Origin of the sequence: Actinomadura chokoriensis, from assembly GCF_039529475.1 — a bacterium.
Lineage (GTDB): Bacteria > Actinomycetota > Actinomycetes > Streptosporangiales > Streptosporangiaceae > Spirillospora > Spirillospora bangladeshensis.
In genome coordinates, this window is record NZ_BAAAMW010000002.1 from 619,442 (window position 1) to 677,112 (window position 57,671).

Sequence of the window (57,671 nt, forward strand, 5' to 3'; positions counted from 1 at the left end):
GCGGTCGAGGCCGGCTACCAGTTCGCAGCCCCACGTTCCGCGTCGCAGGCCCTGCTTGCGCAGGAACGGGCTTCGTTGGGCGAGGAGTCCGACGTCGGCGTCGTCCGCCCATTCCATCCGCACCCAGATGACGGGTCGGCCTGTGGAGCGGGCCGCGGCGGTGAGGGTGTTGACGTTCTGCACTAGGTCGTCCAGCCCGGTGACGCGAAGCCCTGCTTGCGCGAACACGCCGTCCGGATGGCAGTAGTCGTTCTGCATGTCGATGACCAGGAGCGCGGTCATGCCTCACCTCCACGCGCGGCGGTCAGGCGGCTGTGCGCCGCGGTGGCCGCGTCCAGGCGTTCCGGGTCGCCGGCCGCGATCGCCTCCACCAGTTCCCGGTGGACGGCCGGGCCGTCCACATGGCGGGTGGTCGCCTCGTCGGACGTGACGCCGCGCAGCCGGGTCTCCACGAACTCCAGCAGCGAGACGTAGGTGTGCTGGAGGATCTTGTTCGGCGTTATCTCCGCGATGCGGCGGTGCAGCGCCCAGTTCGCGGCGAGGTAGCCGACGCCGCTCTCCGCCTCCGCGGCGGCCATCTCGGCGGCGAGGCGGCGCAGGTCGGTGATGTCGGCCTCGGTGCGGTGCCGCATGGCCTCGCGGGCCAGCAGCGGCTCCAGCGCGTCCCGCATCACCAGGCAGTCCGAGACGGGTACGGAGTCTCCGCTGAGTTCGAGCATCTTGCGGCCGAGCCGGACCAGCGGCGGCGGGGTCGCGACGAAGATCCCGCCCTTCACGCCCGGACGGACGGAGACCGTACCGCGCGCGGTCAGCAGCCGGACCGCCTCGTTGAACGTCGCGGCGGCCACGTCGAACTCGCGGCGCAGGCTGTCCCTGGTGCCGAGGCGGTGGCCGTTCGGGAGGGCGTCCTCGGCGATGCGCGCCTCGATCCGCTCGGCGACGGTCTCGGCGCGGGACGGGCGGGGCAGGTCTCTCACCGGACTGTCGGTGCTCATCGGGTTCGTCCTTCGGGTGTGGCGTGGAGGGGCGGGGGCGGATCCGCCTCGCGGAGGAGGGGCCGTACGGGCGGGGGGTTCGGGGAGCGGCCGGGCGCCGCCCCGAGGCCGGGGCGGCGCACGCAGGCAGCGGCGACCGCGTGGGCGGGTCGCCGCATCCGATCACCTGCGTCCGCGGATGCGCGCCGGTCCGGCCCGGCGCGGCGCGCTACTCACCGCGTTCTGCCATGTAGGCCTCGTAGCGGTCGCCCAGGAGCGACTTGATCAGGGCGGTCGCGGCGCCGGAGGTGCCGGCCTTCTCGCCGGTGCCGTAGATCAGCCGGGCGAGCTGGCCGAGGAGGTAGGGGTGCAGGCCGAGTTCGAACAGCGTCCGGAAGTCGCGGTCCAGGATCGCCGTGCGCTCCTCGGGGGTGAGCGGGTAGGCGTCCAGCACCTCCTTCTCGGACGTCTCGAACCGGGTCCGCAGTTCGCGGTCCCATTTCAGTTCCTGGACGAGGTCGTTGGTCCGCAGCTGCGGGTCGAAGTGCTCGAGTGCCATTTCGGGCGTGCCTCCGGTCGGCGCGGTCATGACAGGTCCCAGCGGACGGCGCCGAAGCCGCAGCGCCACTGGTCGACGGCGGCGTAGCCGAGCGCCTTGCACGGGCGGGGCCCGATCGCCCCCATGACGACCATCCAGGACAGCAGTTCGGAGGTGCCGCCCGAGCCGGCCTCCTCCATGCGCTCGAACGTGACGTCGGTGAGGACCCGCTCGTGGTCGCCCTCGACCAGCAGGTCCATCCACCAGCGGTCGAACTTCTCGTCGATCTCCAGGTAGCGGGGTCCGCCCGGCTCGTGGGACAGGCCGCCGGAGCCGAACAGGCCGACGCGCAGCCCGTCGGGCAGGCGGGTGCGGATGGCCTCGCCGAGCGTCTCGCCGAGCGCGTAGCAGACCTTCTCGTCCGGGACGGGCGGGACGGTGCAGTTCTGCAGGACGGGAACGACCGCCACCCCCGTCGAGACGAGGTCGGCCATGGTCGTCGGGACGGAGAGGTTGTCGTCGTAGCGCAGGTTCTCGCGGACGGCGCGCACGCGCGGGGCGCAGTCCTTGACGCTCTCGTACAGGACCTCGCCCACGTCGGGACGTCCGGGAAGCTCGTAGTCGGGGACGCGCAGCCAGGGCTTGAACCACTCGTCGGGGCCGGTGTGGCGTTCGGCGAGCCCGAAGGTGAAGTCGTTGTAGTCGCTGACGAACCCGTTCGCGATGTGGTCGTTGGCGATGACCAGGAGCACGTCGGTGCGGGATTCGACGATGGCCTCGTGGATCTCGGCGTAGGCGGCGAGGACCGTCTTCCGGTCGGCCTCGGGCGCCTTGTCGAACCAGCCGGTGAGGCCGGGAGCGTGGCTCGCGGCTATGGCGACGCTGATCTCAGCCATGGTTCCTCCGTTCTTCATGGGGATGGGACGGCGCCGTGCGCCGCAGGCGGAGCACGATGGCGTCGGCGGCCTGCTCGGAGGCGGTCGTCTGGATCCGGTGCCCTTCCTCGGCGCCGGCCGCGGCCGGGTCGCCGAAGTAGCCGTCGGGCGTGACGCGGCGGGCGTGCTCGAACCCCTGCCGCCAGGTCGCCAGGTCGGCCGGTCCGAGCCCGCTCGGTTCGAGCCGGACGCGGACGTCCTCGCGCACGAGCTTCGGCTGGATGTGCATCATCAGGGACGTCTCCCACTGCCCGGCGTGGACGTCGGGCGGCCCCGCGGGCGGAGGCTCGTCCGGCCCGTAGAGCGTGAGGTGCGGGTCGTCCAGGGCGAGGCCGATGCGGCGGGCCAGGGCGGGCTCGGTCACGAAGCTCGCGTCCACGCCGGCGCGCTCCGACGCGGTCCGTATCCCGTCGTGGACGGTGCGGTTGTGCAGTGCGTCGCCGTGGCCGGAGAAGCAGAACACGTGCCGGAACCCGTCGCGGGCCATGCCGGTGAGCAGGTCCGCCATGACCTCGCGCATCAGTTCGGGACGCACGCCGTAGGACGCGGGGAAGGCGCCCGAGACGACGTTGACGCCCCAGTAGTACGGCGGCATGATCAGCGCCTGCACGCCGCGCTCGGCCAGCCGGGCCTGGACGCCGCGCAGGCGGGCGCCGGGGACGTAGACGTCCGTCCCGGTGGGCAGGTGCGGGCCGTGCTGCTCGATCACGCCGAACGCCCAGAGCAGCACCGCTCCCGACCGGGCGGCCCGGTCGACCTCGTACCAGGTCAGCTCCGCCAGCGTGCCGGCGAACACGTCATCGGGGGGCGTCACTGGTCGAACAGCTCGTCGAGCGGGCGGGTGCTGCCGAGGAGGCCGGTCTCGACGGACAGCTGCGCCAGCGGGGCGACCTCCGCCTTCCCCGCCTCCGGGTTCCAGCCCGGCAGGGTGACCTTGTCGCTGAGGCCCGGCTGCAGCTTCAGGTAGCCGTTCAGCGCCTTCCGGGCCTCGTCCGGGTGGCCCTCGGCGTAGGCCATCGACTCCTTCAGCGCCGCGGTGAACCTCTTCACGACGTCGGGGTTCTGCGACGCGTACTGCTTGGAGGTGAACCAGCCGGCGAACGGCAGGTGCGTCCCCATGCCCGCGTAGCTGACCGGCAGCCGCTTCGCGCCCTGCCCTTCGGCGATCGTGATGAACGGCTCGCTCATCATCGCGGCGTCGACCCGGCCGCTCTCCAGCGTGTCGGGCATCGTGGGGATCGGCACCTCCACCAGCTCGACGTCGGCGCGCCGCAGCCCGTTCTTCTCCAGGACGGACGCGACCGCGACCTCGTTGATGCCCTTCAGCGTGTTGACTGCGACCTTCCGGCCCTTCAGGTCGGCCACCTTCGTGATCTTCGGGTCGCGGGTCATCAGCTGGCCGGACCCGTCGTCCAGCACGTCGCCGGACGCGCGGGCGCCGACCGACACCATCGTCACCGGGACGCCCTTCTCCCGGGCCACGAGCAGGCTGACGATGTTGGAGTACCCGAACTGGAAGTCGCCGCTGACCACGGCGGGCACGATGGCGGCGCCGCCCTGCGAGTCCTGCGTGGTGACCTTCAGCTTGTGGCGGGCGAACACGCCGTTGGCGATGCCGAGCTTCACCGGCGCGATGTCGATGATCGGGATGACGCCGAGCTTCACCTCGGCCGTCCCGTCGGCGGAGACCTTCGCGGCGCCGGAGCCGCAGCCGGTGAGGGCCGCCAGGGCCAGGGTCGCGGATGCCGCGCAGGCGGCGAGCGGTGCGGGACGGCGCCCGCGGCCGGCGCGCTGGAGAAGGGACATGTCGGTACTCCCGGGAACGGGCGCGCCAGGCGCGGAATGGTCGTCAGTGGTTCCGGTGCGGGACGGGGCCCCGAGCGAGGTGCGTTCGCCGGATGCGGCGCGGCCGTGGCACAGTGGACCGACACCGGCAAGTCCGCTGGTCAGCGGCTCACCGCCGGTCTCGGTCGGCAACTGCGGCACGGCCGCGCCCCTTCCGGCGACGCGTCCTCATGGCATCCCAACCTAAGGGGCACATTCAATATGTTCAATAGATCGATACGAGCTTTTTCCGGGCATGACGGCGCCGTCCCGTGATCCGGGTTCGGCCGCCCGCCTCCCGGGACGCGGCGCGGCATGAGGTCCCTCGGCGCGGATCGGGCCGGTGCCCCGATCGCGGAACGGCGCCCCGGCCCCTCGGCTCAGGTCGAGTCGCGGACGACCAGTTCGGTCGGGAAGATCACCGGGGCGGGGTGGCCGTCGAAGCCGGTGAGGAGCATCTGGACGATGGTCCTGGCGACGTCGTCGATGGGCTGCCGGACGGTCGTCAGCGGCGGATCGGTGAAGCGGGCCGCGTCGATGTCGTCGAAGCCGACGACGGCGACGTCGTCGGGGACGCGGCGGCCCGCCTTCCGCAGGGCGTAGACGGCGCCGATCGCCATCAGGTCGCTCGCGGCGAACACGGCGTCGAGGCCCGGGTCGTCCTCCAGGAGCTGCCGCATCGCCGCCGCGCCCGACTCGCGGGTGAAGTCGCCCATCGCGGCCAGCGAGCGCCGGCCGGTGCCGGAGAGGGTGTCGCGGTAGCCGGCGAGGCGGTCCAGGCTCGCGGACATGTCGAGCGGGCCGCTGATGGTGGCGATCCGCCGCCGGCCCCGGTCCAGGAGGTGCTCGACGGCGGCCCGCGCGCCGCCGACGTTGTCGGCGTCACAGTACGGCGGCCGGGCCGTGGAGACCGGGCGGCCGTGCGACACCACGGGCACGCCCGTCCGCATGAGGGCGGCGGGCAGGGGGTCGGAGCCGTGCAGCGACAGGAGGATGACGCCGTCCACGTGGCCGCCCGCCACGTACCGCTCGACGCGGGTCTGCCCGGCCGGCGAGGACGGCATCATCAGCACGGCCTGCCGGTCGGCGGCCTCCAGCTCATGGCTCACCGTGCGGATGACCTGGGAGAAGAAGGGGTCGTCGGAGAAGACGCGGGCGGGCGGCTCGGACACCACCAGCCCGATCGAGCCGGTGCGCTGGGTGACCAGGCTCCGGGCCGCCGAGTTCGGGACGTAGCCGAGTTCCTCGACGGCGCGCTGGACGGCCGCGCGGATCTCCGGGTTCACGGTGGCCGATCCGTTGACCACGCGCGACACCGTGGCCCGGGAGACCCCGGCCCTGGCCGCGACGGCCTCCAGCGTGGGACGTTTCACGCCACCTCTCCCCCGAGCCCGTTGCGGGCGATGACGTCACGGAACCACTGCGCGCTGTCCTTGGGCAGGCGGCGCTGGTCGGCGTAGTCGACGTAGACGATGCCGAACCTCTTGCCGTAGCCCTCCGCCCACTCGAAATTGTCCAGGAACGACCATACGAGATACCCCCGCAGGTCCGCACCGGCCGTGAGCGCGGCGTGCGCGGCCCGCAGGTGCGCGTCCAGGTAGCGGATGCGGGCGTCGTCGCGCACCCTCCCGTCCGGGTCGGGGACGTCGTCGAACGCGGCGCCGTTCTCGGTGACGACGAGCGGCACCCCCGGGTAGTCGCGGCTGAGCCGGATCAGCAGGTCGCCGAGCCCCTCGGGGACGATGGGCCAGCCCATCGCGGTGTGCGGCGGCGCGGCCTGCGGGAACGCGATGCCCTCCGAGCCTGGGTAGACCGGGTTCGGCGGGGTGCCGGGTGCGGCGGCGACATAGGTGGGGTTGTAGTAGTTGATGCCGAGTGAGTCGATCGGTTCGGCGATCACCGCCAGGTCGTCGCCGCGGACGTGGCCGAGGCCCCCGTGGCGGGACGCGACGTCCAGCACCGGCTCGGCGTACTCGCCGCGCAGCACCGGGTCGAGGAACTGCCGGTTGAGCATCGCGTCGATGAGGCCGGCCGCGGCGGCGTCCTGCTCCGGAGTGCCGCCGGCCCCGGAAACAGCGGTGGCGACGATCGGTGCGAGGTTGAGGGTCAGCGAGATCCGCTCGGCGCCGCCGGCGCGCAGCCGCCGGGCGGCGAGGCCGTGCGCGAGGAGCAGGTGGTGCGCGGCGCGGAACGCGTCGGCGGCGCTGGTCCGGCCGGGCGCGTGCACGCCCGACCCGTAGCCGAGGTAGGCGGCCACCCACGGCTCGTTGATCGTCGTCCAGGTGTCGACGCGGTCGGCGAGGCGGTCGTGGACGAGGCTCGCGTAGTCGGCGAAGCGCAGCGCGGTGTCGCGGGACGTCCAGCCGCCGCGGTCCTCCAGGGTCTGCGGCAGGTCCCAGTGGTAGAGGGTCGCGTACGGGGTGATGCCCGCGTCGAGCAGCGCGTCGACCAGGCGGTCGTAGAAGCCGAGGCCGCGCGGGTCGGCCGGGCCGGAGCCGTCCGGCTGGACGCGCGGCCAGGCGACCGAGAAGCGGTAGGCGTCCAGGCCCAGGCCGGCCATGAGCCGGACGTCGTCGCGGAAGCGGTGGTAGTGGTCGCAGGCGACATCGCCGGTGTGCCCGCCGGCGACCTTGCCCGGGACGCGGCTGAAGGTGTCCCAGATCGAGGGCCCGCGTCCGTCGTCCCGCGCCGCGCCCTCGATCTGGTACGCGGCGGTGGCGGCGCCCCAGACGAAGCCTGGCGGGAAGGTGAGGGGCCGGTCGTCGGTCTGGAGCGTCGTGGCCGTCATCGTTCTGGCTGGTCCCTCTGGTGAGATCGGTGAACGACTGGTCATGCCTTGAGAGCGCCGTCCATGATTCCGCTGATGATCTGGCGGCCGAACAGGACGAAGACGGCCAGCAGCGGGAGCGTCGCCACGGCGGTGCCGGTGAACATCAGCGAGTAGTCGGTGTAGTAGGCGCCGTTGAGCAGGTTCAGCGAGTACTGGACGGTGGGGTTGTCGGGGTTGAGCACGGCCAGGGGCCAGATGAACTCGTTCCAGGTCTGCATGAACGTGAACAGCCCGAGGACGGCCATGGCGGGCCGCAGCACCGGCAGGACGACGCTCCAGTAGATGCGGAACGTCGAGCACCCGTCGATGCGGGCGCTCTCGATGAGCTCGTCCGGGACGGCCTGCATCGTGTACTGCCGCATCATGAACACGCCGAAGCCGGTGACGAGGAACGGCACGATGACGGCCTGGAGCCTCCCCGTCCAGCCGATCTCGGCCATCAGCATGTAGAGCGGGATGATGCCCATCTGGACCGGCACCATCATCGTCGCCAGCATGACCAGCAGCAGGGCCCCGCGCCCGCGGAAGCGCAGCTTGGCGAACGCGAACCCGGCGAGCGAGGCGAACAGCAGCGTGGACACGGTGACCGTCGTCGCGGCGATCGCCGAGTTGACCAGCCCGAGCGTGAAGTGCGCCTGCTCGTTGCCGAACAGCCGGGACAGGTTGCGGCCCAGTTCGCCGCCGGGCGTGAGCGGCGGCGGCGTCGAGCCGACGACGTCGTTCGTGCGGGTCGCGACGACGAACATCCAGTAGATGGGGAACAGCGACAGCACGATCGTCGCGAGCAGCGTGACGCGGGTGAGCGGGCCGGCGTCCCACAGCGCGGCGACGGCGCCGCCGCCGCGCCTGCGCCGCGGCTTGCCCGGCGTCTTCAGGATCATCATTTCGTGCCCCCTCCCATCCGCCGCAGCCACAGGAAGTTGAGGAGGGATCCGAGGAGGATGAGCATGAAGAGCATCCAGGAGACGGCGGACGCGTAGCCGTAGTCGAACCGCCGGAACGCGTTCTCGAACATGTACATGGTGACCGTCTGGAACTGCCGCAGCGATCCGCCGGCCATGTCGCCGTTGCCGAACAGCAGCGGCTCGGTGAACAGCTGGAACCCGCCGATCGTGGAGACGATCGCGGTGAAGATGATGGTGGGCCGCAGCAGCGGCAGCGTGATCGTCCAGAACTGGCGGGCGCGGGACGCCCCGTCGATCGCCGCCGCCTCGTACAGGTCGCGCGGGATCGACTGCATCGCGGCCAGGTAGATCAGCGCGTTGTAGCCCGTCCACCGCCAGTCGACCATGACCGAGATCGCCAGCCAGGACGTCCAGCGCCGCGCCGTCCAGTCGAGGTGGTCGGCCCCGAACCAGCCGAGCACCCAGTTGACGAGGCCGAAGTCCCGGCTGAACAGCTGCCCGAACACGATCGCCACCGCGGCGATCGAGGTGATCATCGGGACGAGCACGCCCATCCGGACGAGCGTCCGCCCGCGCATCCGCTGGTTCAGCGCGCTCGCCAGCACCAGCGCGGCCAGCAGCTGCGGGACGGTGGCGATGACGAACATGCCGAGCGTGTTGCGGACGGAGTTCCAGAACTGCGGGTCGGTCAGGACGAGCCGGAAGTTCTCCAGGCCGATGAACTCATGGGCGCCGAGCAACTCCCAGTCGTGCAGGGCGACCCAGACCGTGTAGCCCATCGGGAACAGCCCGAACAGGAAGAACAGCAGGAAGTACGGGGAGATGAACAGGTAGGGCGAGAACTTGATGTCCCACCGGGTGAGCGCGGTCCGCGACCGGCGGCGCGGCACCGGGGACCCGGGCGGACCGGCCGCCCGGGGCCCCGTGCGGGAGCCGATGGAGAGCGTCATCGAGCTTCGCGCTCGGCGTCGTCGAGGGCCTTCTTCCACGCCGCGTCGGGCGCGAGCCTGCCCTGCTCCAGCGCGAGGAGCGCGTCCTCGAAGCGCTGCCCGACCGGGTTGTTGTCGGCACCGAGGTAGAGCGGCTTGACCGCCTTCGCGCCGGCGGCGTAGATCTCCCCGACGGGGGCGTCGCTGAAGTACTCGTTCTTGAACGACTTCACCGCCGGGTCGTCCAGCGCCTGCGGGGACGACGGCAGGTTGTTGCGCGCCTTGAACGCGGCGATCTGGCTGTTCACGCTGGTCAGGTACGTGGCCAGTTCAGCGGCCTCCTTGGCGTGCTTGCTCTGCTTCGGCACCGCGAGGAACGAGCCGCCGCGGCTGCCCGCGCCGCCCGGGATCGCCGCGACGTCCCACTTGCCGGCTGCGGCCGCACCGGCGTTCTCCTTGATGACGCCGAGCATCCAGGACGGGCACGCGATCGTCGCGAACTTGGCCTGCTTGAACCCGGAGCCCCAGCTCGGCTCGAACGACTTCAGCCCGGCCGACAGCCCGGCCTCCTGGATCTTCACGGTGGTGTCCCAGGCGTTCTTGACCGCGGGGTTGCTGCCCGCGACGAGCTTGCCGGAGCGGTCGAAGAACGTGTAGCCGGCGCTCTGGCTCGCGCTCTGCGCGAGGATCGTGTTGTAGAGGTTCACCGAGCCGTCGACGAACTTGGAGTCCTTCACCTTCGCGGAGTACTTCTCGCCGGTGGCGATGTAGTCGTCCCAGGTCGGCCACAGCGCGCCGACCTTCTCCCGGTCGGTCGGCAGGCCCGCCTTCTCGAACAGGTCGGTGCGGTAGCACATCGCCAGGCCGCCGATGTCGGTGCCGAGGCCGACGAGGTACTTCCCGTCGGGGCTGAGCGCCTGCTTCCACTTCCAGTCGAGGAAGTTGCCCTGGAGCGAGCCCGCGCCGTGGTCGAGCAGGTTCACGAACTTGTCCGGGTGGGCCATGAACTTGGTGAGGATGCCCTCCTCGATGGCGACGACGTCGCCGGCGCCGCTGCCCGCGGCGATCCACTGCTCCAGGCGGGGCAGGTACTCGTCGAGCTGCACCACGTTCCGGTGCTTGATCGTGATGCCGGGGTGGGCGGCCTCGTACTGCTTGAACAGGTCCTCGTACCCGAAGGTGCTGAAGGTGTCGACGGTCAGCGTGACCGTCCCGTCCGCGCCGGAGCCGCCGTCTCCGCTCCCGCAGGCGGAGAGGCCGAGCGCCAGGACGGCGGCGGAGACGAGGCTGGGCAGGAGGCGGCGGTGGGCTCTGCGCATGGCTGTCCTCGGTGGGGGTGGAGGTCGGAACCGGCCCGGGATCCGGCTGAGAGAGCGCTCTCGCAGAGGATGGCGTCAGCAGCCATGGCTGTCAAGAGAGCGATTTCCCTAAGGAATCTGATCTGCTGCGAAGCAGGCATATGCGCAGATGACGGCCGTCATTGCCCTCCGGCTGGCGAAAGAGAGCGCTCTCTGATCTCTTGACGGACGGGTCCCGGCGGGCGACATTGACCCCACCAGAGGCAGGCGCCCCGCGCCTGCTCCCACCCCCGCTCTGGAGGTCCCCGCCATGACCCCACCGAGACGTCCCCGCCTCTGGCGACGGTCGGCCCTCGCCGTGCTCGCCGCCGCGCTCCCGGCCATGACCGCCACCGTGATCGCCACCACCGTGGCCGCGCCGACGGCCGGCGCGTCCGTCCCGCCGCCCCCGGACGGCTGGAGCCTGGTCTGGAGCGACGACTTCAACGGCTCCGCCGGGCAGCTCCCCTCGTCGGCGAACTGGATCATCGACACCGGCCACGGCTACCCGGGCGGCCCCGGCAACTGGGGCACCGGCGAGATCCAGCGCTACACCGCCGACCCCGCCAACGTCAGCCTGGACGGCGGCGGCAACCTGCGGATCACCCCGATCAAGAGCTCCTCGGGCGAGTGGACGTCGGCCCGCATCGAGACCCAGCGCACGAACTTCAAGCCCGCCGACGGCCGCGTCCTGCGCATCGAGGGGCGCATCCAGATGCCGAACGTCACCGGGAACCAGGCCCTCGGCTACTGGCCGGCGTTCTGGGCCCTCGGCTCCCCGTACCGGGGCAACTACCAGAACTGGCCGGCGATCGGCGAGTTCGACATCATGGAGAACGTCAACGGGATCAACTCCGTCTGGGGCGTCCTGCACTGCGGCGTCAACCCCGGCGGGGCCTGCAACGAGACCAACGGGATCGGCGCCAACCGCGCCTGCCCCGGCTCGTCCTGCCAGTCGGCGATGCACACCTACCGCTTCGAGTGGGACCGCAGCGTCAGCCCGAACCAGCTGCGCTGGTACGTGGACGGCCAGCAGTTCCACAGCATCGGCCAGAACCAGCTCGACGCCACGACGTGGTCGAACATGACGAGCCACGCCGGCTACTTCCTGCTGCTCAACGTGGCCATGGGCGGCGGCTTCCCCAACGGCGTCGCCGGGTTCGGCACGCCGACCGCCGACACCGTCTCGGGACGTCCGATGGTCGTCGACTACGTCGCGGTCTGGCAGAGCGGAGGCGGCACCACCACCCCGCCCCCGACGGGCGGCGGGGTCGACGCCCGCTCGACCATCCAGGCGGAGAGCTACCAGGCGCAGTCGGGCACCCAGCTGGAGAGCACGACCGACAGCGGAGGCGGCCAGGACGTCGGCTACATCAACAACGGCAACTGGCTGCGCTACGACAACGTCGACTTCGGCGGCACCCCGGCCACGCAGTTCAAGGCCCGGGTCGCCTCCGGCGCGCCGGCGGGGGTCAGCGGCCTGGTGCAGGCGCGGCTGGACAGCCCGACCGGGCAGGTGCTCGGCGAGTTCGCCGTCGCGAACACCGGCGGCTGGCAGAGCTGGCGGACGGTGCCCGCCAACATGTCCGCGGTGACCGGTAAGCACACCGTCTACATCACCTTCAGCAGCGGCCAGCCGGCCGACTTCGTCAACCTCAACTGGTTCACCTTCGCCAGCTGACGGACACCAGCGCCCGCCGCCGCCCTCCCTGCGGGCCGGCGGCGGGCCCATCGCGATCACGCCCTCCTCAACGGCCGGGCTCCGGCCGTCGAGGAGGGCGGCGCCGAGGACGGAGAGGTGATGCGGGACGCGGTTGGCGTCCCGGCGCGAGGTGAGGAGCCCGGCGCGGCGCCCAGATCTCCGCGGCGGCGAGCGGATCGCGGAGGGCCGGGCAGATCAGGAGCACGGCGGCGCCCGGGTCGCGGGTGGGCCCGTACACCAGGGGACGGCGGCGGCAGAAGAGGGAGGGCGCCGGTCCCCTCACTGGTCGGCCCCGTCCGGCGACCGAGGCGCCACCGGATACGGCCCCCGGGTCGCGCAAGGGCGGTCCGGTGTCGGATCATTGCCCGATCGGCACCATGATCGGTCGGTGGAAGGGGGTCCGGGGCTCAGGTGTCAGGTCATGTGCTCGCCGGCCGGTACCGCCTCGGGGAGCGGCTCGGCAGCGGCGGGATGGGGACGGTCTGGTCGGCCGTGGACGAGACGCTGCACCGCACCGTGGCGGTCAAGGAGATCGTCTTCCCGGACGTCCTCACCGCGGACGAGCGCCGGGTGGCGACCGACCGGGCGCAGCGGGAGGCGCGGGCGGCGGCGCTGATCGACCATCCCGGCGTCATCACCGTCCACGACGTGGTGATCGAGGACGAGCGGCCGTGGATCGTCATGGAGCTGGTGCGCGGCGCCTCCCTGGCCGAGGTGATCCGGCGCGACGGCCCCTGCCCGCCCGCCGCGGCCGCCCGGATCGGCCTGGCGCTGCTGGACGCGCTCGGCGCGGCGCACGCCCGGGGCATCGTCCACCGGGACGTGAAGCCCGGCAACGTGCTGCTCGCCGAGGACGGCCGGGTCGTCCTGACCGACTTCGGGATCGCGAGCATCGAGGCCGACCCCGCCCTGACCCGCACCGGGACGTTCGTCGGCTCGCCCGGATACACCGCCCCCGAGCGGCTGCGCGAGCAGCCGGGCGGTCCCGAGTCCGACCTCTGGTCGCTCGGGGCGACCCTCTACGCGGCGGTCGAGGGCCGGCCGCCCTTCGAGCGGGACGGCCCGATGGCGGTGCTGGGCGCCGTGCTGGCCGAGGAACCGGCGCCGCCGCGGCAGGCCGGGCACCTTGCGCCACTGCTGTGGCAGCTCCTTCGGAAGGCCCCGTCCGCACGGCCGGGAATGGAGGACGTGCGGCGGGCTCTGTGGAATGTGTCCGCCGGAAGACCGACCGGTCTCCCCGAGCCGATGCCCGTCCCGCCCATTCCCGGGCAGACGGGATCACGTCGAATATGGATGCCCATCGCGGCGGGCGCCACCCTGGTCACGATCGGCGTTCTGCTCGTGGGCGTCATCGCCGCGAACTCCTCCGATGGCGAGACCGGGAGAAGCGGCAATCCGGCGCGATCGCAGTCGTCCACACCGGAGGCGGCGGCACCCGTCACGACTCCGCCTCCGAGTACGCCGCCCGGCCTCGACCTGTGCGGCCTGCTCACGAAGCAGCAGGTGAGCCGCCTGATACCGGGCGAGGAGCCGGAGGTGGAGAAAGACGGGAAATCCTGCGGATGGGCGGCGCCCAAACGCGGATTCGCGATCACCGACCTCGGCCGCACCACCGTCGACGGTCCCCCGCGATCCGCCGTCGAGGCGCACAACAAGTATGTGAGCACCAAGAACGCGGCCACACCCGGAATCCATTACTGGGGATGGCCCGAGATCGACGTCAATCACGTGAAGGCGCGGCAGACCGGGGCCCGCACCCTCGACGGCATAGGGGACGAGGCGTTCGCCTACACGTCCACAGGACTGTCGAAGTCCATGGACATTTCCGGGGTCGTGCTCCGGGTGAAGAACACGGTGCTGAGAGTCGAGCTGATGTACGAGCGCGGCACCGCGTCCCCCGGCGAGGCCCGTGAGGCCGCACGCTGGGTCGCGCGAGCGGCGGCGGCGCCATGACCGCGCCGGTCCGGACGCTCGCCGGGCGGTACAGGCTCGTCCAGCGCCTCGGCGCGGGCGGCATGGGCGTGGTCTGGCGCGCCCGCGACGAGCGCATCGGCCGGGACGTGGCCGTCAAGGAGCTGCTGCTCCCCGACCATCTGAGCGCCGAGCAGCGCGACCACGCCGCTCAGCGCGCCCTGCGCGAGGCGAGGGCGGCCGCCCTCCTCCAGCACAGGTCGATCGTCACCGTGCACGACGTCGTCGTGGACGAGGGCCGGCCGTGCATCGTCATGGACCTGCTTCCCGGCCGTTCCCTCGACGCGGTGCTCGCCGACGACGGCCCGCTCCCGCCCGACCGGGTGGCGCGCATCGGGTTGGAGATCCTCGGCGCCCTCCGCGCAGCCCATGCCCGGGGCATCCTGCACAGGGACGTCAAGCCCGCCAACATCTTCCTCCGCGAGGACGGGGTCGCGGTCCTCACCGATTTCGGCATCGCGGCGCTGGAGGGCGAGGCCACGCTCACACGACCGGGTTCGCTGATCGGGTCGCCGTCCTACATGGCGCCCGAGCGCGCGCGGCACGACACCGGCGGCCCCGCCTCCGACCTGTGGTCACTGGGGGCGACGCTCTACGCCCTGACCGAGGGCCGCTCCCCGTTCGCCCGGAGCACCGTGATGGGCACGCTCGGAGCCGTCCTGACCGACGAGCCGGACCCGCCGCGTGCGGCCGGGCCGCTCGCCCCGCTGCTGGGGCGCCTCCTCGTCAAAGACCCCGGGGCGCGCCTGAGCGCGGAAGAGGCCGAGGCGTACCTGCGCGCTCTGGTGGCGGGCGAACGCACCGGCCCGCTCCCGTCGGCCCCGCCCCCGACGCCGCACTCAGCCAATGCCGGGTACCCCACCCTCCCCGCCCACTCGCCGAGGACCGGCCGCCCCTGGTTCCTCCTTGCCCTGGCCGTCGCCGTGGCGACGGCGGCGGTCATGGCGGCCATCGTGATCATCACCACCCGCGGCCAGGACGAGCCGTCCTCCCCCGTCCCGCGAGCGAAAGCGTCCGCGGGCACGGCGGGACCGACCCCGTTCGCGTCCGCGCCCGCCCCCTGCGGCCTCATCAGCGCGGAACAGGCGACGCGGCTGGTGCGCACCTTCCACAACCACGGCGACGAAAGCCCCGACTCGTCCACCGGACGGCCGCGCAAGAACTGCGTCTGGCAGACCTCCGCACTGGCGGACGGGGACGAGCGGCTCACCCTCACCCTCCGTACCGCGGACACCGCCGGCGACGCCCGCCGCCTTCTCGCCGAGGAGCAGGGCAACGCCACCGAGCAGGTCGCACCGCTCCCCGAGCTGGGCGACGGGGCCTTCACCACCTTCGGCCCGGACGGCGACTCGGTCATCTGGTTCCACGTCGACAACCTGGTGGCCGAGATCCAGTACGGCACGAAGCGAGATCAGCAGGACGAACTGGCCCGCCAGGCCGCGGCCTGGACCCGCACATCCCTCGAACACTCCTGACCCCGCCGAGACGGCTTTCGCGGGTTTTCATGCGCGACCGTTCGTCTGCGCAGGTGAGCGGGCCCGTTCGTGAAAGGCCGCGGACATCGTTGACGAATCGAAGCGCTTCGATCAGCCTCCAGTCAGATCCAAGGAGGTTGTGCATGCCCATGCGAAGAACGATCGGCGGGGCCGTCGCGGCCGTGGTGGCGGCGCTGGCCCTGGTCGCCTCGATGGTGGCGGTGGTGGCCGCCGTCGCGGTCCGTCCGGCGGCGGCCGCCGAGACGTACACCTGGAAGAACGTGCGGATCGACGGGGGCGGGTTCGTGCCCGGCATCGTCTTCAGCCGCAAGGAGAAGAACCTGGTCTACGCCCGCACCGACATCGGTGGGGCCTATCGGTGGGACCAGTCGGCCGGGCGGTGGGTTCCGCTGCTGGACTGGGTCGGCTGGGACAAGTGGGGCTACAACGGCGTCATCAGCCTCGCCGCCGATCCGGTGGACGCCGATCGGGTCTATGCGGCCGTCGGGATGTACACCAATGGCTGGGACCCCAATAACGGGGCCGTGCTGCGGTCGGCCGATCGCGGCAAGACATGGCAGGCGACCGAGCTGCCGTTCAAACTGGGCGGCAACATGCCCGGGCGGGGCATGGGCGAGCGGCTCGCGGTGGATCCGAATGACGACCGGGTGCTCTATATGGGCACGTCCGAGGGGCATGGGCTTTGGCGGAGCACCGACCGGGGTGTGACGTGGGCGAAGGTGAGCAGCTTCACCAATCCCGGCGACTACTCCGACAATCCGAGCGACACGACCGGATATGGAAATCACCGGCCCGGTGTCGTGTGGGTGACGTTCGACGAGAGCAGCGGGACGGCCGGCACGCCGAGCAGGACGATTTACGTGGGCGTGGCGGATAAGGAGAACACCGTCTACCGCAGCACGGACGCGGGTGCGACGTGGGAGCGCGTGCCGGGGCAGCCGACTGGGTACATCGCGCACAAGGGTGTGCTCGACGCCGCGAATCACGTGCTCTACATCGCCACGAGCGACACGTCCGGCCCCTATGACGGTGGCAAGGGCGACGTGTGGAAGTTCGATACGCGGTCGGGTGTGTGGACGCAGATCAGCCCCATTCCGTCCAGCAGTTCGGACGACTACTTCGGCTACAGCGGCCTGACGATCGACCGGCAGCGTCCCGGGACGCTGATGGTGGCCACGCAGGTGTCCTGGTGGCCCGACATGATCATGTGGCGGAGCACGGACGGCGGCGCGTCCTGGACCCGCATCTGGGACTGGACGAGCTACCCGAACCGCAGTTTCCGCTACACCCAGGACATCTCCAGCGTGCCCTGGCTGACGTTCGGGACCAATCCGTCGCCGCCGGAAGTCACCCCGAAGCTCGGCTGGATGAACGAGTCGGTGGAGATCGACCCGTTCAATTCGGACCGGCTGATGTACGGAACGGGCGCGACCGTCTATGGCACCGAGAACCTCACCCAGTGGGACGCGGGCGGCCAGATCGCGATCAAGCCGATGGTGAAGGGGCTGGAGGAGACCGCAGTCCTGGACCTGATCAGTCCGCCGTCCGGGGCGCCGCTGGTCAGCGGGCTCGGCGACATCGGCGGGTTCCGGCACACCGATCTCGGAGCCGTTCCGCCGGCGATGTTCACCCAGCCCGTTTTCACCAGCACCACGAGCCTCGACTATGCCGAGGGCAAGCCGAGCGTGATGGTGCGGGCGGGCAGCTTCACCGATTCGGACCGTCCCAACGACAGCCATGTCGCGTTCTCGACCGACGGCGGGGCCACCTGGTTCCAAGGGACGGAGCCCGGCGGCGTCAACAACGGCGGCACCGTCGCGGCGGCGGCGGACGGAAGCCGGTTCGTGTGGGCGCCGGGTGACAGCGGCCAGCAGGTCGTCTACTCGGTCGGGTTCGGCACTGGCTGGAGCCAGTCGTCCGGCGTTCCCGCGAACGCGATCGTCGAGTCGGACCGGGTGAACGCGAGCAAGTTCTACGCGTTCTCCGGAGGCAGGTTCTACGTCAGCACGAACGGCGGGCAGTCGTTCTCGGCGACGGCGGCGTCCGGGCTGCCGTCCAGCGGTGTCCATTTCAAGGCGGTGCCCGGCACGGAGGGCGACATCTGGCTCGCGGGCGGCACCGGGCTGTTCCACTCGACCGATTCCGGCGCGAGTTTCAGCAAGGCGGCCGGCATTTCCAAGGCGGTGAACGTCGGGTTCGGGAAGGCCGCTCCGGGCGCGGGCTACTCCGCGGTCTACCTCGTCGGGACGGTCGGCGGCACGACCGGGCTGTTCCGGTCGAACGACGCGGGCGGCACCTGGACGCGCATCAACGACGACCAGCACCAGTACGGCAACGCGGGCGAGGCGCTCACCGGTGATCCCCGCGTCTACGGCCGCGTCTACCTCGGCACGAACGGGCGGGGCATCGTCTACGGGGACACCTCCGACACCACGCCCCCGACGAGTCCGCCGGTCACCAGCGACCCGCCGACCACCGAACCGCCGTCCGATGGCGGCTGCACGGCCGTCTACAGGACGACCGGGTCGTGGGGAGGCGGCTTCCAGGGCGAGGTCACCGTCAAGAACACCGGGACGGCGGCGATCAACGCGTGGAGGGCGTCCTGGACGTTCGGCGGCGGCCAGACCGTCTCGCAGTTCTGGGGCGCCAAGGTGACGCAGGACGGCGCGTCGGTCAGCGCGGCCAACGAATCCTGGAACGGCGCGCTCGCGCCCGGCGCGAGCAGCACGTTCGGGTTCATCGGCACGGGGACGCCCGAGACCGTCACTCCCGCCTGCGGCGGCGAGTGACGCGCGGGGGCGGGGCGGTCTCGCGCTCCCGCCCCGCCCCCGCCTCGGCGTCCCTGTCAGGCTCCGCCCACGAGGGTCGCCTCGGAGACGGGCGCCTCGGGGAAGCCGGGGCGGGCGGGAAGGTCGGGGAAGGGAGCGCCGAGCAGGCGCAGCAGCGGCGCGGCCTTGACCGCGGTCTCCTCGAACTCGGCGGCCGGGTCGGACAGCGCGGTGATGGCGCCGCCGATGCCGAACTCGACGCGTCCGGCGGACGCCGAGGCGACGGCCGTGCGGATCACGATGCTGAAATCGGCCGCCCCGGACAGCGAGAAGTAGCCGATGGCCCCGGAGTACACGCCGCGCGGCCCCTCCTCCAGCCGGTCGATGATCTGCATGGTGCGGATCTTCGGCGCCCCCGTCATCGAGCCGCCGGGGAACGCCGCCCGCACGCACCGCACCGCCGAGACGTCCGGCCGGAGCCGGGCCCGGACGGTGCTCACCAGCTGGTGGACGGTCGTGTAGCTCTCCACGTCGAAGATCGGGTCGACGGTGACCGACCCGGCCTCGGCGACTCCCCCGAGATCGTGCCGGACGAGATCGACGATCATCAGGTTCTCGGCGCGGTCCTTGGCGCTCCGCGCGAGGTCCGCGCGCAGCCGCCGGTCCTCGGACGGGTCGGGCGAGCGCGGCCGGGTGCCCTTGATCGGCTTCGACTCGGCCTCCCCGTCCGCCGACACCCGCAGGAAGCGCTCGGGCGAGGAACTCAGCACCGACAGGTCGCCGAACCGCAGCAGGGCCCCGAACGGCACCGGGTCGCTCCGCCGGAGGCGGCGGTAGAGGTCCCACGGGTCCGCGCGCACGGCGGCCGTGAGCATGTTGGTCAGGCAGACCTCGTAGGTCTCCCCGGCGATGATCTCCCGCCGGGATTCGGCGATCTTGCCGAGGTAGGCGCGGCGTCCGTGCCGCAGCGTCAGCCCGGACGCCCCGGACGTCCCGGACGTCCCGGACGATCCGGCGATCGGGGCGGGTGCGTCGGGGACGGGCAGGTCGGCCAGGCGCGCTTCCGTCTCGTCCAGCCAGGACACCGCCGCACGTTCGTCGTCCGCCGGGCACAGCGCCAGAAGGTGGACGGCTCCCTCCACGTGATCGAACGCCACGGCCCGGTCGGCGAAGACCATGGCGGCGTCGGGGTGCGGGGAGCGGTGCGTCCGGGAGCCCCCGGTCTCGGCCTTGAGCTCGTAGCCGAGGTATCCCACCCAGCCGAGGGAGAAGCCGAACGGGAGGTCCGGGGCCTCCGCCGCGTGGGCGCGCACGTCGGCGTCGATCCAGTCGAAGAAGGACGTGCGCTCGATCCGCTCCCGTCCGCTCGCCGACTCGACGGTCAGATCACCCGTGGCCACGTCGAAGGCGGCGAACCGCGCCAGCGGGCCGCCGGCGTCCCCCATGAACGAGAACCGTCCGCCGTGCTCGCCGGTCCGGCTGCTGTCCAGCCAGAACGCCCGGTCGGACGAGGCGAACAGCGCATCGAAGACGTCCTCGGCCACCGCCGGCGCGCCCAGCCGCCGCGCGACCACCCTGAACGCCTTCGCCCGCGCCCGCGCCTCCGCCGCGGCGCCACCGCGACGCGGCGCCGCGCCGACGGGGCCGCTCTGCTCCAGGAAGTTCGCGATGATGCGCCGCCCATGGTCCGTGCACACCGATTCCGGGTGGAACTGGACGCCCCAGATCGGCCGGCGCCGGTGCCGGACGCCCATCAGAACCCCGTCGGACGTCCACGCCACCGCCTCCAGCTCCGGCGGCAGCTCCTCCACGACCAGGGAGTGGTACCGGACGGCCGAGAACGGCGACGGCACACCCCGGAACAGCCCTTCCCCCGTGTGCTCGACCCACGAGGGCAGCCCGTGCCGAACCTCCGGAGCGGGCACGACGCGCGCACCCAGGACATGGCAGATCCCCTGGTGCCCGAGGCACACCCCGAGCAGCGGAATCCGGGCGTGCCTGATCACGTCCGCGCAGATCCCGAAGTCCTCGGCCCGCTCCGGTGAGCCGGGGCCGGGCGAGATGACGGCGTTGTCGAACGGCTCCAGCAGCCCCGGGGTCCACTCGGCCTCGTCATTGCGCAGGACGACGGGCTCGGCCCCGGCTTCCGCCACGTACTGGACGAGATTGTGCGTGAACGAGTCGTAGTTGTCGATGATCAGGGTCTGCACGGGCGCTCACTGGAATGGCTGGCGGACGCGGTCGTTCGGCGTGACCGGTATACGGCGAAACGGTACCCGGCTCACCGGTCCCGTCCGTCACCCTCCTCGCGTATGGGAAGCGTCGAGGTCGGCGGCGATGGCGTATGGACGGCGTCAAGACGGGAGGGCGCGGCATCGCGAACGGGCACGGCCTGGGAGAATGGGGGCATGGCCAGGGGGCAGCTCCGCGTCTACCTGGGGGCCGCCCCCGGCGTGGGGAAGACGTACGCGATGCTGTCGGAGGCCCGGCGGCGCAGCGAGCGCGGCACCGATGTCGTCGTCGGATTCGTCGAGACGCATGATCGTCCGCGCACCGAAGCGCTGCTGGACGGCCTGGAGGTCGTCCCGCGCAGGACGCTCACGTACCGGGGCGCGCAGTTCACCGAGCTGGACGTCGCGGCGGTGATCGAGCGGGCGCCGGCGGTGGTCCTGGTCGACGAGCTGGCGCACACGAACGTCCCCGGCGGCGGCCACGCGAAGCGGTGGCAGGACGTCGAGGAGATCCGGGACGCCGGGATCGACGTCATCTCGACCGTGAACGTCCAGCATCTGGAGTCGGTCAACGACGTGGTCGAGCAGATCACCGGGGTGGTGCAGCGGGAGACCGTCCCGGACGAGGTGGTCCGCCGCGCCGACCAGGTCGAGCTGGTCGACATGGCGCCGGAGGCGCTGCGGCGGCGGATGGCGCACGGCAACGTGTACCGGCCCGAGAAGGTCGACGCGGCCCTGTCGAACTACTTCCGGGTCGGCAACCTGACGGCGCTGCGGGAGCTGGCCCTGCTGTGGCTGGCCGGCAAGGTCGACGACCAGCTCGACCGGTACCGCGCCGACCACGGCATCGGCGGGACGTGGGAGGCGCGCGAGCGGATCGTCGTCGCGCTGACCGGCGGCCCGGAGGGCGACACGCTGCTGCGCCGCGCCACCCGCATCGCGGCCCGGTCCAAGGGCGCCGACCTGCTCGCCGTGCACGTCGCCCGCGGCGACGGGCTGGCGGGCGCGCGGCCGGGCGACCTCGCCCGGCAGCGGCAGATCGTGGAGGGGCTCGGCGGCACCTACCACCAGGTCGTCGGCGACGACGTACCGCGCGCGCTGCTGGACTTCGCGCGCGGCGCGAACGCGACGCAGCTGGTGCTGGGGGTGTCGCGGCGCGGACGGTTCGCGCAACTGCTGCGGCCCGGCATCGGGGTGACGACGACGGCCCGGTCCGGCTCGATCGACGTGCACATGGTCACACACGACCAGGCCCGGCGCGGCGTCGCGCGGCCGGGGCGGCAGCAGGGGCTGCCGGTGAGCCGCCGGGTCGGCGGGTTCCTGCTGGCGCTGGCGGGCCTGCCGCTGCTGACGTTCGGGCTGCTGGAGGCCCGTCCGGCGATCTCGCTGCCGTCCGACATCCTGTTCTTCCTGGCGGCGGTGGTCGCGATCGCGCTGGTCGGCGGGATGCGCGCGGCGCTGTTCACCGCGGTCGCCGGGTTCCTGCTGCTGAACTGGTTCTTCACCCCGCCCGTGCACCGGTTCACCGTCGCCGCCGAGGAGAACCTCCTCGCGCTGGCGGTGTTCGTGCTGGTCGGGATGGGGGTGAGCGTGGTCGTGGACCGTGCCGCGCGCCGGTCCCGGGAGGCGGCGCGGCTGGGCGCGGAGGCGGAGGTCCTGTCGACGCTGGCGGGGGACGTCCTGCGCGGCGAGCACGCCCTGGACGCGGTGCTCGGCCGGCTCCGCGAGACGTTCGGGCTGGCGTCGGTCACGCTGCTGGAGCGCCCGTCGGCGGAGGACGACTGGCGGATCGTCGCGACCGTCGGGGGCCGCCCCTGCGGGACGCCCGGCGACGGCGACGCCGAGATCCCGGTCGGGGACGATCTGACGCTGGCCGTCCGGGGCCGTCCGATGCCGGCCGGGGACCGGCGCGTCCTGGAGGCGTTCGCGGTGCAGGCGGCGGGCGCGCTGCGGCAGCAGCGGCTGCGGGCCGAGGCCGAGCGGGCGCGCCCGCTGGAGGCCGCCGACCGGATGCGCACCGCCCTGCTCAACGCGGTCAGCCACGACCTGCGCACGCCGCTGGCCTCGGCGAAGGCCGCGGTGGACAGCCTCACCGGCACCTCGATCGCCTGGACGGACGAGGAGCGCGCCGAACTGCTCGACACGGCGCGGCAGTCCCTGGACCGGCTCGACCGGCTGGTGGCGAACCTGCTCGACATGAGCCGGCTGCAGGCGGGCGTCCTCGGCATCGCCGCCCGCCCGCTGGCGCTGGACGAGGTCGTCCCGCGCGCCCTGGACAACCTGGACGACCTCGGCGGCGGCGAGGCGTCGGTGCGGCTCGACCCGGCGCTGCCGGAGGTGTCGGCCGACCCGGCCCTGCTCGAACGGGTGCTCGTCAACCTCATCGCGAACGCGCTGCGGCACAGCCCGCCGGGCGAGCCGGTGCTGATCACCGCGGGCGCGATCCGGGACCGGGTGGAGCTGCGGATCGCCGACCGCGGCACCGGCATCCCGCCCGGCGAGCGGGAGCGGGCGTTCCTGCCGTTCCAGCGGCTCGGCGACCGCGACAACCACACCGGCGTCGGCCTCGGGCTCGCGCTGGCGCGCGGGCTGACCGAGGCGATGGGCGGTGCGCTGATCCCCGAGGACACCCCGGGCGGCGGCCTCACCATGATCGTGTCGCTCCCCGTGCACCGGAAGGAGGCGCCGTGACGCGCGTGCTCGTCGTCGACGACGAACCGCAGCTGCTGCGGGCGCTGCGGATCAACCTGCGCGCCCGCGACTACGAGGTGGAGGTCGCCGCCGACGGCACCACCGCGCTGCGGCGGGCCGGCTCGTGGCATCCCGACCTGGTCGTCCTCGACCTGGGGCTGCCCGATCTGGAGGGCATCGAGGTGATCCACGGGCTGCGCGGCTGGACGGAGGTCCCGATCATCGTCCTGTCGGGGCGGGCGGGCAGCGGCGACAAGGTGGAGGCGCTGGAGGCCGGTGCCGACGACTACGTCACCAAGCCGTTCGACATCGAGGAGCTGGTCGCGCGCATCCGCGCCGTGTCGCGCCGGGTCCCGTCCGCCGACGCGGTCGTGCCCGTGGAGGTGGGCGGGCACACCGTCGATCTGGCGGCGAAGACGGTGTCGGGCGGTGTGCACCTGACGCCGACGGAATGGCGGCTGCTGGACGTCCTGCTCCGCAATCCCGGCAAGCTCGTCTCCCAGCAGCAGTTGCTCACCACGGTGTGGGGCCCTTCGTACCGGACGGAGACGCACTATCTGCGGCAGTACATGGCCCAGTTGCGGCGCAAGCTGGAGACGGACCCGTCCCACCCCCGGCACCTGCTGACGGAACCGGGAATGGGCTACCGCTACCAGCCCTAGCCCGCCTCACCCCGCGTTGATCTGCGGCGTGTTGTTGTTATGAGAGCCCTCATAACAACAACACGCCGCAGGTCAACGGAGCTGGTGAACGTTTTCTAGCGGGCTGGGAACGCTTGGTCCAGGGCTAGGTTGAGCTTCAGCACGTTGACGGCCGGCTCTCCCATGAAGCCGAGGGCGCGGCCGGTCGTGTTCCGCTGGACGAGCCGCTCGACGCGCGCGGCCGGAACGCCGCGCGCGGCGGCGACCCGCTTGACCTGGAGGTCGGCGTAGGCCGGGGAGATGTGCGGGTCCAGGCCGCTGCCGCTCGCCGTGACCGCGTCCGGCGGGACGGCGGGGTCGGCCGGAGCGTCGCCCCGGAGGGGGACGATCAGTCCGGTGGAGTGGTCGTCGCCGGGCCGGGCCAGGTCGACCTTGACGCCCTTGTAGGACGCGATGAACGGCGCCTTCACCGTGCCCTGCGCCTCGTTCACGCTGACGACGCGGGTCGGGTGCGGGACCGTCCCGTCCGGGGCGCGGTGCCCGAAGACCGCCAGCACCGCGCCGACGCCGCCGGGCGTGCAGTACGGGCGGGCGCCGCTGACCCCGTTGAACTCGCCGATCGCCTTGCTGCGCTCGCAGACCAGGGTGAGCAGGCTCGCCCGGCCGCCGGGCAGCGTGTCGACGACGTCCTCGGGGCCGAGGTTGCTCGCGCCCGAGGCGGTCGGGTCGTAGTCGCCGGCGGACGGGCGGCTCTGGAAGTACCGCCGCAGCGGCTCGCCGTCCTTGCCGGTGAACGACTGGCCGATGAGCGCGCTGCCGACCGTCCGGCCGTTCGCGGTGATCAGCGAACCGTCGGCGCGGTCGTGCAGGCCGGGCAGGCGGCCGACCGCGAACACGGCCAGCGGGTAGAGGACGCCGAGCAGCACGGTCAGCGCGAGCAGGGCCCGCACGGCGGCCAGATGCACTCGGATCCAGGTGGGAAACCGCATGTCACGCCACCCCCGGAAGGAACTGGACGAGCAGGTCGATGATCTTGATGCCAGCGAAGGGGGCGACGAGGCCGCCGAGCCCGTACACGCCGAGGTTGCGGGACAGCAGCCGGGACGCGCCGCCCGGCCGGTAGGGCACCCCGCGCAGGGCGAGCGGGATCAGCGCGACGATGACCAGGGCGTTGAACACGACCGCGGCGAGGATCGCCGACTGCGGGCTGTGCAGCCGCATGATGTTCAGCGCGTCCAGCCCCGGATACAGGCCCGCGAACAGCGCCGGGATGATCGCGAAGTACTTGGCGATGTCGTTGGCGATCGAGAACGTGGTCAGCGCGCCCCGCGTGATGAGCAGTTGCTTGCCGATCTCCACGATCTCGATGAGCTTGGTCGGGTCGGAGTCGAGGTCGACCATGTTCCCCGCCTCCTTCGCCGCGGACGTGCCGGTGTTCATCGCGACCCCGACGTCGGCCTGCGCGAGGGCGGGCGCGTCGTTGGTGCCGTCCCCGGTCATCGCGACGAGCCGGCCGCCGTCCTGCTCCCGCCTGATCAGCGCGAGCTTGTCCTCGGGGCGGGCCTCGGCGAGGTAGTCGTCCACCCCGGCCTCGTCGGCGATCGCCTTCGCGGTCAGCGGGTTGTCGCCGGTGATCATCACTGTGCGGATGCCCATCCGGCGCATCTCATCGAACCGCTCCCGCATGCCGTTCTTCACGACGTCCTTCAGGTGGACGACGCCGAGGACGCGCGCCGCGCCGCCCGACCGCTCCCCCACGACGAGCGGGGTGCCGCCGGACGCGGCGATGCCGTCCACGATCGCGGCCAGGTCGGACGGGACCGCGCCGCCCTGCTCGCGCACCCACGCGGCGACCGCGCCGGCCGCGCCCTTGCGGAGCGCCCGTTCCGGGTCGTCGAGGTCGACGCCGCTCATCCGGGTCTGGGCGCTGAACGGCACCCAGGTCGCGTGGGCCAGCTCGCCGGGGGTGCGTTCGCGCAGGCCGTAGCGCTGCTTGGCGAACACGACGACCGAGCGCCCCTCCGGGGTCTCGTCCGCCAGGCTGGACAGCTGCGCCGCGTCGGCCAGAGCGTCCTCCTGCACGCCCGCGACCGGGAGGAACGCGGCCGCCTGCCGGTCGCCGAGGGTGATCGTGCCGGTCTTGTCGAGCAGGAGCGTGCCGACGTCGCCGGCGGCCTCGACCGCGCGTCCGCTCATCGCGAGGACGTTGCGCTGGACGAGCCGGTCCATGCCCGCGATGCCGATCGCCGACAGCAGCGCCCCGATCGTCGTCGGGATCAGGCAGACGAGCAGCGACACCAGCACGATGCCCGTCACGCCGTGCGAACCGAGGGCGGGGCCGCCGGGGACGCCGGGGTTGGCGTCCTTGGCGTAGACCGCCATGGGCTGGAGCGTCGCGACCGCCAGCAGGAACACGATGGTGAGCGCGGCGAGCAGGATGTTGAGCGCGATCTCGTTGGGCGTCTTCTGCCGGCTCGCGCCCTCCACGAGCGCGATCATCCGGTCGACGAACGACCGGCCCGGCTCCTGGGTGATCTCGACGACGATCCGGTCGGACAGCACCCGCGTCCCGCCGGTCACCGCGGACCGGTCGCCGCCGGACTCGCGGATCACCGGGGCGGACTCGCCGGTGATCGCCGACTCGTCCACGCTCGCGATGCCCTCGACCACGTCGCCGTCGCCCGGGATGACCTCCCCGGCCTCGACCACGACGCGGTCGCCGCGGCGGAGGTCGGGCGCCGGGACCCTCTCCTCCGGGACGCCCGGACGGCCGGTGAGGCGGCGCGCGACGACATCGGTCTTGGCCTTGCGCAGCGAGTCGGCCTGCGCCTTGCCGCGTCCCTCCGCCACCGCCTCCGCCAGGTTCGCGAAGAGGACGGTCAGCCAGAGCCAGGCGACGATCAGCCACCCGAACACGGTCGGGTCGAGGGCGGCGAGGACGGTCGTCCACGCCGCGCCGATCTCGACGATGAACATGACGGGGTTGCGCCACAGGGTGCGCGGGTCGAGTTTCCGGACCGCGTCCGGCAGCGACCGGAGCAGTTGCCGGGGGTCCATCATCGGCGTGGTCACGAGCGGATCCCTTCGGCGAGCGGGCCGAGCGCGAGCGCGGGGAGGAAGGTCAGCGCGACGAGGACGACCGTGACGCCGACGACCATTCCGACGAACTGCGGGCGGTGGGTCGGGAGCGTCCCGGCCGACTCGGGGACGGCGCCCTGCCGTGCCAGCGACCCGGCCAGCGCGAGGACGAACACGATCGGCAGGAACCGGCCGAACGCCATGCACAGCCCGAGCGCCGTGTCGTAGAAGACGGTGTTCACGGTCAGGCCGGCGAACGCCGACCCGTTGTTGTTGGACGCCGACGTGAACGCGTAGAGGACCTCGCTGAACCCGTGCGGGCCGGCGTTGAGCATTCCGGCGCGCCCGTCCGGCAGCGCGATCGCGACCGCCGTCCCGGTCAGCACGAGCATCGGGGTCGCCAGGAAGTACATCGCCGCGAACTTGATCTCGCGTGAGCCGATCTTCTTTCCGAGGTACTCGGGGGTCCGGCCGACCATCAGCCCCGCGACGAACACCGTGATCACGGCCAGGACCAGCATCCCGTACAGGCCGGAGCCGACGCCGCCGGGCGCGACCTCGCCCAGCATCATGTTGAGCATCGTCATCATCCCGCCGAGGCTCGTGTAGGAGTCGTGGAAGGAGTCGACGGCGCCGGTGGACGTCAGCGTGGTCGCGCCCGCGAACGTCGCCGAGTTCGCGACGCCGAACCGGGTCTCCACGCCCTCCGTCGCCGCGCCGGCGGCGGTCGGCACCGTCCCGTGGTGCGCGAGCTGGAACGCGTTGACCAGGGAGACGCTGATGAGCGCGATCGTGCCCATCGCCGCGAGGATCGCGTAGCCCTGCCGGTTCTGCCCGACGAGGCGGCCGAACGTCCGGCACAGCGCGATCGGGATCAGCAGGATGAGGAAGATCTCCAGCCAGTTCGTCCAGGACGCCGCGTTCTCGAACGGGTGCGCGGAGTTGGCGTTGTAGAAGCCGCCGCCGTTGGTGCCGAGCTCCTTGACGACCTCCTGGCTCGCGACGGGCCCGCCGGGGATGTGCTGCGTCCCGCCGGTGAGGGTGCCCGCGGTGTGTCCGCCGCCGAAGTTCTGCACCAGCCCGCCCGCGATGAGCAGGACCGCGCCGGCGAAGGCGATGGGCAGCAGGATCCGCAGGCAGGTGCGGGTCAGGTCGACCCAGAAGTTGCCGAGGCGGTCGGTCCTCTTCCGCGCGAACCCGCGGATCAGCGCGACCGCCACGGACATGCCCACGGCGGCGGACACGAAGTTCTGCACGGCGAGCCCCGACATCTGCACCAGGTGGCCCATCGTCGACTCGCCGGAGTACGACTGCCAGTTGGTGTTGGTGACGAAGCTGACCGCCGTGTTCCACGCCTGGTCCGGCTTGACCGGGCCGAAGCCGAGGCTCAGCAGGAGGTGGTTCTGCAGGCGCTGCAGGCCGTACAGGAAGAGGACGCCGGCCGCCGAGAACGCGAGGACGCCGCGGGCGTAGGCGCCCCAGGTCTGCTCCGCGTCCGGGTCGGCGCCCACGACCTTGTAGACGGCGCGTTCGGCCCTGCCGTGCTCCGGACGGCTGTAAACGCGATACATGTAATCGCCGAGCGGCCGGTAAACCACGGCCAGGGCGAATACCAGGGACCCGATGAAAAGGATCCCCGCCACGGTTGTGCTCATTCAGAAACGCTCCGGGAACAGCAGTGCCGCGACCAGGAAGAGGATCAGTGCCACCGCCAGGGCCAGCCCGACGGCGTTCTCCGCGGTCACAGCTTCTCCACGCCCTTCACCAGCAGGCCGAGCAGGGCGAACACCGCCACTGTCAGCAGCACGAAGGCCAGGTCGTCCACGATCGGCGCCCCCATCGAATCCCCGGCACCTTTTCCGGCCGGACGAATCCGACGATATGGATGAATTTGCGGCACACCGCCGGTCGCTACGCGTTATTGACACCGCCCCAGCCGATCCTGACGCCGCCCTGACGCCGTGCTAGCGCGAGGGGGGTTCAGGTCCAGGTGAGGCGGTCGGTGAGGAGGGCCTGCTGGGCCGGGTTGTCGGTGAGGGACAGGGCGCGGCGGTCGGCGGTGTGGGCCTCGCGCTCGCGGCCGAGGTCGCGCAGGAGTTCGGCGCGGGTGGCGTGGTACAGGTGGTGGCCGTCCAGGTCACGCGCGAGCGGGGCCAGTTCGTCCAGGGCGGCCTGCGGGCCCCGGACGTAGCGGAGCGCGATGGCGCGGTGCAGGCGGACGACCGGTGTCCGCGTCATGCCGAGCAGCATGTCGTAGAGGACGAGGATCTGCGTCCAGTCGGTGTCGTCCCAGGTGGGGGCCTCCGCATGGCACGCGACGATCGCGGCCTGCAGCTGGTACGGGCCGGGCCGGTGCATCGCGGCGGCGCGTTCGAGCAGCCGGACGGCGTCCTTGATCGCGTCGCGGTCCCACCGGGTGCGGTCCTGGTCGCGCAGCAGCACGAGGCCGCCGCCGGCGTCGAACCGGGCGGCGGTGCGCGCCTGGTGCAGCCGGATCAGCGCCGCCAGGCCGAGCACCTCGGGCCGGCGGGGCATCAGCCAGGCGAGGCTCTCGGCGAGCCACTGCGCGTCGTCGGCCAGGTCGCGGGCGTGCGGACGGTCGCCGCCGCTCGTCAGGTACCCCTCGTTGAACAGCAGGTACACGACGGCGAGGACCTGGTTCACGCGCTCGTGCAGCTCGTCGTCCGGCGGGATCCGGTACGGGATGCCCGCGTCGGTGATCTTGCGCTTGGCGCGGGTGATGCGCTGCGCGACCGTCGTCTCCGGGACGAGGAACGCGGCCGCGATCTGCCCGGTCGTCAGCCCGCACACGGTCCGCAGCGTCAGCGCGACCTGGGCGGGCACGGGCAGCGCCGGATGGCAGCAGGTGAAGATCAGCTTGAGCCGGTCGTCGGGCTCGCCGGGCACCGGCCACTGGAGCCGGGCCAGCTTCTCCCGGTAGTTGGCCCGGCGGCGCAGCAGGTCGATGCCGCGCCGGCGGGCGGTGGTGAGCAGCCAGGCGTCCGGATGGTCCGGGATGCCCTCGGCGGGCCAGCGTTTCAGGGCCGTCTCGACGGCGTCCTGCATGACGTCCTCGGCGGCGGAGAAGTCGCCGAGCGTCCTGATCAGGGACGCCGTGAGCCGGCCCGCGTGCTCGCGCAGCACGCGGGTCAGCTCGGCGTGCACCCGGTCGCAGTGAGCGGGATCCACGGGGCCCGGCCCTCAGCTGAGCGGGCGGATCTCGATCACCGGGCAGGCGGGCCAGTCGCGGGCGACCGCGAGCGCCTCGTCCAGGTCGGCGACCTCGAGTTCGGCGTAGCCGCTGACGACCTCCTTGCCCTCGACGAACGGGCCGTCGGTGAGCAGCGGCTCCGCCCCGTCCAGGCGCATGGTGGTGGCCGTGTGCGCGGGCTGCAGATGGCCGTGGTGGGTGATCTGCGCGGCGTGCCGGGAGAACCACTCGGCGACCCGCTCGTAGGCGTCCTGGCGCTCGCCGTCGCTCATCGCGGCCACCTCCTTGGCGTACTCCTCGGTCTCGACGAACATGAGCACGTACTTCATGGGTGCCTCCTCCTCAGCTCGCGGGCAGCGGCGCGTACAGGTCGACGCCGTTGCCGTCCGGGTCGAGGACGGTCGCGTACCGCATGCCCCAGAACGCGTCGAAGGGCTCCTTGACTCCGGCGTACCCCGCCTCGGTCAGCTCGGTGTACTTGGCGTCCACGTCCGCCGGGGACGGGGCCTGGAACGCGAGGAAGGTGCGGGGGCTGCCGGACGGCTTCGTCCACCCGTCGACCCTGGGGGCGCGGAAGCCCTCGGTGTCGAGCATCAGGTGCAGGCCGCCGGGCAGGTCGCAGCCCGCGTGGTCGGGGTAGGCGGCGTCGACCTTGAACTCGATGCCGAGGCGGCGGTAGAAGGCGGCGGCGGCGTCGATGTCGGACACCAGGATGTCGATCACGTTCATCGTCAGGTCCATGACCTGCTCCCTTCGATGGCCCCGGTGGCGGGGCTGCCGGCTGTTCTCACCTCCTAGACGAACGGCCGGCGGCCCGATCCGACACCTCCCCCGAAAATCCGGAGATACGGCGGTCGGGGTTTGCGGACGAGCCCGCGGAAGGCGTCCACCGGGGGCGGCGGGCCGAACCGGTTCTCCTCCGGCCGCCACCGGGAGGTGGACACGGCACCCGGTTCGGGTAGGTCCGGGCCTTATCGTTGCCGCGCGCATGGCGGGCCGCAAGGCAGAATCCTCATGTGGCGAAGAAATGTCCGTGCGGTGTCGGCGCCCGGTACCCGGAGTGCTGCGGACGGTTGCACCGGGGCGGGGCGGCGGCAGCGACGGCCGGGGAGCTGATGCGGTCGCGGTTCAGCGCGTTCGCCGTCCGGGACGAGGCGTACCTTCTGCGGACGTGGCATCCGGCGACCCGCCCGGAGCGGATCGGGTTCGAGGACGGCACGCGCTGGACGCGGCTGGAGATCGTCCGGGAGGAGAACGGCGGCCCGGACGACGAGAAGGGCGTCGTGGAATTCCGCGCCCACTACCTGGACGGCTCGGGTCCCGGGGAATTGCACGAGGTCAGCCGGTTCGTCCGGCAGGACGGCGACTGGGTCTACGTCCGAGGCAAGATCATCGACTCGGGCCCGGCCTGAGCCGCCGCACGCACCGGGCGAGGAGGACGAGCAGCAGTGCCGGGGCGACGAAGACGGCCGCGCGCAGCGTGGTGAGGTCGGCGAGCGTCCCGAGCACGAGCGGGGCGGTGCCGATCGCCACCCCGGACGCGAGCGCGCAGCGCGCGGCGGCCCGGACCGGCTGCTCCGGCCACGCGCCGAGCGCCTGCCCGAGGATCACCGGGTAGAGCAGCGCCACGCCGAGCCCGGCGACCAGCAGGCCGGCGACGGCGAGCGGGGCGGGCGACGTCCACAGGACCGCGAACCCGGCGACGCCGACGAGCGCGGCCGCCGCGAGCAGCCGGTCGGGGCGGCCGCCGCGCCGGACGGCCGGCCCGGCGGCGGCCCGGCCGGCGGCCATGCCGAGCACGAACGCGGCCGACAGCGTCGCCGCGGCCCCGGAGCCGAGCCCCTTCACCTCGCCGAGGAAGTCGGCGGCCCAGAAGACCATGCAGAACTCGACGCCCACGGCGAGGACGAGATCGAGCCATCTGCGGCGGAACGCCGGCGGTGCGGTCCGCCCCGGCCCGGCAGCGGCCGGGGCGGCCTCGGGGGTCCCCGCCGCGGCCGGGCGGCCGACGGCGATCAGGACGGCGGCCACGGCCAGCGGCGGGACCGCGAACGCCGCCCGCCATCCGAGGCCGTGCGCGAGCGAGGCGCCGATCAGGATCGGCGAGAGCACGGACGCCGCGCTGGAGACCGCGTTCGCCACCCCGATCTGGACCGTTCCGCCGTCCGTGTGCGCGGCCCGCAGCGCCGCCGGGACGAGCTGCACGAGCCCCGCGCCGCCGAGCCCGAGGACCAGCGCGCCGAGGCCCGCGCCGAGGCGGCCGCCGCCGGCGGCCATGACGCAGGCGCCGGTCACGAGCGCGGCGAGGGCGGCGGGCGGCCCGAGGCGGCCGAGCCGGGCCGCCGCCCAGTGCCCGGCGAACCCGACGATCACGAGGCCGAGCGCGAAGGCGGACGGGTAGAGGGCGACCTCGCCGCGCGGCAGCCCGCGCTCCTCCCGCAGCTCCGGCAGGATCGCGCCGAGCCCGGTCAGCAGGTAGCCGAGGCACCCGAACATCGCGTACAGGCCGGCCGTCCCGGACGCCCGCCGCAGCGTCCTCGCCTCGCTCACCGTCGCTCGCCCATCACGGCCTCCACCATTATCCTCGTCCAACGAGCATAATTTGGACGGGCCAGGATGTCACCATGCAGCCGAAGACCGCGCACTCCGCCCGGGCGCTGCGCAGCCAGGGCGCGCTGGCGGTGCTCCGGTACGTCCACGCGCATCCGCCGGCGACGCGCGCGGACGCGTCCCGCGCGCTGGGGCTGAGCAGCGGGTCCGCCACCGAGATCACGAGCCGCCTGAAGGCGGCCCGGCTCCTCGACGAGGACGCGCCGCCCCGCACCGGCGGACGCGGGCGCCCGTCGCCGTCGCTCATCCCGCACCCGGACGGGCCGCTGGTCTGCGTGGTCGACATCAGCCACGAGGCGTGGCGGGTCGCGGCCGTCGAACTGGGCGGCGGGGTCCTGACCGAGTCCGATGGGCGCCACACCGGCTCGCCCGACGTCATCGGGCCGCTGGCCGAGCGGGTCGCCGCGCTCCACGCCCGCCACGGGCGGCGGCTCCGCGCGGTGTCCGCGTGCGTCGCGGGGACGGTCAGCGGGACGACGGTCGTCCAGGCGTCCGGGATGGGGTGGCGCGACGTCTCCCTGGAACCGCTCAAACCCGCCGGAATCCCGCTGCTCGTCGGCAACGACGCGTCGCTCGCCGGGCTGGCCGAGGCGCGGCGCGGCGCCGGGGCGGGCTCGCGGGTCGTCCTGCACCTGACCGTGGAGGTCGGCGTCGGCGGCATCCTCGTCGTGGACGGGCGTCCGGTGGACGGCGCGACGGGCGCGGGCGGCGAGTTCGGCCACATGCCGTTCGGCGACCCCGCCCGCGCATGCCCCTGCGGCGCCCGCGGCTGCTGGGACCTGGAGGTCGACGGGCGTGCCATGTCCCGCGCCCTGCACCGTCCCGCGCCCCGCGACCCGCGCACGGCCGCCGAGGAGATCATCGCGTCGGCGGCGTCCGACCCGGCGGCCCGCGCGGCCGTCGCGGCCGCGGCCCGCGCGCTGGGACGCGGCATGGGCGCCCTGGTCAACGCGCTCGACCCGGACGCCGTGACGCTCTCCGGCCTGGCCCACCAGCTGATCGAGACCGCGCCCGCGGCGCTGAACGAGGGCTACACGGCCGCGCTGATGCGCTACCGCCGCGCGGCCCCGCCGCCCGTCCTCCCGTCGGCGCTCGGCCCGGGAGGCCCGCTGGCGGGCGCCGCCGACGCCGCGTTCGACGTCCTCCTCACCGAAGAGGGCCTGGAAGCCTGGTCCGGTGCTTAGGCCCGGCGCCACTCCGGCACGGCACCGGCCTCGTGGAGGCAGAAGTCGGGGGCGCCTTCGAGGGCCTTCTCCTCGCCGCCCGGCGTGTACGTCACGATGAGCCGGAGCGGACGCCACGTCGTGTTGTACGTCGAGTGCCAGACGCCCTTCGGGATGTGGACGGCGTCGCCCTCCCTGATCGGGAACGGCTCCCCGTCGTCCACCATCTGCGTCGCCTCACCGGAGATGACGTAGATGACCTCTTCGGCGTTCGGATGGTTGTGCCGCGCGTGCCCCTTGCCCGGGTTGACGATCACCTCCCCGAGCGTGCTGCCCGCACCCTCGACACTCGACGGGGTGACGAACCACTTGATGGACCCCCAGTCGAAGGACATCGTCGTGACGTCACCGGGATTGACCAGCATTCACAGCTCCAGGTTCTTGAAGGCGGCGACCTGCTCGGTGATGGCCCGCTCGGTCGGCAGCCGCTCGACCGACGAGGCGCCGAAGAAGCCGACGACGCCCTCCGTCCGGGACAGGACGTAGGCGGCGTCGTCCGGCTCGGCGATGGGACCGCCGTGGCACAGCACGAGGATGTCGGGCCGCACGGCGGCCGCCGCGTCCCGCATGGCCTGCACCCGCTCGACGGCCTCGTCCAGCGTCAGGGCGGTGCCCGCGCCGATGCTGCCCTTCGTCGTCAGCCCCACATGCGGGACGAGGACGTCGGCGCCGGCCTCCGCCATCGCGCGCGCCTGGTGCTCGTCGAAGACGTAGGGGGCGGTGACGAGGCCGCGCTGATGGGCGAGGCGCACCATCTCGACCTCCAGGTCGTAGCCCATGCCGGTCTCTTCGATGTTCTGCCGGAACACCCCGTCGTAGAGCCCCACGGTCGGGAAGTTCTGCACGCCCGCGAACCCCATGGCCTTCAACTGGTCGAGGAACACGGGCATCACCCGGAAGGGGTCGGTGCCGCACACCCCGGCCAGCACGGGCGTGCTCTTCACGACCGGCAGGACCTCGGACGCCATCTCCACCACGATCTGGTTGGCGTCCCCGTAGGGCAGCAGCCCGGCCAGCGAGCCCCGCCCCGCCATCCGGTACCGGCCGGAGTTGTAGATGATGATCAGATCGACCCCGCCGGCCTCCGCGCACTTGGCCGACAGCCCCGTGCCGGCCCCCGCGCCGATGATCGGCTTGCCCTCCTCGACGGCGTTCCGCAGCCGGAACAGGACGGTGTCGCGGTTCACTGCGCTCCCCCCGAGATCATCCGGTGCAGCCGGTCGGCCATCGCGCGGCCGAACGCCGGATCGTTGATGTTCATGTCGAGCCTCTCCGTCTCCACGGCGCCCTCCAGGGCCGCGAAGCACGCCTCGTCCGCCTCCGGGTCGTGGAACGGCATGCCCGGCGCGTCCAGCGCGGACACCCCGCCGAGCGGCAGGAACAGCACGGTCGGGCCGCTCGCGCCCCGCAGCTTCTCAGCGATCCGCCGCCCGAGTTCGGCCATCTCCTCCCGGGTCGTCCGCATCAGCGTCACGGTCGGGTTGTGGACGTACAGGGTGCGTCCCCCGAACCGCTCGGGGACCGTTTCGAGCGGCCCGAAGTTGACCATGTCCAGCGCCCCCGGCGCCACGACCTGCGGAACCCCGAGGCGCCCGGCCGCGGTGAGCCGCTCGGGCCCGGCCGACAGGACGCCGCCGACCAGGTCGTCCGCCAGCTCGGTCGTCGTCAGGTCGAGCACCCCGGCCAGCAGGCCGCTCTCCACGAGCCCTTCGAGGGCCCGTCCGCCGGCCCCGGTCGCGTGGAAGACGAGCACCTCGTAGCCCAGGTCGTCCAGCCGCTCCCGCGCGGCGTCCACGGCCGGGGTCGTGACGCCGAACATGGACGCCCCGACCAGCGGCCGCTCATCGACCGCGGGCGCCGTCCGCGCCTCCTCGTAGGCCTTCGCCATGCCAACGGCCGCGCCCGCCGCGTTCCCGAGGATGAGCCGGGACACCCGGTTGACGCCGGCGATGTCGACGACGCTGTACATCAGGGTCACGTCCTTGGCGCCCACGTAGGGCGAGACGTCCCCGGACGCCATCGTCGACACGATGACCTTCGGCAGCCCGATGGGCAGATCCCGCACGGCCCGGGCCGCGATGGAGGACCCGCCGCTGCCTCCCACGGCGAGCACGGCGTCGACCCGCTCCAGCCCCGCCAGCACGACCGCCGCGCCCTCACCCATGGCGGTGACGGCGGCGCCCCGGTCACCCGCGTCCCGCAGGGCGCTCAGCGAAGCGCCCCCGGCACGCGCGACGTCCTCGGCGGAGACATCGGCCTCGATCTCGGCCGCCCCGACCCCCGCGTCCACGAGCACGACCTCGCACCCGAGCTCCCGCACCCGCTCCCGAAGCCAGGCGTACTCCGCGCCCTTGGTATCAAGCGTCCCCACGAGAACCACAGTCGCCATGAACGATCATTTCCCACCCCGCCCACCCCCCAACCTCCGGTCGGGTCGGCATGGGCCGGACGAGACCGTGCTAGCTCGCCGCCTGGGCCGCCGTCGACTCGGTGATCACGCCGTCCTCCAGGTGGAGGACTCGGTCGGCCTCGGAGAGGAGGGCCTGGTCGTGGGTGGCCACCAGGACCGTCACGCTTTCGCTCGCCACGACCGCGCGGAGCAGGGGCATGATCGCGGCGGCGGTTTCGGAGTCGAGCTGGCCGGTGGGCTCGTCGGCCAGGAGCAGGCGCGGGCGGTTGGCGAGGGCGCGGGCGATGGCCACTCGCTGGCGCTGGCCGCCGGAGAGTTCGTAGGGGCGCTGCGCGGCGTGGTCCGCGAGGCCGACCAGGCCCAGCAGGACGCGGACGCGTTCGTCGCGTTCGGCCGGGTTCGTGCGGACCAGGCGCAGGGGGACTTCCACGTTCTCGGCGGCGGACAGCACCGGGATCAGGCCGTGGGACTGGAAGACGTAGCCGATGCGGTCGCGGCGCAGGGCCAGCAGGTCGTCCTCGGGGAGCGACCCGACCTCGCGGCCGTCCACGCGGACCGTGCCGCCGTCGGGGGCGTCCAGGCCGCCGATCAGGTTGAGCAGGGTCGTCTTGCCGGAGCCCGAGCGGCCCTTGATGGCGACCAGTTCGCCTGCGGCGACGGTGAAGGACGCGCCGCGCAGCGCCGGGACCTCGATGGTGCCGGTGCGGTAGGTGCGGGTCAGGTTCTCCACGGCCACCATCGGGTCAGTCATCGGATTCCTCCCGGTCGGGCCAGACGCCGACGTGGTCGCTCTCCAGGGCGAGGCGGACGCGGTCGCGCATCTCCAGGGCGCTGGTGAACGCGGTGGGGAGCTGGACGCGGCCCGCCCGGTCGAGGACGGCGTACTCCTCGGCCGTGCCGCCGCCCCGGCGGACCTCGACGCTGGTGCGGCCGTCGCGGATGCCGACGGTGCGGTCGACGCGCTCGGACACCTGCACGTCGTGGGTGACGACGACGGTGGTGGTGCCGAGTTCCTCGTTGACGCGGCGGAGCGCCTCGAAGACGCCGGCGGCCGTGGCGGTGTCGAGTTCGCCGGTCGGCTCGTCGGCGAGGACGACGTGGGGCTCGTTGGCGACGGCCACGGCGATCGCGATGCGCTGCTGCTGCCCGCCGGACAGCTCGGCGGGGCGCCGGTTCGCGCAGTCGCCGACGTCCAGCATGCCGAGGAGCTCGGCGGCGCGGGTGGCGCGCTCGCGCCGGGACCGGCCCGCGAACCGCATCGGCAGCTCGACGTTCTGCGCCGCCGTCAGGTACGGCAGGAGGTTGCGGGACGTCTGCTGCCACACGAACCCGACCTGCTCGCGGCGGAAGCGGAGCCGCTGCTTGGACGTCATGGTGAGCAGGTCGGAGCCGGCGACGCGGGCGACCCCGGCGGTGGGGACGTCCAGCCCGGACAGGATGTTCAGCAGCGTCGACTTCCCGGAGCCGGACGCGCCCACGATCGCGATCAGCTCGCCGGGGTCGACGAGCAGGTCGAGGCCCTGGAGCGCGACGACCTCGATGCCGTCGGTCTTGTAGATGCGGACGAGGTTGTCGCAGACGATGTGGGCGCCCTCGCCGTAGACGGGCCCGCGTTCGGCGGCGCGGCGCTCCAGTTCGGCGAGGTCGGGTGCGTTGGTCATCACTCCCCCGTTCTCAGGGCGGTTCCGGGACGGGTGTCGAAGAGGCGGTCGACGGCGACGGCCGCGGCGGCGGCGAGCAGCAGGGCGCCGGCGAGGCCGAGCAGCGCGGCGAGGCCCGGGGCGTGCGCGGTGACGGCGAAGCCGCCGGTGTAGGGGCGCAGGTCCACGACCGGGCCGGTGATCTCGGGGAGCATGAGGCCGAGCACCCAGCCGGCGCCGACCGCGCAGAGCAGCACCGGCGCGATCTCGACGAGCGCGAGGCCCCGGCTCTGCCGCCGGCTGAGGCCGAGGGCGCGCAGGTGGGCGATGGTGCGGCCGCGGGCGCGGGCGCCGACGACCAGGACGAGCAGCACCGCGAGCAGCCCGAACGCGCCGCCGATGAGCGCCCCGTTCCGGAACGTCTCGTGGACGACGGTCACCATCGGGTCGCGCGTCATGTCCCGCAGGACGTCCCGCCGGAGCTGGACGTCGCGTCCGGGCGCGGCGGCGCGCAGGGCCTTCGCATCCACGTCGCCGGTGACGAAGACCTGCGAGGGGAAGCCCTTCTCGGCCGCGACCATCGAGTACGGGACGACGACGAACGCCGTGCCGAGGCCCTGACCGGGGAAGTGCTCGATCTGCCCCGCGGGCTTGATCTTGATCGGGGTCATCCCGGGGCGGCTCAGCGTCAGCGGCCCGGTGCCCCGGGTCCGGGCGGTGAGCGGCGACAGGAGGACGCCCTGCCCGGACGGGATGCCCGGCACGTCGGGCGCCATCTTCCGGTAGGCGTCCAGGTCCACGCCGACCACGGTCAGCGGCGCCTGGTCCGTGGCGGTCGACGCCGTGCCGATGACCCGGACCCGGAGGGCGCCGGTCACCCCGGGCAGCGCGCGGATGCGGGCGAACGTCGCGTCGTCCACCGGCCCCGCCTCGATGCGGGCGTCCGCGCCGGTCTCCCACCAGGACGCGCGGACCTGGCCGTCCCGCAGCGCGGTGTCCACGGTGGCGGTGAACCCGGCGACGGTCGCGGCCAGCAGCAGGACGACGAGCGGCAGCGCCCCCACGAGGTTCTGCCGGGACGCGCGGGCGAGGCCGAGGAAGGCGACCGCGCCGCTGCGCCGCCGCAGCATCGGCCCCGTCGCGCGGAGCAGGTAGGGGTAGGCGCGCAGGACGAGGGCGCCGAGCGCCGCGCCGAGCAGCACGGGGACGGCGGCGACCAGCGGGTCGGTCCCGGCGGACGCGCCGCGCTCGCGCAGCAGCACGACGCCGATCACCGCGAGCACGACCAGCAGGCCGTCCAGCACGAGCCGGCGCGGTGAGGGGCGGGCGGCGACGAGGTCGTCGCGCCGGTCGGCGGCCGAGCCGAGGCCCCCGCCGCGCTCCCGCGCCACCATGACGGCGGGGACGCCGAGCACGGCCGCGACGAGCACGGCTACGGCGTAGACGGACGTCGGCTGCGGCGGCCCGACGTCCAGCAGCAGGCCGGCCAGGTAGCCGAGCAGGGCGGACGGGACGACGGCGAGCGCGGTGAGCCCGCAGGCGGGGGCGGCGAGCTGCCGGAGCGAGGCGCCGCGCGCCCGCATCGTGCCGAGGATCGGGCGGAGCCGCTCGGCGAGCAGCCCGGCGGCGAGCAGCAGCACCCCGGCGGCGACGGCGGCGAGCCCGCCGAACGCGAGCCCGAGCACGGACCGGGCGGTGTGCAGCCGCCCGTTGAACTCGTTCAGCCGGTCGTCGAGATTGGTGACGACGTCGCAGGGGAACAGCCCGGTGTGCCCCCGGACGGAGGAGCGGAACGCGTCGAGGTCCTCCGCCATGGCGCCGGCCTCGCCGGCCTCGACCACGGCGCCGCGGACCGGGAAGCGCCAGCTGTAGGTGAGCAGCGCGTCGCCGCCGCGCGCGACCCGCGAGTACCCGCCGGCGCCCATCAGCGCGGTGCCCCCGTCGGCCAGGGTCCCTTCGCTGTCGAACGACACCTTGACCGATCCGACCTGGCCCGGGCGGGTGAGCCAGAACGGGTCGGCGGCGTCCACCGGTTCGTAGAGGCCGGAGATCCGGGCCTTGAGATCGATGAGGTCCATCCGGTCGCCGACCTTGTAGCCCAGCTGGTCGGCGTACTTCTTGGACACCATGATCTGGAGGTCGCCGCTCGTCTCGGACGGCGAGTTGGCCGGAGGCTCGCCCGCCACCATGCGGATGCGCTTCCACGCGGTGAGCTCCCAGCTCAGGTAGAGCACCCGCGGTGCGGAGAACCGCCCTTCGACGAGCATCTGCTCGGTGGTGATGGACGGCTCCGGCTCCCCGGCGGTCCTCGCCAGCGAGCGCGGCAGCATCTGCTGCCAGGTGAGGGCATTGGCCCCCATCGCGGCCCCGCCCGGGACGGCCGTCCACGCCCGGCCGCTCCGCGCCTTGCCCTCGACCCGCAGGTCGGCGGCGGGGCCGATGGCGGTGGCGGCGGCGCGGTCGTACCCGGCCGCGGTACGGGACGGGACGGCGACCGCGAGCAGCGCCGCCAGCAGCGACAGCACGGCCAGCGCGGCGAGCGGCGCCCACTGGGCCCGCGCCAGCCGCACGGCGGAGCCTCCCATCGGCACGGCGGAGCGTCTCATCGGTCCTCCCCCACGCGCAGGCCGGCGCCGGGGTCCCGGCGCCGCAGCACCCGGATCACCGGCGGCAGCACGAGGCCGAGCACGGCCGCGACCCCGGCGAGCACGCCGAGCACCACGGGCCACTGGACGACGAGCTCGGCGGGCGGGTAGGGCTGCGCCGACCGCACGCTCAGCACGACGTGCGGGACGACGAGCCGGGCCACGGCGAGGCCGAGGAACGTCCCGCCGAGCAGGCCGAGCACGACCAGGTAGGCCTGCTCGATCGCGAGCATCCCGGCGACCTGCCGGGGGTGGACGCCGAGGGCGCGCAGCACCGCGAACTCGCGGGTCCGCTCGCCGGCGGTGACCGCGGCGTTGACGACGAACGCGATGACCGCGAACGCCAGCGCGGCGCCGAAGCCGAGCACGAGCGCGCCCTGCAGCGCCGCGCCGAGCGGGGCGTCGCGGAGTTCGGCGCGCACCTTGACGCGGTCGGCGGCGACCTCGCCCCAGGCCGGATGATCGGTGAGCGCGCGGACGGCCGCGGCCGTGTCGCCGCCGCGCGCCGACGCCCACCATTCGCCGGGCTCGATGCTGTCGGTGGTGACGCCGTCCGCGGCGATGCGGCTCTGGGTGAGCGTCGGAAGGTCGACGAGGACGCCCGGCCGGCCCGCCGGCATCGTCGGGAGCGCGGGCGCGATCCCGAGGACCTTGACCGGCTGGTCGCCGTCCACGGTGCTGACGGTGACGGTGCCGCCGACGCCGACCTTGGCGCGTTCGGCCATCTCGGCGGTGACGACGCCCGGCACGGGCGGCTGGAGGTCGCCGTTCTGCGGCCCGCGCCGCGACGGCGCGCCCGCGGCGGGGATCGCGTGGACGGCCGCGCCGGTCGCGCTGCTGTAGATGCCGCGGCTCGGGTTCGGGTCCGCGGTGGCGGGCAGCGCGATCTCCGCGAGCGCGTCCCCGGCGTCCTTCGGCTTCGGCTCGATGGGCTTCGTCGGGTCCGGCGAGAACGCGAACACGTCCCAGCGCAGGCCGGCGGACGGCCGGGCATCGCCGGCGGCGTCGCCGCGCACGCCCAGGACCTGCAGGTCCATCGGCCCCGTGTAGGGGTTCTCGTCGTAGGCGTAGTGGACGCCTCCGACCGACAGCGGATAGGACGGCACGCCGCCCGGTCCGGCCAGCCCGGCGATGTCCAGCGCGACCGTGTGCTCGTCGCCGTCGGCGGGGAAGGCGGGCAGCTCCGCCTGCCGGGCCAGCCCGTGCGCGTCCACGACGGTCACCGCGACCTTGTACCCGGCGTCGGCGGCGGGCTCGTCGCCGCCGGGCGCGGGGCCGGTGCGGGTGAGCCGGAGGTCGAACAGCAGCCGCCGCGGCTTGCCGGGGACGGTCAGCGCGGCGGCGGCCGGACGGGCCTTGGCCAGTTCACCGAGCCGCAGGTCGCGCCGCAGGTCGGGCTGGACGCGCAGCACCCGCCCGAGTTCGCCGGTGTCGGCGGCGAGCAGCGTCGCGGGCTCGTTGCCGAGGTCGGCCTCGGTGCGCAGCACCGCCGTCGCCGCCGTGACGCCGGGCAGCGCGGCGAACCGCCCGCCCTGGCCGAGCACCGCCGGGCCGCCGCCGCCCGCGGTGGTGGAGGTCGTGCCGGTGGCGGGGGTGAGCCGGAGGTCGGCGCCGCTCTGGAAGTCGGCCTGGTCGGTCTGCGACGTGCGCCAGGTCGCCATCGTCGTCACCGACAGCACGCCGACGGCCATCGCCATGACCAGCAGCAGCACGGGGCCGGCGTAGCGGAGCTGGCGCCGCCCGACCTGCCGGGTGCCGAGGACGGGCACGAGCCCGCGCCCCCGCGTCGCGACCCGCTCGGCGACCCGCGACACCCCCGGCACGATCCGCAGCAGCAGGACCCCGCCCGCGAGCAGGGCCAGCGCGGGGCCGGACACGATGAACGGGTCGATGCCGGACGTGCCGTCCCCCGCCCCGCCGGCGCCGTCCGCGCCGTACCGGGTGAGCTGCCAGACCGCCAGCCCGGCGACGACCAGCAGCGCCAGGTCGACGCCGGAGCCGCGCAGGCCGCCGCGGCTCTGCCGGCCCATCCCGGCCTGCGCCTCCACGAACGTGCGGTTCGCGCCGCGCAGCGTCGGGATCGTGAGGGCGACGGCGCAGGCGAGCGCGGTCAGCACCGACACGGCCCACAGCGGGGCGGCGGACCCGGCGTCCAGCCGCAGCCCGGACGCCCGCACCGCCGGGGCGTGCCCGGCGAGCCGCAGCAGCGGCGGGGCGAGCAGCGGGCCGAGCACCGCGGCGGGCAGCACGATCAGCAGCCCCTCGGCGATCCCGAGCCGGGCGAGCTGGCCCATGCCGAGGCCGCGGGTGCGCAGCAGCGCGACCTCGCCGCGCCGGTGGTCGGCGAGCAGCCGGGCGACGAGCAGCCACGCGCATCCGGCGAGCAGGACGAGCTGGATCACCGGGATCAGCATGGTGGAACGTGCCACGAGCACGGCGCCGTCCAGCTGCGCCGTCAGCTCGGGGAGTTTCGTGACGACGGTGAACTGCGCCCCGCCGCCGATGTCCTTGAACGTGTCGCCGGCGCGCGTCACGCGGTCGCCGAGCGGGGCGAGGTCGCCGGACTCGACACCGCGCAGGTCCGGCATGACGGTGAAGCGGGCGTCGGACCCGGTCCCGGTGAACTCGGCGGCGAACACCTCGGGCGGCACCACGAACGGCCCGTAGGTCGTGTAGTCGAGCCGCTCGACGCCGGTCGTGATGAGCCGGTCGTCCTGCCACACGTAGAGCCGCGGGTCGGGGACGTCGAACAGCCCGACGACCCGGACCTTCACGACCGACTTCTTGTCGACGCGCCCGTGCAGCGTGAGGACGTCGTCCACATGGGCGCCGATGGCCTTGGCCGCGGCGGCGGGCAGCGCCGCCTCCAGCTCGCCGGCGGTCGCGGCGGGCCAGCGCCCCTCGGCGAGCCGCGCGTGCTTCTCGATGCCGGTGTAGGTCGCGAACGCCGTCAGCTCGGGGTGGTCGCTCTTCTCCTGGCCGGGCAGGGTGTAGGAGTCGCTGCGGACGCTCATCGAGACGGCCAGCGGCACGTCCCCGTAGATCTGCTCGAGCGCCCGGTCGACCTGGCCCCGCACCTCGGTGAGGCCGTTCGCGGGGACGTGCGTGCCGATCGTCGTCCCGACGGAGGCGAACGTCGCGTCGGCGAGCGTCCGCCGCAGGCCCTCGCGCGTCACCGACCCGGTGTAGCCGACCAGGACCGCGAGGACGGTGGTGGCGAACAGCGCGGTCGCGCAGGCGGCCAGGACCAGCGTCCGATCGCCGGTCATCCGCCTGAGTACAAGCCCCCGTCGCCCCACGGGGAGTCATGATCATTGCGATGCGTTGATCAGGACAAGAGTCCGTGACCATTCTTTGACGTTTCGCAACCTTCTCGAAATACGGACAAATCGCCCTCAGTCCCGGTTCTCAGCGGGTCGTTCTGAGGGGGCCGCCGCCCGTCACCGGTCCTCCCCCATGCGCAGGTCGGTGGCGAGGTCGCGGCGGCGGAGCGCGCCGATCATCAGCCGCAGCACGAGGGCGAGCACCGCCGCCACACCGGCGACCACGGCGAGCAGGACGGGCCACGGGAAGACCGCCGCGACCGGCGGGTACGGGCGGGCGGCGCGCACGCCGAGCACGATGTGCGGGACGGCGAGGCGCGCCACGAGCAGGCCGATCACCGTGCCGCCGAGCAGGCCGAGCGCGGCCAGGTACGCCTGCTCGACCGCGAGCACCCCGGCGACCTGGCGCGGGTGGACGCCGAGGATCCGCAGCACCCCGAACTCGCGCGACCGCTCCCCGGCCGTCACGGCGGCGTTCACCGCGAACGCGATCAGGGCGAACGCCAGCCCGGTGCCGGAACCGAGGACGAGCGCGCCCTGCAGGCCGGCGCCGAGCGGGGCGTCGCGGAGCCGGGCGCGCAGCGCGGCGCGGTCGGCCTCGACCTTCCCCCAGGCGGGGCGGGCGTCCAGGGCCCGCGCCGCCGGGCCGGTGCGGCCGCCGCGCACCGACGCCCACCACTCGCCGGGCGCGAGGGCGGCGGGGTCCGTTCCGGCCGCGGCCGTCCACCGCTCGGTCAGCGTGGGCAGGTCGACGAGCGCGCCCGGCTCGCCGGCGGGGACGCTCGGCAGCGCCGGGGCGACCCCGACGACCTCGACCGGCTGGTCGCCGGCGGCGGTGGTCAGGGTGACGGTGCCGCCCACCCCGACGTTCGCGCGGGCGGCCATCGCGCTCGTGATGACGCCGGGGACGGACGGCCGCAGGTCGGTGTTGTCCGACACGTGGCTCGGCGGCGAGGACGTGGCGGCCGTCGCGTGGGCGAACATCTGGGGGACGATCACGCCCTCCCCCGCGTAGCCGCGCTCGTACGGGGTCGCGGGAACGCTGAACCGCAGCAGCCCGCCCGGCAGCGCCGTCACGGTGGGCGCGACGCTCGTGCGGGCGTCGGTCGACAGGCCGAACGCGTCCCAGCGGACGCCCGCGGGCGGCACCGCGTCCCCGTCCTCGCCGCGCACGCGCAGCAGGTCCAGGTCGAGGGGGCCGGCGACGGGATTGAGGTCGTAGGCGTAGTCGATGCTCCGGATCGACAGCGGATAGGTGAGCACGCCGCCCGGTCCGGCGAGGTCGGCGAGGTCCAGCACGAGGGTGCGCTCGTCGCCGTCGGCGGCGAGCGGGGGCAGCGTCATGCGCTGGGACAGTCCGCGGGCGTCCACCAGCGTCACCGCGGCCCGGAAACCCGTGAAGGCCGAGGACTCCTGCCCGCGGAGCGCATCCGGGAGCGGTCCCGCGCGGCGGAGCCGCACGTCGAAGCGCAGCGTCCGGGGCCGTCCGGGAACCGCCACGGCCGGGACGGCCGGCCGGGCCTTCGCCAGCTCGCCGAGCCGCAGATCACGCCGCAGACCCGGCTGGACGCGCAGGACGGATCCGAGCGCCCCCGTGTCCACGCCGAGGACGGTCGCCGGGCGGTCGCCCACATCGGCGTCCATGCGCAGCACCGCGGTCGCGGCGGTGACGCCGGGCAGCGCGGCGAACCGCCCGCCCCGGCCGAGCGGGCCCGGGCCCTCGACGCCGTCCGGGCCGGCCAGCCGCAGGTCGGCGCCGCTCTGGAAGTCGGCCTGGTCGGTCTGGGAGCGCCGCCAGGTCGCCATCGTCGCCACCGACAGCACCCCGACGGCCATCGCCATGGCGAGCAGCAGGACCGGGCCCGCGTACCGGAGCCGGCGCCGCCCGACCTGCCGGGTGCCGAGCACCGGCACGAGCCCGCGGCTCCGGGCGGCGGCCCGCTCGGCGATCCGGGACGCGGCCGGGAGCAGCCGCAGCAGCAGGACGCCGCCGGCGAGCAGCGCCAGCGCGGGCCCGGACACGATGAACGGGTCCACGCCGGCCAGGCCGTCGCCGACCGCGGCGCCCGGCCCCCGCTCGATGCCCGTGCCGGTCGCGCCGTACCGGACCAGCTGCCAGATCGCGAGGCCCGCGACGAGCAGCAGCGCCAGGTCGACGCCCGTCCCGAAGCCGGCGCCGCGCGGCGGGCGGCCGAGCCCCGTCTGCACCTGGACGAACGTGCGCCGCGCGCCGCGCAGCGCCGGGACCGCCAGCGCGACCGCGCACGCCAGCGCGGTCGGCACGGACACCGCCCACAGCGGCATGAGCGGTCCGGCGTCCAGCCGCAGCCCGGACGCCCGCACCGCCGGGGCGTGCCCGGCGAGCCGCAGCAGCGGCCCGGCCAGCAGCGGGCCGAGCACCGCTGCGGGCAGCACGATCAGCAGCCCCTCCGCGAGGCCGAGCCGCGCGAGCTGCCCCATGCCGGCGCCGCGGGTGCGCAGCAGCGCCACCTCGGCGCGCCGGCGGTCGGTGAGCAGCCGGGCGACCAGCAGCCACGCGCATCCGGCCAGCAGGACGAGCTGGATCACCGGGATCAGCATCGTGGACCTCGCCACCAGCACCGCGTCGCGCAGCTGCCCGACCAGCTCGGTGAGCCGCGTGACGGCGACGAACTGCGTCCCGCCGCCACGGGTCCGCTCCAGGACGTGCTGGGCGGAGGCCACGCGGTCGTGCAGGTGCCCGAGGTCGCCGGCGGCCACCCCGCGCAGGTCCGGCAGGACCGTGAAGCGGGCGTCGACCCCGGTCCCGGTGAACCGCTCGCCGAACACCTCGGGAGGCACCACGAACGGCCCGTACGTCGTGTAGTCGAACCGTTCGACGCCGGCGGTCATCAGCCGGTCGTCCTGCCAGAAGTAGCCGTTGGGGTCGCGGACCTCGAACACCCCGACGACGCGGACCCTCGCCACCGACTTCGTGTCGACACGGCCGTGCAGCGTGAGAACGTCCCCCACGCCGGCTTGGACGGCGCGTGCACCGGGCACGGGCAGGACCGCCTCGATCAGGTCGCCGCCACCGCCGTCCGGGCGCGGCCAGCGCCCGGCGGTGAGCCGCGCGTGCTTCTCGATGCCGGTCCACGTCTCGAACGCGGTCAGGTCCGGATGGGCGCTGCCCTCTTGCCCTGGGAGCGTGTAGGTGTCGCTGCGCGCGCTCATCGAGATCGTCAGCGGGACGTCGCCGTAGACGTCTTTGAGGCCCCGGCCGACCTGGTCCCGCACGCCGGGGAGGCCGTTCGCGGGGACGTGCACGCCGATCGCCGTCCCCGCCGTCTCGAACGTCGCCGCCCCCAGCGTGCGGCGCAGCCCCTCGCCGGTCACCGACGCGGTGTAGCCGATCAGCGCCGCCAGGACGGTCGTGGCGAACAGCGCGGTCGCGCAGGCGGCGAGCACGAGCGTCCGGTCGCCGGCCATCCGGCTGAGCACGAGCCCGCGTCGCCCCACGACCCCTCATGATCAGCAGGTGCGGCGCGGGCCACAAGGCGGCGTGATGACTCCTTGACCGTTCGCGGACCTCCCCGAAATACGGACAAATCAGATATCGGTCCGCCGAAAGCGGCCATCGGCCCGCCTCGGATCGCCCTGGTGGGAGCCTGATCCGATGAGCGGAGGACACGCCCACTACGTCATCGCCGACCGCGACGGGCACCGCGTCTGGTCCCGCCACCGCGGCGCCTACACGCTGTGGCACGACGTGCTGCGCGGCCCGGACGGCACGGTCGCGTTCATCCGCGACCAGAAGGGCGGCACCGCCGACTTCTGGATGAACTCGGTGTGGTGGAACGCCGTTCTCCTTCTGGACCTCACGCGACGGGAGATGCTCGTCCACATCTTGGACGACGTGCGTGATCCGTCCATCCCCGAGATCCGCGTGTGGCTTCGTGTGGTCCGGGCAGTCTGGCCGGGCTGGGAGGTCACCTGGGCGACACGCAGCCTGCACGCGGTGATGGAGTACCTCGATGGCGGGGCTGGACGCTGACCGACCACGGCGACGCCTACGAGGAGGTCGCGGCGCTCATCGGCCCGGAACTCCGCATCGAGCCGCCCCCGGATCCGGCCGGCGACATCCTGTACTGGCTGGAGCGGAACGCCGTCGATCCCGGCGTGCGGGAGCGGATCAGGGCCGCCGCGCGAGAGGGAGCGTGAGGATCCGGCGCACGTAAGGATCCGGCAAACGGGGTGGCGCGCGGCGGTGCGGCGCGGGAGAAGGGCAGGACGCACCGAGCCGCGGAGGGCACCATGCGCAAGATCATCAACTCGACGTACGTCTCACTGGACGGGGTCGTCGAGAACCCGCAGAACTGGACCGGTCCGTACTTCAAGGACGAGGCCGCCGCCTACGCGCGCGAGCTGCTGTTCTCCTGCGGCGCGCTGCTCATGGGGCGCAGGACGTTCGACGGCTTTTCGCAGGCGTGGCCGGCGATGGAGGAGTCGACCGGCGACTTCGGCGTCCGGATGAACACGCTCCCCCACTACGTCGTGTCGGACTCCCTGCGGAAGCCGGGCTGGGGCGACACGACGGCGATCCGGCGGGCCGACGCCGTCGCCGCGATCACCCGGCTGAAGGAGCGGCGCGGCCGGGACATCCTGCAGTACGGGTTCGGCCCGGTGTCGCGGACGCTGGTGAAGCACGGCCTCCTGGATGAGCTGCGCCTGTGGGTCCACCCCGTGTTCGTCGGCCCCGGCGACCCCGACGACCTGCTCACCCGCAAGGGGTTCGCGGCCTCCATGGAGCTCGCGGACACCGAGGTCTTCAAGACGGGCGTCATCATCGCGACCTACGTCCCGGCCGCGACGTGACTCAGGCGCCGAGGAGGTCGCGCAGGATCTCCCGCGTGCGGGACGGCGGTTCGGCCTGCACGCCGAGGCGGTTCAGGACGTCCCGGTGGCGGGAGATGTCGGCCGCGCGGTCCGGGTAGAGGGCGCTGGTGAGCTGCTCCAGGTAGACCACGTCGGGCAGTTCGGGCTCGGCGAACCGCAGCAGTGTCACCGCGCCGCTCTCGCCCGCGTGCCCGCCGGCGGCGAACGGCAGGACCTGCACGCTGACGTTCGGCCGCTCCGCCGCCTCGATCAGGTGCTCGATCTGCGCGCGCAGCGTCGCCGGGCCGCCGACCGCGCGGTGCAGCACCGCCTCGTCCAGGACGGCCCACAGCTTCAGCGGCTCGGGGCGCTCGAACACGCGGCGCCGCGCCATCCGCAGCTCGACGCGCCGCTCGATCTCCTCCTTGGACGCCTCCGGGTGGCGGGCGGTGATGAGGGCGCGGGCGTACTCCGGCGTCTGGAGCAGGTCCGGCACGTCCTGGACCTCGAACACGCGGACCACCTCGGCGCCCTGCTCCAGCCCGAGGTAGGGCTCGAACCAGCCGGGCACCACGTCGCCGTACGCCTGCCACCAGCCGGGCGTGTTGGCGTGGTCGGCGAGGTCGAGCAGCGGGCCGCGGACGCCGGGGTCGGTCACCCCGTAGAGGGTCAGCAGGTCGGCGACGTCGCGCTCCTTGAAGCCGACGCGGCCGAGCTCCATCCGGCTGATCTTGGAGTGGGAGCCGCGGATCTCGTAGCCGGCGTCCTCGGTGGAGATCCCGGCGGCCTCGCGGAACCGGCGCAGCTGCATGCCGACCACCATCCGCAGCACGGTCGGCCCCGCGGCGCGCAGGTCGGACGCGGTCAGCAGGTCGGACGCGGCGCGCAGGCCGGGGGCCAGGGGGACCGGCGCGTCCCGGCGTTCGGCGGGTCTCATGACGCCTTCACTCCCACGGCGCAGAACTCGTCGACCTCGTCCGCCTCCCCGAAGCGGCCGGGCTCGGCGCGCCACCGCGACACCGACGCGACGCCCGGCTCCAGGATCTCCAGGCCCTCGAAGTAGCCGCCGATCAGCTCGGGCGTGCGCAGGTGGTAGGGGGTCTCGCTCGCCTGGTTCCACAGCTCGATGGCGTCGCGGAACGCCTGGCCGGTGATGACGTCGGTGCCGTCCGCGATCGCGAGGTGGCTGCCGGCCGGGAGCGCGCCCATCAGCCGCCGGACGATCGCGCGGGCCTCGTCGTAGTCGGCGATGTGGCCGAGGATGTTCAGCAGCATCAGCCCGACGGGGCGGTCGAGGTCGAGCGTCCGGGCCGCCTCGGCGAGGATGCGGCCGGGGTCGCGCAGGTCGGCGTCGATGTAGCTGACGGTGCCCTCCGTCCTGCCGGTCAGCAGGGTGCGGGCGTACGACAGGACGAGCGGGTCGTTGTCGACGTACACCACGCGGGCGTCGGGCGCGGCGCGCTGCGCGACCTCGTGGGTGTTGTCGACGGTCGGCAGGCCGGTGCCGACGTCCAGGAACTGCCGGATGCCGGCCGTGCCCGCCATGTACCGGACGGCGCGGGACAGGAAGGCCCGCGAGTGCCGGGCGACGTCCACGATCTGCGGGTAGACGGAGACGAACTGGTCGCCGGCGGCCCGGTCGGCGGGGTAGTTGTCGCGGCCGCCGAGCCAGTAGTTCCAGATGCGCGCGGACTGCGGCACCGTGTCGTCGAACTCGGGGCCGGGCCGTGCGCCGGCGTCCGGTCCTGAATCTCCCACGGAACTCCTCCTCGACGCGCAGGAAAACTACCTACGGGGAGAAGTTACTCGACCGCGGGTCGCTTGCCCACCTGTCCCGATCATCCTGGTTTGTCAGGATCCGCTGCAATGTCCAGCTTTGGCGGCAGACCGCCGGGCGCTGACCTGGCAGGACTCCCGTTCCGAAAAAAAATCTGGAAAAGATGTGCACGGGACGTCGAATCGGCCTCCCCTTCTTCGACGCGTTGGCAAGCACCGGGGTTGACCCGGACACCGACAAAGGAGGCACCCATGCGGTTCCTGATGATGACCACGGACGCCGGCTCCGAGGACGCGGCGCCGGACGAGCGGCTCCAGCAGGAGATGGGCAAGTTCATCGAGGAGACGGCCAAGGCGGGGGTCCTGCTCGCGACCGGCGGGCTGGAGCCGTACGGCACCCGCATCACCTCGTCCGGCGGCAAGGTCACCGTGACGGACGGCCCGTTCACCGAGGCCAAGGAGGGCGTCGTCGGCTTCGCGCTCGTCGAGGTGCGCACCCGCGAGGAGGCGATCGAGCTGTCCAAGCGGTTCTACTCGATCGTCGGGGACGGCGAGGGCGTCATCAAGCAGGTCTTCGGGCCGGAGGACCCCTTCCCGGGCCAGTGAGCCCGTACCGCTGAGCTTGCGCGGCGGCCGGTGCGGGTGCTCTCATCGGCAGCGTGACGGCTTCGAACGCGCCCGGGGTCCACGCGAGCATCGACGCGGTGTGGCGGCTGGAGGCCGCGCGCATCATCGCCTGGCTCGCGCGCATGGTGAACGACATCGGGCTCGCCGAGGAACTCGCGCAGGACGCGCTGGTCGCCGCGCTCGAACAGTGGCCGGAGTCGGGCGTCCCGGACAACCCGGGCGCCTGGCTCATGGCCGTCGGCAAGCGCCGCGCCATCGACCGGATCCGCCGGCGGCAGCGCCTGGAGCACAAGCTGGAGGAGATCGGCCGGGACCTGGAGACGCAGGCGCCGGCGGAGTTCGACGTCCCGGACGACGAGGACATCGAGGACGACGTCCTGCGGCTGATCTTCACGGCCTGCCATCCGGTGCTGTCCGTGCAGGCGCGGGTCGCGCTGACCCTGCGGATGCTCGGCGGCCTCACCACCGAGGAGATCGCGCACGCGTTCCTCGTCTCCGAGCCGACCGTGGCGCAGCGGATCGTCCGGGCGAAGCGGACGCTCTCCGACGCCGGCGTGCCGTTCGAGGTCCCCACCGGGCCGGACCGCGCGGCGCGGCTGTCGTCCGTCCTGGAGGTCGTCTACCTGATCTTCAACGAGGGGTACGCGGCCACCGCCGGCGACGACTGGGTGCGCACGGACCTGTGCCAGGAGGCGCTGCGCCTCGGCCGCGTCCTCGCCGGGCTCGCGCCCGGCGAACCCGAGGTCCACGGGCTCGCCGCGCTGATGGAGATCCAGGCGTCCCGGACCCGCGCGCGCACCGGGCCGTCCGGCGAACCCATCCCGATCCTGGAGCAGGACCGCGCCCGCTGGGACCGCCTCCTCATCCACCGGGGCTTCGCCTCCCTGCTCCGCGCGAAGGACATCGGCGCCCCGCCCGGCCCCTACGTCCTCCAGGCGGCCATCGCCGCCACCCACGCGCAGGCCCTCGCCCCCGAGGACACCGACTGGACCCAGATCGCGTCCCTCTACGAGATCCTCGCGACCATCGCCCCGTCCCCCGTGGTGGAGTTGAACCGTGCGGTGGCGGTGGGCATGGCACACGGCCCCGAGAAGGGCCTGGAAATCGCCGACGCCCTGGTGGACGAGCCGACCCTCCGCGACTACCACCTGCTCCCGAGCGTCCGAGCCGACCTCCTGGAACGCCTGGGCCGCCGGGAGGAGGCCCGCGCGGAGTTCGAACGCGCCGCCACCCTGACCCGCAACGCCCCCGAACGCAGAACCCTCCAATCCCGCGCCGCCGCCTTGGGCACCCCCGCCCCACCCACAACCTGACACTCCGTCACCCGCAGCAGAGCCACTGCTCAGCCACGGACCCGTCGCCGTTTCATCACCGCGACGGGTCGGGATGCTCCCGTGGCCGACGCTCAACGCGCCGTCGCCCGCGAGCCAGTCGGGCTCGGCGGGGAGGTGCGCTGCTGGTTCGGCGTGGCAGGGTGTCTGTAATGTCCCAAAGGAGGTTGGGCTGCTGATGGAGACGTGCGGGAAGGGGACCCGGTGATCGATCGTCTGGACGTTGAGGCCGCGGCGCGGCGGGTTGCGGGGCACGTTCGCCGCACGCCGGTCACCGAGGTGGAACCGGGGCCGGCGGGCCGGATGTGGCTGAAGCTCGAACTGGTCCAGCACACCGGGTCGTTCAAGGCGCGGGGCGCGTTCAACCACGTCCTCGCCGCACGGGACGAGGGGCGCCTGCCGGGCGCCGGCGTCGTGGCGGCCTCCGGCGGCAACGCGGGCCTCGCCTTCGCCTACGCGGCGGCGCAGGCGGGCGTGCCCGCCGAGGTGTTCGTGCCGGAGACGGCGCCCGCGGTGAAGGTGGCCCGGCTGCGCGCGCTCGGCGCCGCGGTCGTCCAGGTCGGGAGCCGGTACGCCGAAGCGCAGGACGCCGCCACCAAGCGCGCCGCCGACACCGGGGCCCTGTTCTGCCACGCCTACGACCTGCCCGAGGTCTGCGCCGGGCAGGGGACGCTGGGCCTGGAGATCCTGGAGCAGACCGGCGGCGAGGTCGACACCGTCCTGATCGCCGTCGGCGGAGGCGGCCTGATGGCGGGCGTCGCCACGGCCCTTGAGGGCACCGCGCGCGTCGTCGGCGTGGAGCCCGAGACGATCCCGACACTGGAGCGCGCCCTGCACGCCGGACGCCCCGTGGACGTGGACGTCTCCGGCATCGCCGCCGACTCCCTCGGCGCCACCCGGCTCGGCGACATCGCGTTCTCGGTCGCGTCCCGCACCGGCGTCCAGCCCGTCCTCGTCTCCGACGAGGCGATCATCGAGGCCCGCCGGCACCTGTGGGCCGAGTACCGCCTGGCCGTCGAGCACGGCACCGCCGCCGCGCTCGCCGCCCTCCGCACCGGCGCCTACCGCCCGTCCCCGGACGAACGCGTGATGGTCGTCCTCTGCGGCGCCAACACCGACCCCTCCGACCTGGCTTGACCACCCCCGCCGGTCACGCGGCGGCGAGTCACGGAGCGGCGGCGAGGTGGGCGGAAAGGGCGCGGGCCTCGCGGACGACGTTGGACGACCCCTTGCGGGCGGCGAGTCGCTCGACCTCGGGAATGGTGCCCTGAGCCCCTGACCAGCGCGCCGTCTTGAGACCGAGGGCGATCAGGCGGTCGAGGGAGTTCACCGGCCGTTCGCCCGGCTCGGGGCACAGGACGGGCAGAGCCTCGGCGATCGCCGTCCAGACCTCGGCGTGGGCGCCCTCGTCCGCCGCGCGTTCGAGTGCCTCGACGATCCGCACCGGGCGGATCTCGCCGTCGCGGACGAGGTGTCCGATGTGGCGGCCGAGGTCGGCGGCGGGCAGGTCGCCGCGGGCGGCCATGGTGAGGAGCGTGTCGCCGGCGGCCTCATTGCGCCGTTCCGCGAGGCGGCGTGCCAGGAAGTGCGCGACCGCCTCGGTGAACGGGCCGGTGCCGGCGGTGAGTGCGATGATCTCGCCGACCGGCACGCCGGGGCCGAACCGGCCCGCGCGGAGGTGCGGCAGGACGTGCGCGGCGACGACCTCCGGATGGGACGGCAGCACCCGCGCCCAGTCGTGCCGGAAGAAGCCGTGCGGCCCCTCGGCATACCCTGCCGGCGCCTTGAAGACCGCGTCGACCAGCGGCAGCCCCGTCGGCGGGGCGTCGATCACGGGCTGCGGCCGGGCGTTCTCCAGCGGGCCCATCGACACCTCGGCCGCGGGCAGCCCGCCCTTGGCAAGCCAGTGCGCGGCGACGCGGCCGGCGGGCGAGACGAGCGCGGACGCGCGCCGGACCTCGCCCGGGTCGATCTCGCGCGGCAGCCGCAGCAGGGCCTGCTGGAGGTCGGCGGGCCCCGGTTCGATGCCCGCGGCCTGCAGGGTCTCCAGCCGGTCCACGAGCGTGCCCGGGTCGAGGTGGCCGGTCGGCTCGGTGGGGGTGGCGAGCAGCAGGGGCGGCGGCGTCCCGTCCGCGACGGCCGCGGCGACCTCCGCGCACCGGGACAGCAGGATGATGTGCGGGGAGAGCCCGTCCTGGAGCACGGGCAGCCGGTGGCGCCAGCCCGCGGGCACCGGCGCCGAGCCGGTCAGCAGCAGGCCGGCCGCTTCGAGCCACTGGCTCGGCCAGGTCCAGTACCGCTGGTCCAGCCCCGGGTAGGGGTGCGGCCGGGGGCCGTCCCTGAACGCGGCGCGCAGGTCGTCGGCGTCCCACCGGGCGAACCGGGCGAACGCCGCCAGGACGGGTTCGATGGCGGGCCACTGGAGGCGGTAGCCGGCGAGCGCCTCCACCAGGTCCGCCGGCCGGGTGATCGGCGGCGGGAGCGGGGGAAGCGGGTCCGGCGGGGGCGCGACGAGGGCGGGCGGTGGGGCGTCGTCCGGTTCGGGGTCGGCCACGGTGCCGCCGAAGCGGGCGGCCGCCTTCGCGCCGAGGTCGGGCGCGAGCAGCGGGACGGCGTCGGCGAGCACGGACGTGTCCACGCCCTCGGGAAGCTTGAGCGCGATCCTGACCGCGCGCTCCTGGACGGTGTACGACTCGTGCCCGAACGCCTGGGCGAGGGCGGCGGCGCAGTCGCCGGCGAGGTCGGGCCTGGCCCTGAGGGTCTTCCGCAACCATGTCAGCCCCGTGTTCACGAGGCCCGACTCCGCGCGGAAGAGCACCCCGTCCAGCGCCTCCGCGACGTGCTGGGACGGCAGCTCCGCGGGCTCGGTCAGCAGGCCGAGCGCGAGGTCGGCGACGGGGCCGGGCGCGGCGGGCAGCAGCCGGACGTAGTCGCGGGCGTGGTCGAGGATCTCCCGTTCCCGCGCGGCCGGGTCGGCGGGCATGAGCAGGCCGTGCAGGCGGACGAAGAACCGCAGGTCGAGGACCGTCCCGCCGCGCAGGAACCGGCGGACGCAGCCGTCCAGCAGCATCCGTCGGTCGACCGCGCCACGGTCGGCGAGCGTCGGCAGCGTCCGCAGCCAGGACGAGTTGTCGCGCAGCTCGCGGCCGACGCCGTCGGCCTCGAAGACGCGGGGCAGCAGGAACGGCAGCAGCGGGTCCTTCGGGCGGGGCGGCGCGGACGACACCCAGCCGACGACGAGCGGATCGTGGTCGGGCGGTTCGATGCCCGTCTCGGCCAGCAGCGCCAGGACGAGGTCGAGCCCGATGTGCCGGGGGCCGCGCAGCCGGAGCGTGAGCCGCCGCGCGAGGTCGGCGAGCCAGGCGTCGTCGCGGTCGTCCCACAGGTCCAGGAGCCGGCCGGTGTCGTCGTGCTCGCCCGCCCACCGGGAGTTGAACTCGCGCCGGGTCAGCCAGGCCGCGACGGCGGACGCGCCGCCCAGCACGCCGGCACCGGCCGCCCGGAAGGAGAGGGCGAAATCGTTGATGCCCTCCCACGGTTCGCGCCGTGCCCGGACCGCCTTGACGTGGCCCGGCAGCGCCCTCGCGACCGCGCGCCGCCCGGCGTCGTCCAGTCCGCGGACGGCGGCGGCGACCGCGTCGGGGTTCTGATCGTCGATGAGGGCCGCGATCTTCTCCCAGGCGGGGGTGTCGGTCATCTCGGTCGCGCTCGGCATGCCCGGGACACTAGGCGGCCCCACCGACAGAAAGCACCGGCGATCAGCGGAGGGTACGTGCGACCTGCAGCGGCAGCAGCCGGAAGAGCTCGTCGGGACCGGCCGTGCGCACCCCGGGCCGCGTGCCGCAGAGCGCCTCGACCACGTGCGCGGCGAGCGCGCTGTCGATCGGGTCGGGGACGGGCGTGCCGTTGGCGTTGAGCTGCTGGTACTTCATCAGGTTGAGGGCGACCGACACCTGCCGCGCGCCGCCGTCGGACGTCAGCGACTGGGTGCCCGCGCCGAACACGGCGCCGTCGTGGCCCCAGAACGTCCCGCACGGGAGGTCGAGCGAGTAGAGGCCGAGGCCGTAGTTCATCAGGACGTTGCCGTCGGCGTCCTTCACGGGGACGGTGCGCTTCATCTGCGCCAGCGCGTCCGTGCCGACGACGCGGCCGGTGAGGAGCCTGCGGTAGAAGCGGTTGAGGTCGTCCATGGTGGAGACCAGCGCGCCCGCCGTCCCCGCCCAGCTCATGTTGAACACGCTGTAGTCGCGGGGCGGTTTCACATGCCGGTACAGCGACTCGTACATGCGCGAGTGCGGCCCGTCCACCCAGGGCGAGTCGGGGAAGTAGGTGTGCTTGAGCCCGGCCTTCTCGATGACGTTCCGCGTGATGTACTTCTCCGCCCTGGTCCCGGTCACCTTCTCCAGGAGCCGTCCGGCGATGATGTAGTTGGTGTTGGAGTACGACCAGCGCTCGCCCGGCATGCCGGTGCGGGGAGCGCGCAAACCCCACTTGATGAGCTGTTCCGGCGTGACGTCGCGGTAGCGGAACTCGTCCAGGCTCGTGGGCGACAGTTCCTTCAGCGACGGGAACGCCGTGAGGACGTAGTCACCGATCCCGCTGGTGTGGTTCAGCAGCATGCGGACGGTGATCTGCCGCCCGAGCCGCCCGGGGATGAGGCCCGGCAGGTAATGGGCGACCGGTGCGTCCAGGCTGACGGCGCCCTTCTCGACCTGCTGGAGGATCGCGGCGGCGACGAACGACTTGGTGATGCTGCCGACCCGCGTCCGCATGCCGGGCGCGACCGGGCGTCCCGTCCGCACGTCGGCGACGCCGGACGCGCCGTCCCACGCCGTCCGGCCGTCGCGGGCCTCGGAGAACAGCCCGTACATGCCGGCGTCGCGGGTGGCGTCGAGGGTGGCGCGCAGCTTGGCCGGGTCGAACGCCGCGGTCGGCGGACGCTGCGCGCCCGCCGCGAGCGGAGCGTCCGGGGCGACCGGGGCGACCGGAGCGGCGGCGAGCCCGCCCGGCCCGCCGGCGTGCGCCGGGACCTGCGCGGACGCGATCGCCAGCGCCGCCGCGACGCCCGCGGCCGCCGCCATCCGCCCCAACCGCCTCGCCATCGTCCCCAGCTCTCCACGCACGGCACGTCCGAGGAAAAGTGTCCTCGGTGATCAGCCGCCCTGTCATCCCAATACGTGAGAACTCGGGGT

The 57,671-nt window shown here is 73.5% G+C and carries 45 protein-coding genes (1 of these 45 cut by a window edge); 13 read left to right on the forward strand and 32 right to left on the reverse strand.

Annotation, left to right across the window (positions count from 1 at the left end; genetic code table 11):
* From ABFX46_RS07070 to ABFX46_RS07120, 11 genes are all read right to left on the reverse strand, one after another.
* Positions 1-282: the start of a cysteine hydrolase family protein gene (locus ABFX46_RS07070; RefSeq protein ID WP_346040518.1), read on the reverse strand. Its footprint begins 312 nt before the window's first position; 282 of the gene's 594 nt are visible here — the first part of the coding sequence; it begins with the start codon at positions 280-282; its stop codon lies beyond the left edge, outside the window.
* Complete coding sequence (locus ABFX46_RS07075) at positions 279-995, reverse strand: FadR/GntR family transcriptional regulator (RefSeq protein ID WP_346040519.1); 717 nt, start codon at positions 993-995, stop codon at positions 279-281. Before ABFX46_RS07075 ends, ABFX46_RS07070 begins: the two co-directional genes overlap by 4 nt.
* 208 nt (positions 996-1,203) lie before the next feature.
* Positions 1,204-1,533 (reverse strand): extradiol ring-cleavage dioxygenase, encoded by a 330-nt coding sequence (locus ABFX46_RS07080; RefSeq protein ID WP_346040520.1) that lies wholly within the window; start codon positions 1,531-1,533, stop codon positions 1,204-1,206.
* Positions 1,534-1,559: 26 nt separating this feature from the next.
* A complete protein-coding gene (locus ABFX46_RS07085; RefSeq protein WP_346040521.1) occupies positions 1,560-2,408 on the reverse strand; it encodes a DODA-type extradiol aromatic ring-opening family dioxygenase in 849 nt (282 codons plus the stop codon).
* Positions 2,401-3,261: a creatininase family protein gene (locus ABFX46_RS07090; RefSeq protein WP_346040522.1), complete on the reverse strand. Its 861-nt coding sequence runs from the start codon at positions 3,259-3,261 to the stop codon at positions 2,401-2,403. The genes ABFX46_RS07085 and ABFX46_RS07090 overlap by 8 nt, the downstream gene beginning before the upstream one ends.
* On the reverse strand, positions 3,258-4,253 hold the full coding sequence (locus ABFX46_RS07095; protein WP_346040523.1) for an ABC transporter substrate-binding protein: 996 nt from the start codon (positions 4,251-4,253) through the stop codon (positions 3,258-3,260). Before ABFX46_RS07095 ends, ABFX46_RS07090 begins: the two co-directional genes overlap by 4 nt.
* 398 nt (positions 4,254-4,651) lie before the next feature.
* Positions 4,652-5,644 (reverse strand): LacI family DNA-binding transcriptional regulator, encoded by a 993-nt coding sequence (locus ABFX46_RS07100; protein WP_346040524.1) that lies wholly within the window; start codon positions 5,642-5,644, stop codon positions 4,652-4,654.
* Positions 5,641-7,059 (reverse strand): GH1 family beta-glucosidase, encoded by a 1,419-nt coding sequence (locus ABFX46_RS07105; protein WP_346040525.1) that lies wholly within the window; start codon positions 7,057-7,059, stop codon positions 5,641-5,643. The genes ABFX46_RS07100 and ABFX46_RS07105 overlap by 4 nt, the downstream gene beginning before the upstream one ends.
* A gap of 41 nt (positions 7,060-7,100) precedes the next feature.
* Complete coding sequence (locus ABFX46_RS07110; RefSeq protein WP_428831216.1) at positions 7,101-7,985, reverse strand: carbohydrate ABC transporter permease; 885 nt, start codon at positions 7,983-7,985, stop codon at positions 7,101-7,103.
* Positions 7,982-8,956 carry a carbohydrate ABC transporter permease gene (locus ABFX46_RS07115; RefSeq protein WP_346040526.1) on the reverse strand — a complete coding sequence of 325 codons (975 nt, stop codon included), beginning with the start codon at positions 8,954-8,956 and terminating at the stop codon, positions 7,982-7,984. The genes ABFX46_RS07110 and ABFX46_RS07115 overlap by 4 nt, the downstream gene beginning before the upstream one ends.
* Positions 8,953-10,254 (reverse strand): ABC transporter substrate-binding protein, encoded by a 1,302-nt coding sequence (locus tag ABFX46_RS07120; RefSeq protein WP_346040527.1) that lies wholly within the window; start codon positions 10,252-10,254, stop codon positions 8,953-8,955. Before ABFX46_RS07120 ends, ABFX46_RS07115 begins: the two co-directional genes overlap by 4 nt.
* A 289-nt stretch (positions 10,255-10,543) precedes the next feature.
* On the opposite strand from ABFX46_RS07120, the gene ABFX46_RS07125 reads away from it, so the two are divergent.
* The 4 genes from ABFX46_RS07125 to ABFX46_RS07140 all read left to right on the forward strand — a co-directional run bounded on the left by ABFX46_RS07125 (position 10,544) and on the right by ABFX46_RS07140 (position 18,230).
* Complete coding sequence (locus ABFX46_RS07125) at positions 10,544-11,953, forward strand: glycoside hydrolase family 16 protein (RefSeq protein ID WP_346040528.1); 1,410 nt, start codon at positions 10,544-10,546, stop codon at positions 11,951-11,953.
* Positions 11,954-12,385: 432 nt separating this feature from the next.
* Positions 12,386-13,927, forward strand: coding sequence for a serine/threonine-protein kinase (locus ABFX46_RS07130; protein ID WP_346040529.1), 1,542 nt, complete (start codon positions 12,386-12,388; stop codon positions 13,925-13,927).
* On the forward strand, positions 13,924-15,420 hold the full coding sequence (locus tag ABFX46_RS07135) for a serine/threonine-protein kinase (protein WP_346040530.1): 1,497 nt from the start codon (positions 13,924-13,926) through the stop codon (positions 15,418-15,420). The genes ABFX46_RS07130 and ABFX46_RS07135 overlap by 4 nt, the downstream gene beginning before the upstream one ends.
* A 149-nt stretch (positions 15,421-15,569) precedes the next feature.
* Positions 15,570-18,230: a cellulose binding domain-containing protein gene (locus ABFX46_RS07140; RefSeq protein ID WP_428831224.1), complete on the forward strand. Its 2,661-nt coding sequence runs from the start codon at positions 15,570-15,572 to the stop codon at positions 18,228-18,230.
* Between the two features lie 56 nt (positions 18,231-18,286).
* On the opposite strand, the gene pabB is transcribed toward ABFX46_RS07140, so the two are convergent.
* Positions 18,287-20,419: an aminodeoxychorismate synthase component I gene (gene pabB, locus ABFX46_RS07145; protein ID WP_346040532.1), complete on the reverse strand. Its 2,133-nt coding sequence runs from the start codon at positions 20,417-20,419 to the stop codon at positions 18,287-18,289.
* 198 nt (positions 20,420-20,617) lie between these two features.
* Between pabB and ABFX46_RS07150 the strand changes: the two genes are divergently transcribed.
* Positions 20,618-23,131, forward strand: a complete 2,514-nt coding sequence (locus ABFX46_RS07150) for a DUF4118 domain-containing protein (protein ID WP_346040533.1) — start codon at positions 20,618-20,620, stop codon at positions 23,129-23,131.
* A complete protein-coding gene (locus tag ABFX46_RS07155) occupies positions 23,128-23,793 on the forward strand; it encodes a response regulator (RefSeq protein ID WP_346040534.1) in 666 nt (221 codons plus the stop codon). The genes ABFX46_RS07150 and ABFX46_RS07155 overlap by 4 nt, the downstream gene beginning before the upstream one ends.
* A 95-nt stretch (positions 23,794-23,888) precedes the next feature.
* Here the strand turns inward: ABFX46_RS07155 and ABFX46_RS07160 are convergent, their stop codons facing one another.
* The 7 genes from ABFX46_RS07160 to ABFX46_RS07190 form a co-directional block, all read right to left on the reverse strand.
* Positions 23,889-24,761, reverse strand: a complete 873-nt coding sequence (locus ABFX46_RS07160) for a potassium-transporting ATPase subunit C (RefSeq protein WP_346040535.1) — start codon at positions 24,759-24,761, stop codon at positions 23,889-23,891.
* Position 24,762: 1 nt separating this feature from the next.
* Positions 24,763-26,832, reverse strand: a complete 2,070-nt coding sequence (gene kdpB / locus ABFX46_RS07165) for a potassium-transporting ATPase subunit KdpB (protein ID WP_346040699.1) — start codon at positions 26,830-26,832, stop codon at positions 24,763-24,765.
* An 8-nt stretch (positions 26,833-26,840) separates the two neighbouring features.
* Positions 26,841-28,505 carry a potassium-transporting ATPase subunit KdpA gene (gene kdpA / locus ABFX46_RS07170; RefSeq protein ID WP_346040536.1) on the reverse strand — a complete coding sequence of 555 codons (1,665 nt, stop codon included), beginning with the start codon at positions 28,503-28,505 and terminating at the stop codon, positions 26,841-26,843.
* Positions 28,506-28,595, reverse strand: a complete 90-nt coding sequence (kdpF, locus tag ABFX46_RS07175; RefSeq protein ID WP_346040537.1) for a K(+)-transporting ATPase subunit F — start codon at positions 28,593-28,595, stop codon at positions 28,506-28,508.
* 235 nt (positions 28,596-28,830) lie between these two features.
* Positions 28,831-30,039: an RNA polymerase sigma factor gene (locus ABFX46_RS07180; protein ID WP_346040538.1), complete on the reverse strand. Its 1,209-nt coding sequence runs from the start codon at positions 30,037-30,039 to the stop codon at positions 28,831-28,833.
* 12 nt (positions 30,040-30,051) lie between these two features.
* On the reverse strand, positions 30,052-30,390 hold the full coding sequence (locus ABFX46_RS07185; RefSeq protein ID WP_346040539.1) for a YciI family protein: 339 nt from the start codon (positions 30,388-30,390) through the stop codon (positions 30,052-30,054).
* Between the two features lie 13 nt (positions 30,391-30,403).
* Positions 30,404-30,802 carry a VOC family protein gene (locus ABFX46_RS07190; protein ID WP_346040540.1) on the reverse strand — a complete coding sequence of 133 codons (399 nt, stop codon included), beginning with the start codon at positions 30,800-30,802 and terminating at the stop codon, positions 30,404-30,406.
* Between the two features lie 275 nt (positions 30,803-31,077).
* Here ABFX46_RS07190 and ABFX46_RS07195 point away from each other — a divergent pair, with 275 nt between their 5' ends.
* The gene (locus ABFX46_RS07195) at positions 31,078-31,473 is read left to right on the forward strand and encodes a YchJ family protein (protein WP_346040541.1); all 396 of its coding nucleotides are present in this window, start codon (positions 31,078-31,080) and stop codon (positions 31,471-31,473) included.
* Here the strand turns inward: ABFX46_RS07195 and ABFX46_RS07200 are convergent.
* Positions 31,451-32,611: an MFS transporter gene (locus ABFX46_RS07200; protein ID WP_346040542.1), complete on the reverse strand. Its 1,161-nt coding sequence runs from the start codon at positions 32,609-32,611 to the stop codon at positions 31,451-31,453. The two genes, ABFX46_RS07195 and ABFX46_RS07200, sit on opposite strands and share 23 nt — an antisense overlap.
* A gap of 74 nt (positions 32,612-32,685) precedes the next feature.
* Here ABFX46_RS07200 and ABFX46_RS07205 point away from each other — a divergent pair, with 74 nt between their 5' ends.
* Positions 32,686-33,855 carry an ROK family transcriptional regulator gene (locus ABFX46_RS07205; protein WP_346040543.1) on the forward strand — a complete coding sequence of 390 codons (1,170 nt, stop codon included), beginning with the start codon at positions 32,686-32,688 and terminating at the stop codon, positions 33,853-33,855.
* Here the strand turns inward: ABFX46_RS07205 and ABFX46_RS07210 are convergent.
* The 8 genes from ABFX46_RS07210 to ABFX46_RS07245 form a co-directional block, all read right to left on the reverse strand.
* Positions 33,852-34,259, reverse strand: coding sequence for a cupin domain-containing protein (locus tag ABFX46_RS07210; protein ID WP_346040544.1), 408 nt, complete (start codon positions 34,257-34,259; stop codon positions 33,852-33,854). The genes ABFX46_RS07205 and ABFX46_RS07210 overlap by 4 nt on opposite strands.
* On the reverse strand, positions 34,260-35,081 hold the full coding sequence (locus tag ABFX46_RS07215) for a phosphoenolpyruvate hydrolase family protein (RefSeq protein WP_346040545.1): 822 nt from the start codon (positions 35,079-35,081) through the stop codon (positions 34,260-34,262).
* The gene (locus ABFX46_RS07220) at positions 35,078-36,283 is read right to left on the reverse strand and encodes a Tm-1-like ATP-binding domain-containing protein (protein ID WP_346040546.1); all 1,206 of its coding nucleotides are present in this window, start codon (positions 36,281-36,283) and stop codon (positions 35,078-35,080) included. Before ABFX46_RS07220 ends, ABFX46_RS07215 begins: the two co-directional genes overlap by 4 nt.
* A 70-nt stretch (positions 36,284-36,353) precedes the next feature.
* Positions 36,354-37,055 carry an ABC transporter ATP-binding protein gene (locus ABFX46_RS07225; RefSeq protein WP_346040547.1) on the reverse strand — a complete coding sequence of 234 codons (702 nt, stop codon included), beginning with the start codon at positions 37,053-37,055 and terminating at the stop codon, positions 36,354-36,356.
* Entirely contained in the window at positions 37,048-37,965 is a 918-nt protein-coding gene (locus tag ABFX46_RS07230; RefSeq protein WP_346040548.1) for an ABC transporter ATP-binding protein, read from the reverse strand. Before ABFX46_RS07230 ends, ABFX46_RS07225 begins: the two co-directional genes overlap by 8 nt.
* Entirely contained in the window at positions 37,965-40,550 is a 2,586-nt protein-coding gene (locus ABFX46_RS07235) for an FtsX-like permease family protein (RefSeq protein ID WP_346040549.1), read from the reverse strand. The genes ABFX46_RS07230 and ABFX46_RS07235 overlap by 1 nt, the downstream gene beginning before the upstream one ends.
* Positions 40,547-43,858 carry an ABC transporter permease gene (locus tag ABFX46_RS07240; RefSeq protein WP_346040550.1) on the reverse strand — a complete coding sequence of 1,104 codons (3,312 nt, stop codon included), beginning with the start codon at positions 43,856-43,858 and terminating at the stop codon, positions 40,547-40,549. Before ABFX46_RS07240 ends, ABFX46_RS07235 begins: the two co-directional genes overlap by 4 nt.
* A 171-nt stretch (positions 43,859-44,029) precedes the next feature.
* Positions 44,030-47,389: an FtsX-like permease family protein gene (locus ABFX46_RS07245; RefSeq protein WP_346040551.1), complete on the reverse strand. Its 3,360-nt coding sequence runs from the start codon at positions 47,387-47,389 to the stop codon at positions 44,030-44,032.
* A gap of 157 nt (positions 47,390-47,546) precedes the next feature.
* Here ABFX46_RS07245 and ABFX46_RS07250 point away from each other — a divergent pair, with 157 nt between their 5' ends.
* Positions 47,547-47,924 carry a hypothetical protein gene (locus ABFX46_RS07250; protein ID WP_346040552.1) on the forward strand — a complete coding sequence of 126 codons (378 nt, stop codon included), beginning with the start codon at positions 47,547-47,549 and terminating at the stop codon, positions 47,922-47,924.
* Between the two features lie 260 nt (positions 47,925-48,184).
* Positions 48,185-48,745 (forward strand): dihydrofolate reductase family protein, encoded by a 561-nt coding sequence (locus ABFX46_RS07255; RefSeq protein WP_346040553.1) that lies wholly within the window; start codon positions 48,185-48,187, stop codon positions 48,743-48,745.
* 1 nt (position 48,746) lies between these two features.
* Here ABFX46_RS07255 and ABFX46_RS07260 read toward each other — a convergent pair whose 3' ends face one another.
* Together ABFX46_RS07260 and ABFX46_RS07265 are read right to left on the reverse strand one after the other, a co-directional pair.
* Entirely contained in the window at positions 48,747-49,682 is a 936-nt protein-coding gene (locus ABFX46_RS07260; RefSeq protein ID WP_346040554.1) for a helix-turn-helix domain-containing protein, read from the reverse strand.
* Positions 49,679-50,503 (reverse strand): SAM-dependent methyltransferase, encoded by an 825-nt coding sequence (locus tag ABFX46_RS07265; RefSeq protein WP_346040555.1) that lies wholly within the window; start codon positions 50,501-50,503, stop codon positions 49,679-49,681. The genes ABFX46_RS07260 and ABFX46_RS07265 overlap by 4 nt, the downstream gene beginning before the upstream one ends.
* A 270-nt stretch (positions 50,504-50,773) precedes the next feature.
* Between ABFX46_RS07265 and ABFX46_RS07270 the strand changes: the two genes are divergently transcribed.
* The 3 genes from ABFX46_RS07270 to ABFX46_RS07280 all read left to right on the forward strand — a co-directional run bounded on the left by ABFX46_RS07270 (position 50,774) and on the right by ABFX46_RS07280 (position 53,616).
* The gene (locus tag ABFX46_RS07270; protein ID WP_163059879.1) at positions 50,774-51,127 is read left to right on the forward strand and encodes a YciI family protein; all 354 of its coding nucleotides are present in this window, start codon (positions 50,774-50,776) and stop codon (positions 51,125-51,127) included.
* A gap of 53 nt (positions 51,128-51,180) precedes the next feature.
* Positions 51,181-52,461: an RNA polymerase sigma factor gene (locus ABFX46_RS07275; RefSeq protein ID WP_346040556.1), complete on the forward strand. Its 1,281-nt coding sequence runs from the start codon at positions 51,181-51,183 to the stop codon at positions 52,459-52,461.
* Between the two features lie 222 nt (positions 52,462-52,683).
* A complete protein-coding gene (locus ABFX46_RS07280; protein WP_346040557.1) occupies positions 52,684-53,616 on the forward strand; it encodes a threonine/serine dehydratase in 933 nt (310 codons plus the stop codon).
* Between the two features lie 28 nt (positions 53,617-53,644).
* Here the strand turns inward: ABFX46_RS07280 and ABFX46_RS07285 are convergent, their stop codons facing one another.
* Both ABFX46_RS07285 and ABFX46_RS07290 read right to left on the reverse strand, forming a co-directional pair.
* Entirely contained in the window at positions 53,645-56,194 is a 2,550-nt protein-coding gene (locus tag ABFX46_RS07285) for a DUF6493 family protein (protein WP_346040558.1), read from the reverse strand.
* A gap of 43 nt (positions 56,195-56,237) precedes the next feature.
* The gene (locus ABFX46_RS07290) at positions 56,238-57,581 is read right to left on the reverse strand and encodes a serine hydrolase domain-containing protein (protein ID WP_346040559.1); all 1,344 of its coding nucleotides are present in this window, start codon (positions 57,579-57,581) and stop codon (positions 56,238-56,240) included.
* Positions 57,582-57,671 lie beyond the last annotated feature (90 nt).

Bases quoted from the DNA above. Each gene is read 5' to 3' on its own strand.
- ABFX46_RS07075 (WP_346040519.1), bottom strand. From the start codon at position 995: ATGAGCACCGACAGTCCGGTGAGAGACCTGCCCCGCCCGTCCCGCGCC.
- ABFX46_RS07080 (WP_346040520.1), bottom strand. From the start codon at position 1,533: ATGGCACTCGAGCACTTCGACCCGCAGCTGCGGACCAACGACCTCGTC.
- ABFX46_RS07085 (WP_346040521.1), bottom strand. From the start codon at position 2,408: ATGGCTGAGATCAGCGTCGCCATAGCCGCGAGCCACGCTCCCGGCCTC.
- ABFX46_RS07095 (WP_346040523.1), bottom strand. From the start codon at position 4,253: ATGTCCCTTCTCCAGCGCGCCGGCCGCGGGCGCCGTCCCGCACCGCTC.
- ABFX46_RS07105 (WP_346040525.1), bottom strand. From the start codon at position 7,059: ATGACGGCCACGACGCTCCAGACCGACGACCGGCCCCTCACCTTCCCG.
- ABFX46_RS07110 (WP_428831216.1), bottom strand. From the start codon at position 7,985: ATGATGATCCTGAAGACGCCGGGCAAGCCGCGGCGCAGGCGCGGCGGC.
- ABFX46_RS07115 (WP_346040526.1), bottom strand. From the start codon at position 8,956: ATGACGCTCTCCATCGGCTCCCGCACGGGGCCCCGGGCGGCCGGTCCG.
- ABFX46_RS07120 (WP_346040527.1), bottom strand. From the start codon at position 10,254: ATGCGCAGAGCCCACCGCCGCCTCCTGCCCAGCCTCGTCTCCGCCGCC.
- ABFX46_RS07125 (WP_346040528.1), top strand. From the start codon at position 10,544: ATGACCCCACCGAGACGTCCCCGCCTCTGGCGACGGTCGGCCCTCGCC.
- ABFX46_RS07135 (WP_346040530.1), top strand. From the start codon at position 13,924: ATGACCGCGCCGGTCCGGACGCTCGCCGGGCGGTACAGGCTCGTCCAG.
- ABFX46_RS07140 (WP_428831224.1), top strand. From the start codon at position 15,570: ATGCGAAGAACGATCGGCGGGGCCGTCGCGGCCGTGGTGGCGGCGCTG.
- ABFX46_RS07150 (WP_346040533.1), top strand. From the start codon at position 20,618: ATGGCCAGGGGGCAGCTCCGCGTCTACCTGGGGGCCGCCCCCGGCGTG.
- ABFX46_RS07160 (WP_346040535.1), bottom strand. From the start codon at position 24,761: ATGCGGTTTCCCACCTGGATCCGAGTGCATCTGGCCGCCGTGCGGGCC.
- kdpB (WP_346040699.1), bottom strand. From the start codon at position 26,832: ATGATGGACCCCCGGCAACTGCTCCGGTCGCTGCCGGACGCGGTCCGG.
- kdpA (WP_346040536.1), bottom strand. From the start codon at position 28,505: ATGAGCACAACCGTGGCGGGGATCCTTTTCATCGGGTCCCTGGTATTC.
- ABFX46_RS07185 (WP_346040539.1), bottom strand. From the start codon at position 30,390: ATGAAGTACGTGCTCATGTTCGTCGAGACCGAGGAGTACGCCAAGGAG.
- ABFX46_RS07190 (WP_346040540.1), bottom strand. From the start codon at position 30,802: ATGGACCTGACGATGAACGTGATCGACATCCTGGTGTCCGACATCGAC.
- ABFX46_RS07205 (WP_346040543.1), top strand. From the start codon at position 32,686: ATGCAGCCGAAGACCGCGCACTCCGCCCGGGCGCTGCGCAGCCAGGGC.
- ABFX46_RS07210 (WP_346040544.1), bottom strand. From the start codon at position 34,259: ATGCTGGTCAATCCCGGTGACGTCACGACGATGTCCTTCGACTGGGGG.
- ABFX46_RS07220 (WP_346040546.1), bottom strand. From the start codon at position 36,283: ATGGCGACTGTGGTTCTCGTGGGGACGCTTGATACCAAGGGCGCGGAG.
- ABFX46_RS07225 (WP_346040547.1), bottom strand. From the start codon at position 37,055: ATGACTGACCCGATGGTGGCCGTGGAGAACCTGACCCGCACCTACCGC.
- ABFX46_RS07230 (WP_346040548.1), bottom strand. From the start codon at position 37,965: ATGACCAACGCACCCGACCTCGCCGAACTGGAGCGCCGCGCCGCCGAA.
- ABFX46_RS07235 (WP_346040549.1), bottom strand. From the start codon at position 40,550: ATGAGACGCTCCGCCGTGCCGATGGGAGGCTCCGCCGTGCGGCTGGCG.
- ABFX46_RS07240 (WP_346040550.1), bottom strand. From the start codon at position 43,858: ATGACCGGCGATCGGACGCTGGTCCTGGCCGCCTGCGCGACCGCGCTG.
- ABFX46_RS07250 (WP_346040552.1), top strand. From the start codon at position 47,547: ATGAGCGGAGGACACGCCCACTACGTCATCGCCGACCGCGACGGGCAC.
- ABFX46_RS07255 (WP_346040553.1), top strand. From the start codon at position 48,185: ATGCGCAAGATCATCAACTCGACGTACGTCTCACTGGACGGGGTCGTC.
- ABFX46_RS07260 (WP_346040554.1), bottom strand. From the start codon at position 49,682: ATGAGACCCGCCGAACGCCGGGACGCGCCGGTCCCCCTGGCCCCCGGC.
- ABFX46_RS07270 (WP_163059879.1), top strand. From the start codon at position 50,774: ATGCGGTTCCTGATGATGACCACGGACGCCGGCTCCGAGGACGCGGCG.
- ABFX46_RS07285 (WP_346040558.1), bottom strand. From the start codon at position 56,194: ATGCCGAGCGCGACCGAGATGACCGACACCCCCGCCTGGGAGAAGATC.
- ABFX46_RS07290 (WP_346040559.1), bottom strand. From the start codon at position 57,581: ATGGCGAGGCGGTTGGGGCGGATGGCGGCGGCCGCGGGCGTCGCGGCG.